The following is a 55,603-nucleotide window of genomic DNA, read 5'->3' on the forward strand; positions in this document are numbered from 1 at the left end:
TCCTTGAGGGTGTCCTCGTTGACGTCGGAGAGGATCATGTGGAAGCCGTAGTCGATGGCGCACTGGGCGTCGGCCTTGGCGTGCCAGGTGTCCAGGCCGGAGCGCAGCGACTCGCCCACCGACTGCACCGCGAAGTCCACGATCGTCGTCGTCCCGCCCCAGGCCGCGGCCCGCGTACCGGTCTCGAAGGTGTCCGAGGCGAAAGTGCCACCGAAGGGCAGCTCCATGTGGGTGTGCGCGTCGACACCGCCCGGAATGACGTACTTCCCGGTGGCGTCGATCACGGTGTCGGCCGTCCAGCCCTCCGCGACCGTGCTGCCGGCGGCGGCGAGGGCGACGACCTTCTCGTCCTCGACGAGGACGTCGGCGTGGACCTCCTCGGCGGCGGTGATGACGAGGCCGCCGCGGATCAGGGTTCGGCTCACGGGTTCCCTCCCTCTCCTCAGGCCTCGGTCAGCGGGCCGTAGGCGTCGGGGCGGCGGTCGCGGTAGAAGGCCCACTGCCGGCGGACCTCCTCGATCCTCCCGAAGTCCAGGTCGCGCACGAGCAGTTCCTCCTCCTTGTCGGAGGCGACGTCGCCCACGAACTGGCCGCGCGGGTCGACGAAGTAGGACGTGCCGTAGAAGTCGTTGTCGCCGTACTCCTCCTGGCCGACCCGGTTGATCGCGGCGACGAAGTACTCATTGGCGACGGCGGCGGCCGGCTGCTCCAGCTGCCACAGGTAGGCGGACAGCCCGCGCGAGGTGGCGGAGGGGTTGTAGACCAGCTCGGCACCGGCGAGGCCGAGCGCCCGCCAGCCCTCGGGGAAGTGGCGGTCGTAGCAGATGTAGACGCCGACCTTGCCGACGGCCGTGTCGAAGACCGGCCAGCCCAGGTTGCCGGGCTTGAAGTAGTACTTCTCCCAGAAGCCCTTGACCTGCGGGATGTGGTGCTTGCGGTACTTGCCCAGGTAGCTGCCGTCGGCGTCGATCACAGCGGCGGTGTTGTAGTAGAAGCCCGCCTGCTCGACCTCGTAGACCGGGACGACCATCACCATGCGGAGTTCCTTGGCGAGCGCCTGCATCCGCACGATCGTCGGGCCGTCCGGCACCGGCTCCGCCCACTGGTAGTGCTCGGGCTCCTGCACCTGGCAGAAGTACGGGGCGTTGAACACCTCCTGGAAGCCGATCACCTGCGCCCCCTGGGCGGCGGCCTCGCGGGCGTACCGCTCGTGCAGGGCGGTCATCGACTCCTTGTCGCCGGTCCACTTCGTCTGGACGAGCGCGGCGCGCACTACTCGACTCATCGGTCTTCCCTCCGACGTCGCGGCAATGGGCGGGCCGCGGAGGCGAACTCCGGGCCGCTTGACGGCTGACCCTAGGAGCCACGCGGTACGGGGTGCAGTACCACGCTGTAACGCGATGGGGCCCTGGGCGTTCCGTCGCGTCATCTGCGCGGACACCGCCCACCGGTGTGTCAGGGGCGTTCGCGTGGCAGGTGAAATCGGTGTTCCGTCCCCGGCTCGGGCGTTGCCGTCCGGTGTCCGGGGTCCACCGACAAGAAATTTGGGCTGGACAAAATAATTTGTCGGTGAGAAGGTGGAGCCATGTTGGACGTGAGCGTCATCGAGGACTCGGCGGCGGCCGCCGCCACCCTGGACCCTGTCCGGGCCCGGCTCCTCGCCGAGCTGGCGGAGGGGCCCGCGTCGGCGGCCATGCTCGCCGCCCGGGTCGGGCTGCCCCGGCAGAAGGTGAACTACCACCTGCGGACACTGGAGGCGCACGGTCTGGTCGAACTGGCCGGCGAGCGCCGCAAGGGCAACGTCACCGAGCGGCTGATGCGGGCCACCGCCGCCTCGTACGTGATCTCCCCGCTCGCGCTGGCCGCCGTCCAGCCGGACCCCGGTCGCTTCCGCGACCAGTTGTCCGCGCGCTGGCTGCTGGCCGTCGCCGCCCGGCTCGTCCGCGACGTCGGCACCCTGATCACCGGCGCGGCCCGGGCCCGCAAGCGGCTCGCGACGTACGCCCTCGACGGGGAGGTGCGCTTCGCCTCCGCCGCCGACCGGGCCGCGTTCGTGGAGGAGCTGACCCGCGGGGTGAGCGCGCTGATCGCCAAGTACCACGACGCGGACGGCGAGGGCGGACGCGACCACCGCATCGTGGTGGCCCTCCACCCCACCGTCAAGGAACCCGCGCCCGGGCCCGCGCCCGGGGAGACCGCACCGGCAGCCGTCGAGGCGTCCCCGGGAGCCGAGCCGCCCCGGGCCGAGCTGCCCTGAGCACGACCGCCCGGTGCGGCCCGTGAACCGTCACGTCCGGCACCGCACCGCCGGGCACCGCCCCGCCCCACCGCCCACCACCCACCACGCCGTCCGGGCGCCCGAGCCCGTCCCACGAGGAGCGAGCAGCATCATGTCCAAGGAATTCGAGATCGTCCGCGAGTTCGCGACCGAGGCCGGTCCGGAAGAGGTCTGGGAGGCCGTCACCACCGGCTCGGCCGGCTGGCTCTGGCCCCAGGAGTTCGAGCCGCGCAAGGGCGGCGCCGCGTCCTTCGGCGGCACCATCACCGCCTGGGACCCGCCGCACCACCTGATCGCCCGCGCGGAGGACCTCGAAGCCGCGCGCCAGACCTTCAACCAGCTCGAGCACGTCATCGAGGAGCGCGAGGGCGGCGGTGCCTGGGTGCGCTACGTCCACAGCGGCGTCTTCGTTGACGACTGGGACAACCAGTACGACGGCGCGAGCAAGCACACCGACTTCTACCTGCACACCCTGCGCCAGTACCTGACCCACTTCACCGGACGGCCGGCGGCCTTCGCCACCGTCAACGGGCCCGCCGCGTCCACCGCGCCGGACGCCCTCGGCGTCGTCACCCGGGCCCTCGGGGTGCCGGACGACGCCGCCGAAGGCGCCGGGGTGCGGGTCGAACTGCCCGGCGCCGGGCCGGTGGAGGCCGTGGTCGACTACCGCGACCGGTACTTCGTCGGCCTGCGGACCGGCGACGCGATGTACCGCGTCTTCGGCCGCAACCACTGGGGCGCCCCGGTCGGCGTCAGCGTGCACGACTTCGCCCCCGGCGCGGACGGCGAGCGGGCCGGCGAGCGCTGGCAGGCGTGGCTGGACGGCGTCTTCGCGTAGCCGCGTAGGGCACGCCCCGCCCCGGACACGGGACCGCCCCGGCTGGATCACCAGCCGGGGCGGTTCGCGTCGTACCGCGGGTGTCGTCGGCTCGCGTCAGGCGAGCGTCGCCAGCGCCTCGTTGAAGGTCGCGGACGGGCGCATGACGGCCGCGGCCTTGGCCGGGTCGGGCTGGTAGTAGCCGCCGATCTCCGCCGGGGAGCCCTGCACGGCGATCAGCTCGTCGACGATCGTCTGCTCCTTCTCGGTCAGCGTCCGGGCGAGCGCGCCGAAGGCCTTGGCCAGCTCCGCGTCGTCCGTCTGCCCGGCCAGCTCCTGGGCCCAGTACATGGCCAGGTAGAAGTGGCTGCCGCGGTTGTCGATGCCGCCGAGCCGGCGGCTGGGCGACTTGTCCTCGTTGAGGAAGGTGCCCGTGGCGCGGTCGAGGGTGTCGGCCAGCACCTGGGCGCGGGCGTTGCCCGTGGTGGTCGCCAGGTGCTCGAAGCTCACCGCGAGGGCCAGGAACTCGCCGAGGCTGTCCCAGCGCAGATAGTTCTCCTTGACCAGCTGCTGGACGTGCTTGGGCGCGGAGCCGCCGGCGCCGGTCTCGAAGAGGCCGCCGCCGTTCATCAGGGGCACGACCGACAGCATCTTGGCGCTGGTGCCCAGCTCCAGGATCGGGAAAAGGTCGGTCAGGTAGTCACGCAGCACGTTGCCGGTGACGGAGATCGTGTTCTCGCCGCGGCGGATGCGCTCCAGGGAGAACTTCGTCGCCTCGACCGGCGACTTGATCTCGATCTGCAGGCCCTCGGTGTCGTGCTCCGGCAGGTACTGCTCGACCTTGGCGATCAGGTTCGCGTCGTGGGCGCGCTCCGCGTCCAGCCAGAAGACCGCCGGGTCGCCGGTCGCGCGGGCGCGGGTGACGGCGAGCTTGACCCAGTCCCTGATCGGGGCGTCCTTGGTCTGGCAGGCGCGGAAGATGTCGCCCGCGGAGACGGCCTGCTCCAGCACGACGTCGCCCGCCTGGTCGACCAGGCGCACCGTACCGGTGTGCTGGACCTCGAAGGTCTTGTCGTGGCTGCCGTACTCCTCGGCCTTCTGCGCCATGAGGCCGACGTTGGGCACCGAGCCCATCGTCGAAGGGTCGAAGGCGCCGTGCGCGCGGCAGTCGTCGATGACGGCCTGGTAGATGCCGGCGTAGCTGCTGTCCGGGAGCACCGCGAGGGTGTCGGCCTCCTGGCCGTCCGGGCCCCACATGTGGCCGGAGGTGCGGATCATGGCCGGCATGGAGGCGTCGACGATGACGTCGCTCGGGACGTGCAGGTTGGTGATGCCGCGGTCGGAGTCGACCATGGCCAGGGCCGGGCCCTCGGCCAGCTCGGCCTCGAAGGAGGCCTTGATCGCCGCGCCGTCGGCCAGGGACTCGACGCCCTTGAGGATGCCGCCGAGGCCGTCGTTCGGGGTGAGGCCGGCCGCCGCGAAGGCCTCGCCGTACTGGGCGAAGGTCTTGGGGAAGAAGGCGCGGACGACGTGGCCGAAGACGATCGGGTCGGAGACCTTCATCATCGTGGCCTTCAGGTGCACCGAGAACAGGACGTCCTCGGCCTTGGCGCGCGCGACCTGCTCGCCGAGGAACTCGCGCAGCACGGCGACGCGCATGACGGAGGCGTCCACGACCTCGCCCGCCAGCACCGGCACGGACTCGCGCAGCACGGTGGTGGTGCCGTCGTCACCGACCAGCTCGATGCGCAGGGCGCCGTCCTCGGCGATGACGGCGGACTTCTCGGTGGAACGGAAGTCGTCGGCCGTCATGTGCGCGACGTTCGTCTTCGAGTCGGCCGACCAGGCGCCCATGCGGTGCGGGTGCGCCTTGGCGTAGTTCTTCACCGAGGCGGGGGCGCGGCGGTCGGAGTTGCCCTCGCGCAGGACGGGGTTGACGGCGCTGCCCTTGATCTTGTCGTAGCGGGCGCGGACGTCCTCGTCCTCGTCGGACTTGGGGTCGTCCGGGTAGTCGGGCAGCGCGTAGCCCTGCTCCTGCAGCTCCGCGATCGCGGCCTTCAGCTGCGGGATCGAGGCCGAGACGTTCGGCAGCTTGATGATGTTGGCGGCCGGGGTCTTGGCGAGCTCGCCGAGCTCGGCGAGGGCGTCGGCGATGCGCTGGCCCTCCTCCAGGTACTCGGGGAAGCTCGCGATGATGCGCCCGGCCAGGGAGATGTCACGGGTCTCCACGGCGACTCCGGCCGTGGAGGCGTAGGCCTGGATCACGGGCAGGAACGAGTACGTCGCCAGCGCCGGCGCCTCGTCGGTGTGCGTATAGATGATGGTCGAGTCAGTCACCGGGTGCTCCGCTCCACGTCTGCAACATTGCTCGACATCAAGATATCTCGTGAGCGCGCATCACTCGAATGGACCCTCCCGGGGGCAGGCGCCACCCTCGGCGCCGGGCCGGGGCGCGCCCGGCGTCCCGGGGCGCGCGCTCATGGTGCCCGCCCGGATACCCGGCGGCGCAACTGTGGGGTTCCACCACATGGGAGCGTGACGTGGCCGTTCCTACGGTGTGGCGACATCGGAAACGTCCCCCGCCCCCCGCCCGGAAGTGGTGACCATGGCAACCCCGGCACCCGCGCCCACCGCACCCGGCTCGCTCCGCAGAATCGTCGCGGCGAGCCTCATCGGCACCACCATCGAGTGGTACGACTTCTTCCTCTACGGTTCCGCCGCCGCGCTCGTGTTCAACAAGCTGTTCTTCCCCGGCGAGGAACCCCTGGTCGGCACCCTGCTGTCGTTCCTCACCTACGCGGTCGGCTTCGCCGCCCGCCCGGTCGGCGCCCTGGTCTTCGGCCACTACGGGGACCGTCTCGGCCGCAAGCGGCTGCTCGTGCTGAGCCTGCTGCTCATGGGCGGCGCGACCTTCTGCATCGGCCTGCTGCCCACGTTCGCCACGATCGGCGTCGCCGCTCCGGTGCTGCTCACCGTGCTCCGTCTGGTGCAGGGCTTCGCCCTCGGCGGGGAGTGGGGCGGCGCGGTGCTGCTGGTCTCGGAGCACGGCGACGCGAAGCGGCGCGGCTTCTGGGCGTCGTGGCCGCAGACGGGCGCGCCGGCCGGCCAGCTGCTCGCCACCGGTGTGCTGTCCGCGCTGACCGCGCTGCTCTCCGACGAGGCCTTCACCTCGTGGGGCTGGCGCATCCCGTTCCTGCTCTCGGGCGTGCTCGTGATGGTGGGGCTGTGGATCCGGCTGTCGGTCGACGAGTCGCCGGTGTTCAAGGCGGCGCTGGCCAGGGCGGAGGCGCGCCGGACGGAGGAGTCCGCGATGGAGCGGCTGCCGCTGGTCTCGGTGCTCCGCGACCACTGGCGGGACGTCCTGGTGGCGATGGGTGCCCGCATGGCGGAGAACATCAGCTACTACGTCATCACCGCGTTCGTGCTGGTCTACGCCACCGAGCACGCGGCCCTGGGCAAGCAGACCGCGCTCAACGCCGTGCTCATCGCCTCCGCGGTGCACTTCGCCGTGATCCCCGCCTGGGGCGCGCTCTCGGACCGTGTCGGGCGCAGGCCCGTGTACCTGCTGGGCGCCGCGGGCGTGGGGCTGTGGGCCTTCCCCTTCTTCGCGCTGATCGACACGAAGAGCTTCCCGGCCCTGCTGCTGGCCGTCACGGGCGGTCTGGTGCTGCACGGTGCCATGTACGCGCCGCAGGCGGCCTTCTTCACGGAGATGTTCGCGACCCGCATGCGCTACTCCGGTGCCTCCATCGGTGCACAGTTCGCCTCCGTGGCCGCGGGCGCCCCGGCGCCGCTCATCGCGACGGCGCTGCTCGCGTCCTACGACAGCTCGGTCCCGATCGCGCTGTACGTGATCGCCGCCGCCCTGCTCACGCTGATCGCGGTCGGCGTGGCCAAGGAGACCCGCGGCCGCGACCTCGACGCCGTCGAGGCCGGGGCGGCGCAGGACGCCCCGCTGGCCCCGTCGGCCCACGCGGGCTGACCCGGGTCGGCCGCCGTTCCCCCACCCCCGATGCGTGGACCCCGCCGTTGTCAGTGGCGGGGTCTACTGTCGTTACCGTGAGTGACGGAGGAGCGATGACGGGGGTATTGCACCATGTCGAGTTGTGGGTTCCCGACCTCGAGCGCGCGGACGCCGAGTGGGGCTGGCTGCTGGGCGAGCTCGGCTACGTCCCCCACCAGCGGTGGGAGGCCGGCCGCAGCTGGCGTCTGGGGGCGACCTATATCGTCGTCGAACGGTCGCCGGACCTGGTCGACCGCTTCGGGGGGCGGCACGAGCGCCGCGCGCCGGGGCTGAACCACCTCGCCTTCCACGTCGCGGGCCGCACGGAGCTGGACGCGCTGGTGGCGCGCTCGCCACTGCACGGCTGGACGCTGATGTTCCCCGCGCTGCATCCGTACGCCGGGGGCGAGCGGCACTACGCCGCCTACCTGGAGAACACCGACGGCTTCGAGGTGGAGCTGGTCGCGGGCCCGGATCAGTCCTGACCTGCGGGGCCGGGCGGTTCCTGACGTCCGGCCGCCAGGCCGTGCAGGCGCAGCGCGAGCTGGATCTCCAGTGCGCGCTCCGGGGACTGCCAGCCGGCGCCGAGCAGGTGCGAGATCCGTTCCAGGCGCTGCGCGACGGTGTTGACGTGCACGTGGAGGGCGTCCTTGGTGCGTACGGGGCTCATCCCGCTGGCGAAGTAGGCGTCCAGGGTGCGCACGAGTTCGGTGCCGCGGCGGGCGTCGTAGTCGGCGACGGTGCCGATCGTGCGGTGCACAAAGCCGTCGACGTCGCGCGACTCGGTCAGCAGCAGGCCGAGGAAGCCGAAGTCGTCGCCCGCGGCGCCCTCCCCGGCCCGGCCGAGGGCGCGCAACGTGTCCCCGCAGCGCTGCGCCTCCGCGTAGGCCAGGGCGACGGAACCGGGACGGCCGGCCGGCGAACGGACGGGGCCGGAGGCCCCCACGGTGACGGCCGCCTGCACCGCCGTACCCAGCTGCTGGGCGACGCGGCGGGCGGTGGCGGAGGCGTCGGAGCCCGGTTCCAGCGGGAGCAGCAACACCGTGCCGCCGTCGCGCGCGGCGGCGAGGCCCCGCCGGGTGGCGGCGAGGTGGGAGGCGGCCGACCACAGCCGCTGCCGGTCGGCGGCGGCTCCGGCGTGCTCCTCGTCGACGCGGGCGGCGAGCACGACGTGCGGGGCGTCGAGGTCGGCGCGCAGCCGGCCCGCGCGTTCGCGCAGCAGGCCGGGGTCGCGGTGCGGGGCGTCGAGCAGGTCGTCCAGGAGTTCGCCGCGGAAGCGCTGCTCCGCCTCGGCGGCGGTGCGCCGGGCGAGCAGCAGCAGGGAGGTGACCATCGCGGCCCGCTCCAGGGTGCGCTGGTCGACGGGATCGAGTCCGGGATGGCCGTGCAGCACCAGGGCGCCCAGCAGTTCACCGCCCGCGGTGACGGCGGCGGTCCAGGTCTCGCCCTGCCGTACGGCGTGGCCGTCCTTCCGGGAGCGGGCGACGGCGTCGGCGAGCGCGTCGGGCACGGGGTCGCGGTCGGTGCCGACGACCCGCACCGTCCCGGAGAGCACCTCGGCGACGGCGTCCGCGACGTCGTCCACCCCGCCGCCGCGCAGGACGAGTTCGGTGAGCCGGTCGTGCACCTCGGAGGCACGTTCCAGCACGGCGCTGTGGTCGCGGATGGTGTCGTTGGCGGTGCCGAGGTCGGCGAGCGCGGACCGGGTCTCGTCCAGCAGGTTCGCCGTGTCGATGGCGACGGCGGCGAGCGAGGCGAGGGAGGCCAGCAGGGCGATCTGGCCGCGTTCGAAGACCCGGGCCCTGCGGTCGGCGGCGTACAGCACACCGATGACGCCGGTGCCCAGCACGAGGGGCACGCCGAGGATCGCCACCAGTCCCTCGTCGTGCACGGCCGAGTCGATCGGGTGGGTGTGCCGGAAGCGTTCGTCGTCGAAGTAGGACTCGGTGACGTAGGGCAGCGCGGTCTGCGCGACCAGGCCGCCGAGCCCCTCCCCCATCCCGAGCCGCACCCGCTGGAACTCGGCGGAGACCGACCCCTCGGTGACCCGCATGTAGGTGTCCCCGGCCTTGCGGTCGATCAGGCTGAGGTAGGCGACGTCCGTGCCGAGCAGGGACCTGGCCCGCTGCACGATGGCCTGCAGCACCGAGTCCAGGTCGCGCAGCCCCGCGAGGTCGCCGGCGGTCTCGAAGAGCGCCGACAGCTCGGCCTCGCGCCGCCGCCGGCCCTCCAGTTCCGCGCGCACGCGCAGGGCCAGCAGCTTGGCCTGCTCCATCTCCGCCAGCACGGCGGGCGGCGCGCCCGCGGCCCTGGCCGCGAGGACGGGCCGCTCGTACTCCTCGGCCGGTGCCCCGCGGGCGAGCAGCCGCAGGAAGGGCGCGTCGGAAGGGCTGTGGGGAGCCATGGTTCCGCCGTGGTCGTCGGGGGCTTCGTGTGGGTCGCGCGGCACGCTGTCAGGGATACCGGCAGATCAGTGTGCCGTCCATCCGCCGTCCATGGCGAGCGAGGCACCGGTGATGAAGGACGCCTGCGGCGTGCAGAGGTAGGCGGTGAGCTCGGCCACCTCCTCCGGCTCCACCAGCCGCTTCACGGCGGAGTCGGCGAGCATGATCTCGGTGACGACCCGCTCGGGTTCGATGCCGTGCGCGGCCGCCTGGTCGGCGATCTGCAGCTCGACGAGCGGAGTGCGCACGTAGGCGGGGCTGATGCAGTTGGAGGTGACGCCCCGCGCGGCGCCCTCCAGGGCGGCGGTCTTGGAGAGCCCCTCCAGCCCGTGCTTGGCCGAGACGTAGGCGCTCTTGTAGGCCGAGGCCCGCAGTCCGTGGACGGAGGAGATGTTCACGATCCGGCCCCAGCCCTGCCCGTACATGTGCGGCAGCGCCCCCCGGATCAGCCGGAAGGGCGCCTCCAGCATCACCCGCAGCACCGTGGCGAAGACGTCCGGCGGGAAGTCCTCGATCGGGCGGACGAGCTGCAGGCCCGCGTTGTTGACCAGGATGTCGGTGCCCTCGGCGGCCTGCTCGGCGGCGTCGAGGTCGGTCAGGTCCAGGGTCACGGTCTCCACGGCGCCGGGGCGGCCGCCCGTCGCCGCCTGTTCCGCGAGTTCGGCCAGGCCTTCGGCGTCCCGGTCGGCGGCCCGCACCTTGGCGCCGGCGGCGGCCAGGCGCAGGACGCACGCGCGGCCGATGCCGCCGGCGGCTCCGGTGACGAGGGCGGTGCGTCCGTCCAGGTCCGGTGCCGCGGAGGGCGGGAGGGGGCCTGCTGCGGGACGGGGCGCGGGGGGCGTGGGCGTCATGCACTGCAGGCTAGGCAGCGCGCGGGCGCCGACCGATGTGTGCGCCGCCCACACTCCTGTGACCGCCCGTGGGGGCGGCGCACACTCGCTCCTGCGGCTCACCTCCGCGGCTCACCCCTGCGGCGGTCCCGCGGGCTCGAACCAGGTCGGGCCGTCGGACAGCGCGTGCTTGAGCCGGAGCCGCCCGTGGTTGCCGAGGTCGGGCAGGCCGTCCACGTCGAACCAGCCGACGTCCAGCGACTCGTCGTCGGCGACCCTGGCCCGGCCGCCGACGGCGCGGCAGCGGAAGGTGATGTCCACGTACTGGCAGCGGTCCCCGTTGGGGTACAGGACGGGGTCGATCGTCTGGACGAGGACGACGCGCTCCGCGACCGCACGCACCCCGGTCTCCTCCAGCACCTCGCGGACGGCGGTCTCGGCGGGCTGCTCGCCGGGTTCCGCGATGCCGCCGATGAGGGACCAGCGGCCGTTGTCCGCCCGCCGGTTCAGCAGGACGCGTCCGTCGTCGTCGAGGACGACCGCCGTGACACCGGGCAGGAGCAGCTGCCGGTGGCCGACGACGGCCCGCAGCTCGCGGAGGAATTCGGGAATCGGCACGCCCCCGAGCCTACGTCCTCGCCGGTGGCCCTCCGTCGATCACGCCCGCGCCCGCGGCATGTGCCGTTCGTGCACGGGATCTCCACACCGCGAGGGCCCAGCGGTTACGGTGACCCCGGGGTCGGGGGTTCCCCGGGGGTCAGGGGGTGCGGGCTGTGGACACGCGAACCGGTGGAGTGCGGCCGGGCACCGGCGGTGCCGCGGCCGGCCCGGCGGAACGTCCGCGCTCCGGATGGACGGACGCCGTGGGCGCGCTGGTCCTCGCCGGCTGCGCGGTGTGGTCGCTGGTCGCCGCGGCGGGCCGCCCGGCCCGCCCGGAAGGGGTGCTCCTAGCCGTCCTCGCGGTCACCGCCGGATACGCCGCCGGGCGCATCGGCGGTGCCCTGCGGCCGGTGGCCGTCCCCGCCGTGGCCGCCCTCACCGCGGTCGTGCTGGTGGTCGCCCTGCCCGGCCGGCTGTCCGGCGGCCCGGACGCCCCGCCGCTCGGGTACGCGAACGCCGACGCCGCGCTCATGGTGCTCGCGACCGGCGCCGCCTGCTGCGCCGCCTGGACCGCGCGGTCCCGCCCGCTCCGGGTGGGACTGCGCCTGCTCGGCGCCACGGCGGCCGGCTTCGCCCTGGCGGTGGGCTCCGCCGCGGGGTTCGCGGCGTGCCTCGGCGTCGTCCTGTGCTCCCTGGCCGCCGCCCGTACGCGCCGGGCGCTCGGTCTCGCGGGCCTGGCGCTGGCCCTCGTCGTGGCCGTCGGCGGCACGTGCGCGGTCGCCGTCGACGCCCTGCCGCCGGGGCTCTCGGCCTCGTTGTCCGGGCAGCTCACCCCGGCCCGGGTCCGGCTGTGGCACGACGCCCTGGAGACCGCCCGGTACCACCCCGTACGCGGGATCGGCCCGGGCCGCTTCGCCGAGGCGGCGGCCGGAACAGCACCCTCGGCGCCCGGCGCGGGCACACCGCAGTCGGCGCCCCTGCAACTCGCGGCGGAACAGGGCCTGCCCGGCGTCGCCTTCCTCGCCGCCTCCTACGTCTGGCTGCTCTGGGCCCTGCAGCGCTCCCCGCGCCCGACCCCGGTCGTCCTGACCGCGGCGGCCGCCCTGACCGGCCTCGCCATGCAGTCCGCCGTCGACCACGTCCTGAGCTACCCCGTGGTCACCGCCGGCGTCGGCCTCCTCGCCGGCCTCGCCACGTCCCGCCCCCTGAGCGGCCCCCCGGACCACACCACCGGCCCGTGAGCCCCCGGCTCCGCCGCAGCCGCTCGCAGGCGGGACGGGCGCCCCTCCGCTCACCCCGCAGTCCCTGCGACATCCGCCCGGGCGAGGTCGGCGAACCGGCGGTTGGCCACCGCGAAGCCGTCCATGGCCGGCCGGACATTCGCGCGGATGTCGTCGACGGCACTGCCGGATCGCAACGGGTAGGCGGCCTCGAACAGTGCGCTGACGGCGTGGGCGAGTTCTCCCGCGGCGCCCATGACCGCGTCCGGCGCCTCCAGCCGCACTGCGGCGAGCGCGGCGTCCATCGGGACGAGGGCCTGCCAGGCGGCAACCAGGTTGTCCACGGGGTCGTCGGGGTGGGCGGCGCTATGGTCCACCGCCGAGGCGAGTTCCTGGGTCGCGGTACGGCAGGCGGCCATGAACGTCACATAGGCGTCGCGGCGGTTCTGCCGCCGCCACCGCCGGTCGTCGAGGTCCCGCTGCCGTACGACCTGCCAGCGCATCGCCGCCCAGGCGAAGCCACCAGTGACCATCGAGCCGAACGCGCCGACCGCGGCGCCCAGCAGCACCGCTGTTGCCTCGTCCACACGGGACCCCCTCTCGTCGGCCCACCGGGGCCGCCCGCACCGGCCCTACCCTGCTCGTGGCATCCGCGACACCCCGACCGGCGCGGCGGACGGGGCCGCCGGCCTCCAGGGCCCCCACCCGCCACCACTCCGAAGGGGGGCCATTGCCTCTCCCCGGGGTGGCGGCATAGCATCGTGCGACAGAGCGGTCGAATCGATTCGACGAATCGATTCGACGAACCGGCACAGGGCCGCGAAGGAGCCGCATGACCACCATCAAGGACGTCGCCGAACGCGCCGGGGTCGCGCCCAGCACCGTGTCGTACGTCTTGAGCGGCTCGCGCAAGATCTCCGAGGACACCCGCCGCACCGTGCAGCAGGCGATCGACGAGCTGGGCTACCACCCGCGCGCCAGCGCCCGCACGCTGCGCAGCACGCGCACCAACGTGCTGGCGCTCGCCCTCCCCCGCGTGGCGGGCGGCTACCGGGCGGTCGACGGGCGGTTCGCGATCGAGATCAGCGACGCGGCCCGCGCCCACGGGTACGACGTCCTGCTCATGACCGCGCACGAGGGCGTGCCGGGCCTGCGCCGCATCGCGCGCAGCGGCCAGGCGGACGCCGCGATCCTGATGGCCGTCGAGATGGACGACCCGCGGATCGTCGCCATGCTGGAACTCGGCTTCCCCACCGCGTTGCTGGGCCGGTCCGCCGACGACACCACGCTCCCGTGGACCGACCTGGACTGGGAGGCGGCCGCCGCCCTCGCCGTGGGCGAACTCGCCGCCGCTGGCCACCGGGACATCGCATACCTGGCCACCACCGAGCGCGAGATCCTGGCGCAACGCGGCTACGCCGTCCGCGGACTGGCCGGTGCCCGCCGTGCGGCCGCGCGGACCGGCGCCGACGTGCGCGTGCACCAGTCGACCGGCGACATGGCGCGGCTCGCGCGGCGCATCGGGACGCTGCTGCACGGCGAACACCCGCCCACCGCCCTGGTGGTGCAGCACGTGGCCGCCCTCCCGCACATCCTCGCCGCCGTGACGTCGGAGGGCCTGCGGGTGCCCGAGGACCTGGCGGTCGTGGCGGTCGGCAACCTCCCCGACGACCTGGGGGGTCTGGAACTGCCGCGCGTCGAACTGCCCGTGACCGAGATGTCCGCCGCGGTGACACGGCTCGCCGTGGAGGCCATCGCCACCCGCGCCGAGGGAGCGTCCGTCATGCCGCCCGGGCACCGGCTGATCCCCCCGGCGTTCGTGCCGGGCGCGCGGATCGCCCCGCCGGGCCCCCGCGCGACGGGCGCCTGACCCCGGCACCGCCCGCGCCCCCTTCCCGGATTCTCCGTTCTCCGTTGTCCCTTCCCGCCCACCACTGACCCTGCCGAGGGAGCACGCCCCCATGTCCACCGATTTCCCGGTCTTCCCGCCCGGTTTCCGCTTCGGCGCCGCCACCGCCGCCTACCAGATCGAGGGCGCCCACGACGAGGACGGCCGCGGCCCGTCGATCTGGGACACCTTCAGCCACACCCCGGGCCGCACGGCCGAGGGCGCCACCGGTGACGTGGCCTGCGACCACTACCACCGCCACGCCGAGGACGTACGCCTCCTCGCGGACCTGGGCGTCGACTCCTACCGCTTCTCCGTCTCCTGGCCGCGCGTCGTCCCGCAGGGCCGCGGCGCGGTCAACGGCAAGGGCCTCGACTTCTACGACCGCCTCACCGACGACCTGCTCGCCGCCGGCATCTCCCCCGCCGTGACGCTCTACCACTGGGACCTCCCGCAGGCCCTGGAGGACGAGGGCGGCTGGCGCAGCCGCGCGACGGCCGAGGCCTTCGCCGAGTACACGACGGCCGTCGCCGAGCGGCTCGGCGACCGCGTGGAGCGCTGGATCACCCTGAACGAGCCCTACTGCTCGGCCTTCGTCGGCTACGCCGAGGGCCGGCACGCCCCCGGCGCCCAGGAGGGCACCGGCGCGCTGGCCGCCGCCCACCACCTGCTGCTCGCCCACGGCCTGGCCGTGCGCGCGCTGCGCGAGGCGGGTGCCCGCGAGGTCGGCATCACCCTCAACCTCGACCGCATCGAGGCCGCGAGCGGCTCCGCCGCCGACCTGGCCGCGCTGCGCCGGGCAGAGACGCTGCACAACGAGACGTGGACCGAGCCGCTGTTCGCCGGCCGCTACCCCACCGGGGAGGCCGAGACCTGGGGCGCGCTCGCCGACGGCTCGTACCGCCGCGAGGGCGACCTCGAGGTCATCGGGGCCCCGCTGGACTTCGTGGGCCTCAACTTCTACCGCCCCCTCACCGTCACCGACGCCCCGCACCGCGAGCCCGACCCGGCCCGCCGCACCGCCGTCGACATCGGTGTGCGCGAGACCGACCCGTACGGCACCCGGCACACAACCATGGGCTGGCCCGTCGTCCCGGAGTCCTTCACGGCGCTGCTGCTGGACCTCAAGGAGCGCTACCCCTCGCTGCCGCCGGCCTTCATCACGGAGAACGGCTCGGCCGAGGCGGACGTCCCCTCCGCCGACGGCCGTGTCGAGGACACCGACCGCGTGGCCTACCTCCGCGACCACCTGCACGCGCTGCGCGCCGCGATGGACGAGGGCATGGACGTGCGCGGCTACTACGTCTGGTCGCTGCTGGACAACTTCGAGTGGGCCCGCGGCTACGGCCAGCGGTTCGGCATCGTGCGCGTCGACTACGACACCGGAGAGCGCACCCCCAAGGCCAGCTACGACTGGTACCGGAACCTGATCGGCGCCCACCGGGCGGGACGGCAGGAGCGGTCGTGAAGTTCACCGACGGCTTCTGGATGATGCGCCCGGGCGTCACGGCGAAGTACGCGACCTCCGTCGCGGACGCCTCCGTCGCGGACGACCGGATCGTCCTGCACGCCCCGGTGAAGCCGGTGCGGCAGCGCGGCGACACGCTCAACAGCCCGCTGCTGAGGGTGGAGTGCTGGTCCCCATCCGGGGGCGTGATCGGCGTGCGCACCACGCACCACGCCGGGAAGGCCCGCCGCGGGCCGGAGTTCGCCCTGCCGGGCGCGGTGGACGGCGGCGCCGGCAAGACCTCCCGCGACGGTTCGCTGCTCGAACTGACCTCGGGCGGCCTGACGCTGCGCGTCGACGCCTCCGCCCCGTGGCACCTGGACTTCACCGCGGACGGCCGCACCCTCACCTCGGCCGGCGCCCGCGGCACGGGCTTCGTCACCGACGCGGACGACCGGCACTTCATGGTCGCCCAGCTCTCGCTCGGCGTCGGCGAGACGGTGTACGGCCTCGGCGAGCGCTTCACCCCGTTCGTCAAGAACGGCCAGACGGTGGACATCTGGCAGGCGGACGGCGGCACGATCAGCGAGCAGGCCTACAAGAACGTCCCCTTCCACCTCACCAACCGCGGCTACGGCGTCTTCGTCAACCACCCCGGCAAGGTCTCGTACGAGGTCGGCTCCGAGGTCGTCGACCAGGTGCAGTTCAGCGTCGAGGACCAGTCGCTGGAGTACTTCGTCGTCCACGGGTCCACCCCGAAGGAGATCCTGGCCCGCTACACGGCCCTCACCGGCCGTCCCGCGCTGCCGCCGGCCTGGTCGTTCGGCCTGTGGCTGTCGACCTCCTTCACCACCTCCTACGACGAGGCGACCGTCAGCCACTTCGTCCAGGGGATGGCGGACCGCGGGATCCCGCTCAGCGTCTTCCACTTCGACTGCTTCTGGATGCGCGAGTACCAGTGGAGCGACTTCACCTGGGACGCGGAGGTCTTCCCCGACCCCGAGGGCATGCTCGCCCGGCTCAAGGAGCGCGGGCTGCGCGTCTCCGCCTGGATCAACCCGTACATCGCGCAGAAGTCGGCGCTCTTCGAGGAGGGCATGCGCGAGGGCCACCTCGTCCTGCGGCCGAACGGCGACGTGTGGCAGTGGGACCTGTGGCAGCCGGGCATGGCGCTGGTCGACTTCACCAGCCCCGCCGGCCGCACCTGGTACGCGGAGAAGCTGCGGGCACTGCTGCGGCAGGGCGTCGACGTCTTCAAGACCGACTTCGGCGAGCGCATCCCGGTCGACGTGGTGTGGCACGACGGCTCCGATCCGGAGCGCATGCACAACTACTACACGCAGCTCTACAACCAGGTCGTCTTCGACGTGCTGCGCGAGGAGCGCGGCGAGGGCGAGGCGGTGCTCTTCGCGCGCTCGGCGACCGCGGGCGGGCAGCAGTTCCCGGTGCACTGGGGCGGCGACTGCGAGTCGACGTTCACGGCGATGGCCGACAGCCTGCGCGGCGGCCTGTCGCTGGGCCTGTCGGGCTTCGGCTTCTGGAGCCACGACATCGGCGGCTTCGAGGGGACGCCCGACCCGGCGCTGTTCAAGCGCTGGGTGCAGTTCGGCCTGCTGTCCTCGCACAGCCGGCTGCACGGCAGCAAGTCCTACCGCGTGCCGTGGGAGTTCGGTGACGAGGCGGTCGCCGTCACCCGTGACTTCACCCGGCTGAAGAACCGCCTCATGCCGTACCTGTACCGGGCGGCGCTGCAGGCCCGTGACGAGGGCACGCCGATGATGCGGGCGATGCTGCTGGAGTTCCCCGACGACCCGGCCTGCCTGCACCTGGACCGGCAGTACATGCTCGGCGACGACGTGCTGGTCGCGCCGGTCCTCAGCGCGGACGGCGAGGTCGAGTACTACGTCCCGGCCGGCACCTGGACGCACCTGCTGACCGGCGAGCGCGTCGAGGGCCCGGGCTGGCGGCGCGAGACGCACGGCTTCGACACGCTCCCGCTGCTGGCCAGGCCCGGCTCGGTGGTGCCCTTCGGCGCCGCCGAGGAGGCCCCGGAGTACGACTGGGCGGACGGGGTCACCCTGCGGGTGCACGCCCCGGCCGACGGCGGCGGCACGATCGCCACCGTGCCGGCTCCGGACGGCTCGACGGCCGCCGTCTTCCGCGTGGGCCGTACGGGTGACACGGTGACGGTCGAGGCCCTGGGCGAGCACCCGCCGGCCGCGCCGTGGCACGTGCTGCTCGTCGGCGCGCAGGACAAGGACGGGGTGGAGGGCGCCGCCTCCGCCGAGCGCACCGGGCTGGGCGTGCTCCTGACGTGCGCCGCGGGAACCGGGCGGGTGAGCGCGCGCTGGTCGTGAGCGCGCGCCGGCCGGTACGTCTGCGCCCGTGGCCCCCGGGCTACGGGCGCAGGCCCAGCCGGCTGCGGATGGCCTGGACGGCGCCCTCGGCGTCGTCCACGGTGACGGTGAAGTGCCGGCCGTTGCCCAGGTCGATGACGACCCCCGGCCCGCGGCGGACCACGACCGCGGTGCCCTGCTCGGGCCGCCAGCGGTAGCCCCAGCCGCCCCAGTGGCGGGGACTGACGACGGGCGCGAGGTGCGCGTCGTTGATCTCCTCCCACCGGATCCGGCGGCGGGGCACGCCGATGTGGCCGCAGCGCACCTGGAGCCCGTCCCGGTCCACGTTCACGCGGACGTGCGTGAACGCGACGGTTCCGAACAGCACCAGCAGCCCCGCCGCGATGCAGCCCACCACCGACATGACCAGCGGCACCGTGCCCGAGGTGTAGGGCGAGGTCACGGCGAGCTCGATGCCGAGCGCCATGCAGGCAGCCCCCGCGGCCGCGAGGAGCCACTGGAAGCGGTTGCTCGCGTGGCCCGTCCACACCTGGGATGTACGCGCGTCGTCACGCTGCGCGTCCGTCATAGTGCGCAGCCTACTCATCCCACGGCGAGTTGGCACCGTTGTACGGAGCGGATACGGCGGAAAGTGGCGGCGCCCCCGGACGCCGTGCGGGGCGGGGTCAGCGGGCCTCGGCCGCGGCGGGGGCCACGTCGGTGCCGAGGGAGCGGCCCTCCGCGTAGGCCAGGGCCTCGGCGGTGACGGTGCCCGCCCGGCCGCTGAGGATCACCGCGAGGCTTCCGGTGAGCGCCGCGTCGGGGCGGGGCCCGGCGCCGATGCGGCGGAGCGTCTGGGCGGCGACGGCGTCGGCCGAGCCGTACAGCAGGGCGGGGGCGGCCAGGGCGGCCCGGATGCGGTCGGCCACCAGCTCGTAGTGGGTGCAGCCGAGGACGACCGCCTCGACGTCGGCGGGCGTGAGCGCGGCCGCGGCGGCGATGGCCGCGGCGGTCGCGGCCTCGTCGGCGCGGTCGACGGCGTCGGCGAGGCCGGGGCAGGGCACCTCGGTGATCTCGGCGCCGTTGCCGAATTCCTCGATCAGCCCGCGCTGGTAGGGGCTGCCGGTGGTCGCCGGGGTCGCCCAGATCGCCACCTTGCCGGCCCCGGCGGCGGCGGGCTTGATCGCCGGGACGGTGCCGATGACCGGGATCGCGGGTTCGAGTGCCGCGCGAAGCGCGGGCAGGGCGTGCACGGTGGCGGTGTTGCAGGCCACGATCAGCGCCTGCGGGCGGTGCTCGGCGGCGGCGAGGGCGCAGGCCAGCGCGTGCGCGGTGACGTCCTCGGGGGTGCGCGGACCCCAGGGCATGCCGTCGGGGTCGGCGGAGAGCACGAGGTCCGCGTCGGGCCGCAGCCGTCGGATGGCGGCGGCCGCGGCGAGCAGGCCGATACCGGAGTCCATCAGCGCGATCTTCACGGGGCACCACCTTACGCGATGCGATTGTCGCCCCGCTCCGCGGCCGTACCGGGGGAAATGACGCGTGCGGGAGGGCGACGGCGGCACACTGCGGGGGTGACGTGGCTGACGTGGGTGACCGTGGTGTCGTTGCTGGCGTGGGTGTGGCTGCTGCTGGCACAGGGGCTGTTCTGGCGGACGGACGTGCGGCTGCCGGCCGTGGCGGCGGAGCCGCGGGAGTGGCCGGACGTGGCGGTGGTCGTCCCGGCGCGCGACGAGGCGGAGGTGCTGCCGCGGAGCCTGCCGAGCGTCCTGGCGCAGCGCTACCCGGGACGCGCCGAGGTCGTCCTGGTGGACGACGGCAGCACCGACGGCACCGGGGAACTGGCCCGTGAGCTGGCGGGGCGTGCGGAGGGACTGCCGCTGCGCGTCGTCAGCCCGGGCCCCGTGCCGGAGGGCTGGACGGGGAAGCTGTGGGCGGTCCGGCACGGCATCGAGGTCGCCACCTCTTCCGGCGGTCCCGAGTTCCTGCTGCTCACGGACGCCGACATCGCGCACGGCCCCGACTCGCTGCGCCACCTGGTGGCCGCGGCGCAGGGCGCCGGCCTGGACATGGTGTCGCAGATGGCCAGGCTGCGGGTCGCCGGCACCTGGGAACGGCTGATCGTCCCGGCCTTCGTCTACTTCTTCGCCCAGCTGTACCCGTTCCGCCGGGTGAACCGGCCGCGTGCCAGGACCGCCGCGGCGGCCGGCGGTTGCGTGCTGATCCGCCGCACGGCGGTGGAGCGGGCGGGCGTGCCCGACACGATCCGGCACGCGGTGATCGACGACGTGGCGCTGGCCCGCGCCGTCAAGCGCTCGGGCGGGCGGATCTGGCTGGGCCTGGCCGACGAGGTCGACAGCGTCCGTCCCTACCCGGGCCTCACCGAGCTGTGGCGCATGGTGTCGCGCAGCGCCTACGCGCAGCTGCGGCACAGCGCGGTCCTCCTCACCGGCACGGTGCTCGGCCTGCTGCTGGTGTACGTGGTCCCGCCGCTCGCCACGATCGGCGGGGCGCTCACCGGGGACGGGTGGCTGTGCGCGGCGGGTGCGGCGGCGTGGGCCCTGATGTGCGGTACCTACCTGCCGATGCTCCGCTACTACCGCCGGCCGCCGTGGCCCGCGCTGCTGCTGCCGTTCACGGCGGTCCTCTACCTGCTGATGACGGTCGACTCGGCCGTGCAGCACGGCCGCGGCCGCGGGGCCGCGTGGAAGGGCCGCACCTATGCGCGGCCGCGGCCCGACGACGCCTCGGCGTAGACGACGGCCAGCCGGGCACCGACGGCCGCCGTGCCGTAACGGCGCCGGGTGCGGTCGGCGAGGAGCGCGGGCCGGCGCGAGGACAGCCGGACGGCGGCCTCCACGAGCGCCCGGCCGAGAGCGGGGGCGTCACCGGGTTCGACGAGCACCCCGCCGTCGTGCCCGACGAGTTCGGGCAGCGCGCCGGTGCGGGTGCCGACGACGGGCGTGCCGCAGCCCAGCGCGTCCAGCGCGCGTACGCAGAAGCTCTCCACGTGGCTCGCCACGAGGAAGAGGTCGGCGTGGGCGACGGTGTGCAGCGCCTCGGCGCGGCCCCGGGCCCGGCGCACCGTGACGATGTGGGCCACCCCGCACTTGCGTATCAGCTCGCGTACGTCGGCGGGGAGTTCGGCGGCCCCCTCGGCGACGACGTCCAGCCGCAGCCGCGGATCCTTGACCCGTGCGGCGGCGAAGGCGTGCACGAGCACCTCCCAGCCCTCGTGGGCCTCGAAGCGCCCGGCGGCCGCCACCCGCACCGGGTCCTGGCTGATCCGGGCACGGGCCGGCACCGGCGGCAGCGACTCGGGACCGACCGGGTGCGGGACCAGGCAGTGCCGGCCGGGCAGGCGCAGTTCGCCGAGCCGCAGCAGCAGGGCGTCGCTGACCGCGAGCACGGCGGCGGCCTCGCGGTAGACCCGCGCGCGGGCCCGCCGCGCGGGCAGGCCGGGGAGCGGGCACGTGGGGTGGCCGAACAGGGAGGGGTCGTCCTCGGTGAGCACGTACGGCAGCCTCGCGGCGCGTGCGAGCCGGGGCAGCAGTTCCTCGGCGCCGGGCAGATGGCCGTGGAGGAGGTCGAACCGGCCGCACTCGGCCGCCTCGTGGCGCAGCACGCCCCCGACGCGCCCCGCGGTGACCCGGCGCGCCACGGCGCCGCCGTGGGGGACGGCGACCTGGTAGTGGTGCGGACGCTCGGGGTCGCGGCCGGCGTAGGGGAGCCCGCGGACGGCGGGCAGGGTCAACTCGTGGACGGCCACCACGTCGACGACGTCGGCGACGGTCGCCGCGGCCTTGTGCCATTCGTCCGGCCGCGCGGGCCGGTCCTGCCCGAAGAGCATGGCGACGCGCATGGCTCACTGTGGCACATCGGGGTCCCCGCGGGACGAAGTTCGCCGGAGTCACGGAAACACCGCGTTTCTCCTTCGTGCGGGTGACCTGTTGGTGCGCGAGAGTGCCGGTCCCGTCACCCTCCGGCACCATCCGGCCGGGTGCTTCTCCGCTCCTGTGTTCCCGCGTGACGAGCGGTAACGCCCCAGGCCCAGCGCCTTTACGCGATCCGAACGGCGGCCACGGGCCGATTTCCTCCGATTCGATCGCAATAAGGGTCAGCCGTCACTCACTGCACATGAAATGACCTGCTAATCGGTCTCCCCAACCAGCACATCGTGGGCTTAACTTATGGGCTATGACCTCCCCCCGCGGTTCTTACAGCGGTGGCTACTACACGTCGCCGTTCTTCCCCGACACCCCCATCTACGACAGCCTGGTCGCAGAGCGGGGCACCCCCCAGATCGCGCCGATCCGCGTCCCGTCCGCGTACGAGACCACCGGCAGCAATCTCCCGGCCCTGCCGGCCGCGCTCCCCGCGCTGCCCCCCGGACCGTCCCACCACTCCTCCGCGCCGAGCACGCCGTCGTACTCCGGCTACTCGGCGCCCGGTTACCAGCAGCCCCAGCTGCAGCAGGCACCGGCGCCCTACATCCCGCAGCAGGCCACCGCGCCCCGTCCCGCAGCGTTCAACGGCGGGTACCCGGCGCAGCAGGCCCCGCAGCAGTACCAGGGCCCGGCCGGCTACGAGCAGGTGCGCCCCGCCGCCGCCCCGCGTCCTGCCCCGCCGCGCCCGGTCGCACCGACCGGCTACGACGAGCAGCCGTACCAGCGGCGGAACCTCGGCCAGGGCTACTACTCCGGCTGACGACCGCGGGCGGCCCGGTCCCCGCCGACGGGTGACCGTGCCGCCTGGCACGATGGCGGAATGACGACTCCGACGCCGACACCTCACCTCAGTTCACTGCACGTCCACCCCGTCAAGTCGCTCGGTGGACAGCGGTTGTCCGAGGCAGTGGTGGAGCCGTGGGGGCTCGCCGGAGACCGCCGGTGGATGCTCGTGGACGCTGCGGGACGATGCGTCACGCAGCGCGAGCAACCCCGGCTGGCCCTGGCGCGCGCGGAGCCGTCCCCCGGCGGTGGGCTGCTGCTCACCGCTCCGGGGATGCCGGTGCTGGACATCGCGGTACCGGGACCGTCCACGACGGTCCCGGTGCACATATGGGGCGACAAGGTGGAGGCCGTGCCCGCGGGAGACGCGGCCGCCGCCTGGTTCGGCACGTTCCTGGGCGCGGAGGTCACCCTCGTCCACCTCGACGACCCGGCCCGTCGGCGCCCGGTCGACCCGGAGTACGCGCGCCCCGGGGAGACCGTGAGCTTCGCCGACGGCTTCCCCCTGCTCGTGACGACCGAGGCCTCGCTGGCCGCCCTCAACGCGCTGGTCGCCGCGGGCGACCACGCCGGGGAGGGGCCGCTGCCGATGGACCGTTTCCGTCCCAACGCCGTGATCGCGGGGACCGGTGCCTGGGCCGAGGACACCTGGACCCGGATCCGCATCGGGGAAGTGGAATTCCGTGTCGTGAAGCCCTGCGGGCGTTGCGTGGTGACCACCACCGACCAGCGAACCGCGGCCCGCGGCCGGGAACCGCTGCGCACCCTCGCGCGCCACCGCAGAATCGGGGGCAGACTGGTTTTCGGACAGAATCTCGTGCCCGAACGACCCGGAACACTCCGGGTGGGCGACGCGTTGACATGTATGGAGTGAACGCGTCCCAAGACCGCGGCACTGTCCGGGCCCCGGGTGGGCGCCGGCGTGAGACGGCTCTCTCCCGCCCGGTCCATGCCGCGCATGTACCGCGCCGTGTGCGGTACTTGGACGGTGAAGGGGGTGCGCCCGATGGCGGCCACGCACGTGCGGTGGTGGCGTTGGCGGAAGAACAGCCTGCGCCGCCGTTCCGACGTGTTCGAGGCATGCGCGGGGGTCGCGGCCGGCTGCGCCATCGTGCTGGGCGCGCCCGCGGCCGGGCTGACCGCCGGGCTGACCGTGGACCACTCCCTCCAGCACACCGTCAGCGTCGAGCACGCCAACCGCACCGAGGTCTCCGCCGTGGTGCTCAGGGCCGGTCCGCGTGAGGCCCCCGACCCCGACCCCGAGTCCGGCCGCGTCCACGAGGACCGCCGCGACGCCGTGGTCCGCTGGACGTCGCCGGACGGGCACGTCCACACCGCCCAGGTACGGGTGGGCGCCTCCCACGACAAGGGCGACCACATCACGATGTGGACCGACAGGTCCGGTGCCCTGCCCGTGCCGGCGCCCCTGGACTCCCGCTCCGCCACGACGCACGCGATGCTCGCCGGCATCGGCACCTTCCTCGCCGCGACCGTGCTGGGGTTGATGGGGCGCCAGGTGCTCATGTGGCACCTGATGCGACGCAGGCTCGCCGAGTGGGAGCGCGAGTGGGCGGCCGCCGGGCAGAGCTGGGGCCGGGCCGGGGCCGGCGGCTGACCACACCGGGTACGTAGGCCGGTGCCGCGGATCATCCGCAATCGGCGTCATCCGGCCGGATCCATCAGGTGATCCATCAGCATCTGGGTGCTGGCGCGCGCCCGGCGCGCGCTACCGTGGAGGCCCCCAGGTCGGCGCAGTGCAAGAGGACGGGGCAGAGCATCTCCATGGCACAGGGCGTGGTTCAGGTGACGCACACCAGCAGCTCGCGGTGGCGCCGCCGCACGGGAGAGTACGAGAGCCTCGCCGCGGCCCTGGAGGCGGCCGCCGAGGGCGACGTGCTCTCGGTCAACCCCGGGACCTACCGGGAGAACCTCGTCGTGGAGAAGGTCATAACGCTCCGCGCGGCCGAGGGCCCGGGCTCCGTGCGGATCGCCCCGCCCGCCGGTGTCGCGCTGACCGTACGGGCCGCGGCGACGGTCCAGGACCTCTCCGTCGAGGGCCAGGACACCTCCGCCGCCGCCCTCCTCGTCGAGGACGCCGCGCCCGAACTCACCGGACTGCGGGTCAGCACCCGTTCCGCGGTGGGCATAGAGGTCCGCGACGGGGCGCGGCCGACCGTGCGCCGCTGCACCGTCGACAACCCCGCGGGGCTGGGGATCAGCGTCCTGGAGGCCGCCGGCGGCCTGTTCGAGGACTGCGAGGTGGTGTCCGCGGGCCAGACCGGCATCTCGGTGCGCGGCGGCGCTTCCCCGCGGCTGGAGCGCTGCCGGGTCCACAACGCCTCCGGCGCGGGACTCGCGCTCACCGGCGAGGGCACCGTGGCCGAGGCGGTCGGCTGCGAGGTGTACGAGGTCAAGGGCACCGGCGTACAGGTCGCCTCGCGCGCCGCCGGCCACCTCACCGAGTGCCAGGTGCACCGCACCACCGGCGACGGCATCACCCTGGACACGGACGCCGTGCTCACGCTCTCCGACTGCGACATCCACAACGTCCCCGAGAACGCCGTCGACCTGCGCTCCCGTTCGGTCCTCACCCTCACCCGCACCACGGTGCGGCGCTTCGGCCGCAACGGCCTGTCGGTGTGGGACCCGGGCACCCGGGTGGACGCCAACCAGTGCGAGATCCACGACAGCCAAGGGGACTACCCGGCGGTCTGGGTCAGCGACGGCGCGGCCGCCGTCCTGGACTCCTGTCGCGTGCACGACGTGCCCGACGCCCTGTTCGTGCTCGACCGGGGCTCCCGCGCCGACGTCGTCGACTGCGACATCTCCCAGGTCCGCAACACCGCGGTCTCGGTCAGCGACGGCGCCACCGTGCAACTGGACGACTGCCGCATCCGCGAGGCCTCCACCGGCGCCTGGTTCCGCGACCACGGCAGCGGCGGCACACTGTCCGCCTGCACCATCGACGACACGGCCACGGGCGTCATCGTCACCAAGGGCGCCGACCCCACGCTGGAGCGCTGCGTCGTCACCAACCCGGCCGAGGCCGGGTTCTACGTCTCCGCGGGCGGCCGCGGCACCTTCACCGGGTGCCGGGTCACCGGCAGCCGGGGCTACGGCTTCCACATCATCGACGGCTGCCGCTCCACGCTCACCCGCTGCCGTACGGAGCGCTGCGCGCGCGGCGGTTACGAGTTCGCCGAGCCGGGACCGGTCACGGAGGACTGCACCGGGGACCAGAGCGGTGAGCGCCGTACCGTGCCGGAGTCCTCGGGCGTGCCCGCTCCGGCCGGCGAACGGCAGCCCGCCCCTGCGTCGTTCGGGCTGCTCGGCGGACTGCCCGTGGCGCCGACCGCCGCCGAGCCCGCGGCCCCGCAGGCCCCGGCCGCGGACGCCCGTCCCTCGGACGAGGTGCTGGCCGAACTCGACGCGCTGGTAGGCCTGGAGAGCGTCAAGCGCGAGGTGCGCTCGCTGATCGACCTGATCGCGGTGGGCCGCAGACGCCGCGAGGCCGGCCTCAAGGCCCCCTCCCCGCGCCGCCACCTGGTCTTCACCGGCTCCCCCGGCACGGGCAAGACGACCGTCGCCCGGCTCTACGGCGAGATCCTGGCCACCTTGGGCGTGCTGGAGCGCGGGCACCTGGTGGAGGTGGCCCGGGTCGACCTGGTGGGCGAGCACATCGGCTCGACCGCCATCCGCACCCAGGAGGCCTTCGATCGCGCCCGCGGCGGGGTGCTCTTCATCGACGAGGCGTACGCGCTCGCCCCCGAGGACTCGGGCCGGGACTTCGGGCGGGAGGCGATCGACACCCTGGTGAAGCTGATGGAGGACCACCGCGAAGCCGTCGTGGTGATCGTCGCCGGCTACACGGCGGAGATGGAGCACTTCCTGTCCGCCAACCCCGGTGTCGCCTCCCGCTTCTCGCGGACCATCACCTTCGACGACTACACCCCGGTCGAACTGCTGCGGATCGTGCGGGCCCAGGCCGAGGAGCACGAGTACCAGCTCTCCGAGGACACCGGCGAGGCGCTCTACAAGTACTTCACCGCGATCCCCAAGGGCCCGGCGTTCGGCAACGGCCGCACCGCCCGGCAGACCTTCGAGGCCATGGTCGAGCGCCACGCGGGGCGGCTCGCCCGGATCAGCGAGCCCAGCCACGAGGAACTGCAGCTGCTCTACCCGGAGGACCTTCCCCCGCTGCCCTGACCCTGCACGGGCAGCACCCCCTCCGCGTTCCCGTACAACCAGCCGAGCAGCGCGCCGCGCTCGGCCGCGAAGGCCGGGTCGGCCTGGTAGTCGAAGTGGGTGAGCAGCGGCGCGGGCAGCGGGTGTTCCGCCGTCCGTCCGTACGCCGCCGGATCGGGCAGCGGCGCCCGGTCGACCGGTGGTCCGGGCTCGTCGAGGTGGACCGGGCCGCCGATCGGATCCGTACGGCGCCACAGGTTGCGCCAGGCGTGCAGCTCGCCGTGGAGCGAGGTCAGGGCAGGGGGCCCGAAGTAGGCGGGGAACCAGCGCCCGTACAGCCGGCCCAGCGGAGAACCGTAGGTGAGCAGGGCGATCCGCGCCCGGGTCGTCGGATCCAGCTGCCACACCGCGGCCGCGGCCAGGACGCTGCCCTGTGAGTGCCCGGAGAGGATGATCCGGCCGGGGTGCGCCCGGGTCCAGGTCGTCATCCGCCAGGTCAGGTCGGGCACGGCGCGCTCGGCGTAGCAGGGCGGGGCGAAGGGGTGCGCGGCGCGCGGCCAGAAGGTGCCGACGTCCCAGAGGATGCCCACGGTGCGGCGCGCCCCCGCGTCGCGGTAGGCCCGGCGGCCGAGCGCGATCAGGGCGACCACCCCCGCGCCGACCAGCCAGGAACCGAGTCCCTGGGCGGTCTCCGCGACCGTCCGCAGCCAGCCGGGCGCGCCGGCCCCGGCCCGTCCCGGGACGGCACGGCTCAGCCAGGCCCCGGCGAGCGCCCCGGCGCCCAGCAGGAAGGCGACGGCCCCGATGACCCCGATGAACAGGGCGGCCTGGTCGGTGAGTTCGGCTCTGGCCCGGGCCATGGCGATCTGGCGGCTGCGCGCGGGCTCGTGCTCCTCCCCCGGGTAGTCCGACTCCACCTTCGGCACCAGTGCCCGGGAGCGGCGCACCAGTCTCCTGCCGCGCACGACGACCACCACGGCCAGCACCAGCAGCAGCACCGGGATCGCCGAGGCCTGCCAGGACAGCAGCACGGGCGGCCCCGCGACCGCGCTGCCGCCGCTGCCCGGTGTGGCGCCGCGGTCCAGCCAGTCCGCGACCCGCTGGGCGATGCCACCGGTCAGCACGCCGCCGAGGGAGCAGGCGAGCAGGGCCACCGCCGGTCCCCCCAGCCCGCGCAGCTCCGCGCGGCCGCCGCCGGATCGGTACATCAGATGGGCGACGGAGGCGAGCGCCACGAGCAACGCCCCCTGAGCCAGGGCGAGCCAGCCGAAGGCCTCCCCGGACGGGAGCCGTCCGACGGCGTTCCAGCCCGGACGGTGCCAGCAGGCGTAACCGGCCGCGGCGAGCAGCGCGGCAGCCGTGCCGCCGAGCATCGCCCGGGCCAGTCGTGGGTCCAGGGCCTCGTCCGGCGCGTGCTCGCTGCGCCCCATGCCGCAGGTCACGGCGACCGCCGCCACCGTCAGCCCCGCCAGGGCGCCCGTCAGCAGCCAGCCGACGGCGGCGAGTATCCGCACCCCGCCGGCGTCCATGTCCCGTTCCAGCGGGGGGACCACGAGCGCGAACGCGACCGTGAGCAGCCCGGCCGCCGTGTGCGCCGCACGGAGCCGAGCGACCAGCCGTCGCCCGTACCAGAAGCCGCGCCGGGCCAGCGGCGTGACGTCCGGTCCCTCCCGCTCCCGCGGATGCGGGCCGGGCAGCGGGCGCTGGGACTCATAGGCGTACCAGGTGCGCCGCGAGAGCCACCACAGCAGCAGGGTCAGCCCGCCGGGCAGCGCCGCCCCGGCGGCGATCCGGCGCCCCGGCTCGCCGGCGGCGAGGAAGGACAGCCAGCTCTTCCCGCCCGCGCAGGCCGCGTTGCCCGCGCACTGCCAGGCCACCAGATCCATCGCGACCTCGCAGGCCGCGGCCACCAGCAGCACCGTCAGCGACAGTGCCAGCAGCCGCACCAGCACGTCGTAGGCCCGGTCCAGGCCGGGCCCCGAGACCGGGGGCCGCATCCAGTGGGCCAGGTTGGCCACCATGAAGGGGAGCAGGAGCAGCCACAGCGCGCGACTTTCGTCCCCGGACGTCAGGTTGCACCACGAGTAGGCGTCGGGCACCGGGCCCTCGCCGTACTCCTGCGGACGGCGCTCCGCGTCGGCGTCGTCGGCACGCCGGTAGATCCCGGCGGTGTCGTCACCGCAGACTCGCGTGATGCGCGGGTCGTTGAGCATCGTCTGCGGGGTCGTCCCGCCGACGCCGTGGACCAGCAGCTCGAGCGACAGCTCCGTCCGTACCGTATCCGACCGCATCGCGATCGCCTCCCGTACTTTCCCCGTGACGCGCGTACGGCATCGCGCGTATTCAGAATCGGGCACACGTACCAGTACTGGACAGAGGTGTTCACGAATGCCACCCGAACGTGTCACGCGCGGTACGTGTGGGACCGGTCACCCCGTGCCTTCCGGCCCCCGCCCGGCGGGGGAGGTCGTGGAAGGATGGCGAGACTGCCGGTCGGGGCAGCATCGGGATCACATCAGAGGATGGGACGGGACCTCGGGTGAGCGACAACCAGAACCTGCTCGCGGAACAGCGCCGTGCGCTGATCCTGGACGAGGTCCGGCGGCGCGGCGGGGTCCGGGTCAACGAGCTGACCCGGAAGCTGAACGTCTCGGACATGACGGTCCGCCGCGACCTCGACGCGCTGGCCCGTCAGGGCGTGGTCGAGAAGGTCCACGGCGGCGCCGTGCCCGTCGCCCCGGCCAGCAGCCACGAGCCGGGCTTCGAGGCGAAGGCGGGCCTCGAGCCCGGGGCCAAGGAGGCCATCGCCCGCGCCGCCGCCCGCCTGGTCACCCCCGGCAGCGCCATCGCGCTCACCGGCGGCACGACGACGTACGCCCTCGCCCACCACCTGCTGGACGTCCCCGACCTCACCGTGGTCACCAACTCCGTGCGGGTCGCCGACGTCTTCCACTCCGCGGCCCGCGGCGCGAGCGGCCGCGAGGGCGCCGCGACCGTCGTCCTCACCGGCGGGGTGCGCACCCCCTCGGACTCCCTCGTCGGCCCCGTGGCGGACCGGGCCATCGGTTCGCTCCACTTCGACCTGCTCTTCCTCGGCGTCCACGGCATCTCGGTCGAGGCGGGCCTGTCCACCCCCAACCTCGCCGAGGCGGAGACCAACCGGCGCTTCGTGCGCTCCGCCCGCCGGGTGGTCGTCATCGCGGACCACACCAAGTGGGGCACCGTGGGCCTGAGCTCCTTCGCCACGCTGGAGGACGTGGACACCCTCGTCACGGACGCCGGCATCCCCGAGGTGCTGCGGGCGGAGATCGCCGAGCACCTGTCGGACCTGGTCGTCGCCGGTGAGCCGGGGGACACCGAGCCGGGCGACGTCCCCGGCGGGGGTCCCGCAGACAACTGACGGTCCATCAACTACCGTACGGCGCATGACGCGACCACTGCGCCCCACACGCCAGGTGGACCTGGGCTTCCTCGCCTCGGCGCCGCTCCGTCTCGTCTTCGCCGCCGATGCCTCGGCGCCGCCCGGAGCCGTCCACGCCGCCCTCGCCGAGGACACCGAGGGCTGGACGGCGTGGTTCGACGCCGTCACGGCCGCCGTGCCGACCACCGGGGGCCGGACGATCGGGCTGCGCGCGGGAGTGCGCTTCGAGGAGACCGTCCTCGCCGACGAGCCCCCGCGCCGCTTCGTCTACCGCGCGGACGCCACCAACGTCCCCGGCCTGCGTGCCCTGCTGGAGGAGTGGGCGCTCTCCCCCACGCCCGACGGCGGCACCCATGTGCGCTGGACCTTCGCCGCCGACGGGCCGCCGGCCCTGCGCACCTTCCTGCTGATGTCCCGCCCGGGCCTCGGCCTGTCCTTCCGCGCGGCGGTCCGCTCGCTGGACCGCCGGCTGGCCTCGTGAGCGGGGCCCGGACACCTCAGGTGCGGGAGACGGTGCCGCAGCCCTCGGTCTCGGTGCGCTCGGCCACCAGGTCCCGGCTGCGGTCGTAGGGGTCCACCGTGGGTCCCGACCGATCGGCGTCCTCGCGAGCCGAGGCGTCGGAGGCGAACTGCGGGTGGAGCCAGCCGTCGTGGACGAAGCAGGCGGAGTTGGCGACGTCGTCGTCGTACAACGTGATCGCGAACTTGCCGGGGGTCACCCGGTAGCGGGACGGATCCGGGAACTCCAGGTCCAGGACGCGGCGGACGATCGTCCGGGCGACCTCGTCGGAGCCGGACCCCACCTTTACCAGGGGGTACACGAAGGTGTAGTCGGCATGGACGACGACGGCGTGCTCCTTGCCCTTGCCGAAGGTCATCCGTCCGCGGGTCTTGACCACGTCGCCGGCCAGGGCGAGTTCCGCGGGCTTGAAGCGCACCGCGAGGCGGAGCGGGTCGTTCTTCTCGGTCGGCTTGCGGAAGGCCGTCTCGAACCGGGCGCGCAGTTCGCGCTGGCTCGGGTCGAGCATCCCCAGGGCGGCGTCCGGCCGTTCGCCCCGCAGCGTGGCGGGGTCGAGGTTGGTGTCGACCAGGAACGCCTTGACGTTCTTCAGGGCCGCCGCCACCTGCGCGGACGTCATCCAGCCGGCAGCCCGCGCCTTCGGCGGGACGATCCCCTCCGCGCCGTCGGCGTACCGCTCCGCCGGGGAACCCGCGAAGGGCTCGTCCGATGTGGGCATACCGGGGAACGCCTGCTGCGAGGGGGCGCCCGTCGGCCGAGCGGTCTCCACGGGGAGCGGCGAGCGTTCCGCCCCGCCACCACCGCCGCTGTCGCCGCCGCGCATCGCGTCCAGTGCCCAGCCCGGGTTCAGGGCGAACAGCAGCACGCCGACCGCGGCGAGGACGCCGACCAGCCCGAGCCACCGGCGGCGCCGGGGGCGGCGTTCCTCGACCTGGTAGACGGCGGGGCCGGTGCGCCAGCCCTCGGGTTGCGCGGGCGGCGGGGTCCCACGCCACCTGCGCTTGGTGCGGCGCGCCGCCTCCTCGTCCTGCTGCCGCAGCCGCTCGGTGACCATGCGGGCCCGTGCGGAGGGTTCCTTGGGCGCCGACGAGCGGATGTCCGCCTCGGTGTCCTGTACGAACCGGTCCCAGACGTCGTCGGGAACGGAGGGGACGTCGTCGGGGGACGGCGGGGTCGTGGTCACCGGAGGCTCTTTCACAAGATCGGGCAGACAGGCCTTTCTATAACCGAACACAGGTTCCCCACAAGCCCGGGCGCCCCCGCCGGTCCCGTCGGCCCGGTTGCCCCCGTCGCCTCCCGTCGGTCCCCGTCGCCCCCGCTGTCGCCGGCTCAGCGGTACTCCGCGAGGCGCGGCCGCACGCCCACCACCACGAGGACCGCGGCGATGCCCAGGACACCGGCGGGAACGGCGGGCCAGCCGTCGAGCCCGGCGTGCGCGGCGTCCGTGCGCGCGACGAAGTCGGCCTGCTGGTGCTGGGCGAGGGCGTCCAGGGTGGTCGCGAAGTCCCAGAAGTCGAAGCCCACCTCCCCGCGGCCGACGTCCGTGAGCACCACGGCCGCCTCGTCGATCCGCTTGCCGGCCATCAGCCCGACGAGCCGGCGGTCGTCGGCGCGGAAGTGCCCGTAGCGTTCGTTGACGTCGGCGTACGCCGGGCGCTCGTCCGCCGAGGCCCACCCGCCGGGGGCGAGCAGACCGTCCAGCCGCCGGTTGAGGGAGTCGAGTTCGGCGCGCTGCTGCGGCTCGGCGCCGTTGACGAGCCAGCGGCTCTGGGTGGCGGCGGCCTCCGCGGCGACGGCGCGCGCCTCCGCCAGACGCGACCAGGGGCGCAGTCCGTCCCGGGTCCCGGCGTCGAGGTCGGCGGCGGCGCCGGTGAAGGCGAACACCCCGGCCAGGGTGACGCCGAGCGCGGCCGCGGTGGCGGCGGCCAGTGCCGGGTTGATCAGACGGCGGTAACGGCGCGTCAGGTCGCGCTGCCACCACAGGAGTACGGCGACGGCGATCAGGCCGAGTGCGCCGACGGCCACGGCCGAGCCCATGGCGGCGTCCTGCGCGGTGCGCGAGGCCGCGGTGGCCTGCGCGTCGTAGGCGTTCGCCAGGGTCGCGACCTTGGGCAGCAGATGGCTGTGCATGATGTCGCCCGCCTCCGCGGAGAAGGCGACGGCGACCGCCGGCGGGTGGCCCGCGGCCCGCTCGTGGTGCTGTTCGTCGACGTAGGCGGCGCGGCCGCCGGCGTCGTCGTAGCGCCCGAGGAGGTCGAGGATGCCGCGCACCTGCGCGGCGTGGGCCTCGTCGCCGCCGAGCCGGCGGAGGAGGTCGCTGGCCTGGGCGCGGCGCTGTTGCGCGGTGATGAGCGCGAGCAGCCGGTTGCCGACCGACACCTCGGGGTCGTCGGCCGCGTGGCCGGGCACCAGCTGGTTGGCGCGCTGGGCGTCCAGGTCGGCGAGGGCGAAGCGGAGTTCGGCGGCGACGGCGGCGCGGTGTGCGGACGTGTCGCGCAACTGCTCGGCGTCCGACCGCACGGTGACGGCCCCGACGACCGCGGCGAGGCACAGGGCGAGGACGGCGACGAGTGCGGCGGTCGCCTGGACGACCAGCCGCGCCGGGGGCGGCATGCGCCGGCGCCGTGCCCGGACGGGCGGCACCGGCACCCGGGGCGCGGGCGGCGCGGACGCACCGGGCGCGGGGGGCGGCGGCGCGACGGCCGGAGACGCCACTTGAGAGATCGTCATATCGGGACGCTAAGAGCGCCCGGAGAAGGGAAGGCGGTGCTCCGGCGGACTCCGGGTGACCACGACGTAACAGAACGGAACGGACGGACCGGGTCAGTCCGGCCAGTTCCCCGCGGCCAGGAAGGCGTCGATGGTGGCGGCGTACGGCCGGATGTCCAGGCCCTGTTCGGCGAGCCAGGCATCCGCATAGTACTTGTCCAGGTAGCGGTCGCCGGGGTCGCACAGCAAGGTGACGACACTGCCCGTGCGGGCCGCCGCGACCATCTCCGCGACGAGCTTGAAGGCGCTCCACAGACCGGTGCCCGTCGACCCCCCGGCCTTGCGCCCGATGGCCGCCTCCAGGGCGCGTACCGCCGCCACCGACGCCGCGTCCGGCACCTTCATCATCCGGTCGACCGCACCGGGCACGAAACTCGGCTCCACCCTGGGGCGGCCGATGCCCTCGATCCGCGAACCCCGTTCGCAGCACACGGAGTCGTCGCCGCTCACCCAGCCGTCGAAGAACACCGAGTTCTCCGGGTCCGCGACGCACACCAAGGTGTCGTACTGCATGTAGTGGACGTAGCGCGCGATGGTCGCCGAGGTGCCGCCGGTGCCGGCGGTCGCCACGATCCATGCCGGGCAGGGGTTCCGCTCCAGGCGCAGCTGCTGGTAGATCGACTCGGCGATGTTGTTGTTGCCGCGCCAGTCGGTGGCGCGTTCGGCGTAGGTGAACTGGTCCATGTAGTGGCCGCCGCTCTCCTCCGCGAGGCGGGCGGAGACCTCGTAGACCGTCCGCGGGTCGTCCACCAGGTGGCAGCGGCCGCCGTGGAACTCGATCAGCCGCTGCTTCTCCCAGCTCGTGGTGCGCGGGATGACGGCGATGAACGGCACGCCGATCAGGGCCGCGAAGTACGCCTCGGACACCGCGGTCGATCCGCTGGAGGCCTCGATGACGGGTTTCCCGGGCCGGATCCAGCCGTTGCACAGCCCGTAGAGGAAGAGCGAGCGGGCGAGGCGGTGCTTGAGGCTGCCGGTGGGGTGGGTCGACTCGTCCTTGAGGTAGAGGTCGATGCCCCAGGCGTCGGGGAGCGGGAAGCGCAACAGGTGCGTGTCGGCGGAGCGGTTGGCGTCCGCCTGGACCTTCCGTACGGCCTCTTTGAGCCATCCTCGGTAGTGCGGGTCGGTCCGGTCCAGATCGATGGTGGGCAGGGTCTGCGCCGCCCTTGTGCGGTCTTCGCGGTCGCCCTTCTCGTTGCTGCTCACCCGCGCCGCCCTTCGTTCGCCGCCTGTGTCCCGATCTTAGGCGGGCGCTGGTGCGGCGCCCCCCGGAGCGGGCAGACTGCGACCGGACGAAGGAGGGATGCGCCGTGGCCGAAGCGGAGTTCACCGCCACAGGGGTGCGGATCGGACGGCGGCTGCGGTCGCTGACCCGGGGAGGGCAGGTCGTGATCCAGGACGGCCGCCTGGTGCTGCTCACCAGCCGCGGCCGGGAGATCGACAGCGCTCCGGTGGAGGACGTCCACGCCCTGACCCCGCGGTTCGCGGTACGGCGCCGCACCCTTGCCCGCCTCAACGGCACCGGCTACCTGCTGACCTTGCGCACGCAGGGCGCGGCCTCGGCGGGCCGCTTCCTGGACGCCCTGCGGACCGCCCGCGAGCGGGTCAAGCGGCACTGACGCGAACGGAACGGCACTCTCCGCGTTCACGGAGTTGCGGTAAGCATCCATCGGGGTGATCCTTGAGTGGCGTCACGGAGTCACTGCAGCAGTCACTCACAGCAATCCCGCAAAGGTGTTCCCATTCCATGCGGGCGGGGCATGCCCCGGTCACAGGGGCGCGCCCTCCACCGCGGAGGGAGTCGCAGCCGTGATCAGCTCAGAAGGCAGTAAGCGGCAGTGTGCTCTGGAACTTGAGGCACTGCCGTCCCGGATCCAGCAGGTACGCCGTATCCTCGCCGCTCAGCTGCGGTACTGGCGGCTGGACCCGCTGATCGACCCCACTCTGCTGGGCATCACCGAACTGCTCGGCAACGTCCACCGGCACGCCCGGCCGGACAAGCGCTGTTCCGTCGAGCTGAGCTTCGCCTCGGGCTGGCTCACCGTCGCCGTCTCGGACAACGACCCGCGCCTGCCGCGGGTCCGCGAGTTCGAGCCCCTGGCCACCTGCGGCCGCGGCCTCGCCATGGTCGTGTCGATGAGCGACAGCTGGGGCACCGAGACCCTCAACGACGGCGGCAAGGTCGTGTGGTTCACGCTCCGGGCCGAGGCGACGGTCTCGCCCAGCACGATGAGCGAACAGGTGTCGGCGGCCGTCGTCCGCAAGGTCGCCCCGCGGACGCTGCCGGTCCTTCCCGAGACGCCGGAGGCGTGGCCCCCGGTGCTCGATCGTCTGGTCCCGGCCGCGGCCGAACCGGTTCTGGTCTGACGCGCGGCCGCCGCACCCCGGTGGGGCACGGCGGCCGTGGCCCTCCGGGCCGTCGTCGGCGGAGTCATTCCGCGGCGATGGCCCTCAGTACGTCCAGGCGTGCCGCGCGCCGGGCCGGGCGCCATCCGGCCAGGACCCCGGCGACCAGCCCGACCAGCAGGACGACCGCGAGCCGGCCGGGCGGCAGCGCGAAGGCGCTCGTGCCCGCGGCGTCCGACGCCTTGACCAGTGCCCAGCCGAGGAAGGCCCCGAGCCCCAGGCCGTCGGCCGTGCCGAAGGCGGCGACCAGGACGGACTCCCAGCGCACCATGGCCCGCAGCTGCGCCCTGGTCTGCCCGACCGCCCGCAACAGCCCCAGTTCGCGGGTGCGTTCGTGCACCGCGAGGGTGAGCGTGTTGGCGATGCCCAGCAGGGCGATGAGGACGGCCAGCGCGAGCAGCGCGTAGATGAGCGTCAGCATGATGTCCACGCCCGAGGCGGCGGACTCCGCGTACTCCTCGCGGGTCTGCACCTCGGGATTGCCGTACCTGCGGGCGACCTCCCGGACGGCCGCCCGCCCGTCGTCGGGTGCGACGCCCTCCTGGTAGGCGACGGCGACGAGGGCGTCGGAGTCCTGACCCCTGTGCGGTGCCCAGGCGGTGCGGGTGATCACGTAGTCGCCCGCCAGACCGGCTTCCCGGTAGACGGCGCGCACGGTGAACGGCTCCTGGGTGCCGTCGGCGAAGCCCAGCACCATGGTGCTACCCGGCTTCCAGTGGTGCTTGTCCGCTTCCTTGCCGGACACGGCGATGCCGTCCTTGCCGAGGTCGCCCAGCGACCCGTCGACGGCTCCGAGGTCCAGCACACGGGTGAGGGCGACCGGGTCGGTGACCGTCAGCTGCCGTCCGCCGCCGTCGACTTCGGCGACGCCCTTGCCGAGCCCGACCGCGGTCGCCACCTGCGGCAGCCTGGCGACCGCGGGCGCGAGCTCCGGGCTGAGTCCGCCTGCGCCCGCGCCGAACCCGGAGGCGGTCACCGCCACGTCGCCGGCGAAGGAGCGGTCCACGGTCCGGTCCATGGTCGCCTTCAGGGAGGCGCCGAACACCGTGAACAACGACACGACCGCGACGCCGATCATCAGCGCGGTGGCGGTGGCCGCCGTGCGCTTCGGACCGCGCAGCGCGTTGCGCCGGGCCAACGCCCCGGTGACCCCGCGCAGCCGTACGAGCGGCGCACCGAGGACGCGTACCGCGTACGAGGAGGCGACGGGCCCCAGGACGACGAACGCGACGACGACCAGAGCGGCGCCCACGGAGGTGAGCCACACCCGGGGCGTGCCCGTCGCGCCCGTCACGGTCGCCGCGACTCCGGCCACCGCGGACGCGGCCCCCAGCAGCGCCCTTCCGCGCGAGGCGGCGGAGTGGTCGGCCGCCGTCTCGCGCAGCGCGGCCAGCGGCGCCGTCCTGCCGGCCCGGAAGGCGGGCAGCACGGCCGAACCGGTGCAGACCAGCAGGCCGACGCCGAGCGGTACGGCCATCGCGGTGGCGCCGACGACCAGCCCGCCGTCCGGGAAGGGGAATCCGACGGCGGGGAAGAGCGCCTGGAGCCCTGCGGCGACGCCGATCCCGCCGAGGAGCCCGGCGGCCGAGGCGGCCAGTCCCACGGCCACCGCTTCGGCGAGGCTCGTGCCCAGCACCTGGCGCCGGGACGCGCCGAGCGCCCTCAACAGGGCGTTCTCCCGGGTGCGCTGGGCGACGACGATGGCGAAGGTGTTGTGGATGCCGAACGTCGCCACGAGCAGGGCGATCCCGGCGAACACCGTGAGCAGGGTCGTGAACAGCGACAGGAACCGTCCGGAGACCTGGTCGAGGTTCTCCTCCGTGGCCTGCTGTCCGGTGATCGCCTCGACGCCGCGGGGCAGCACGCCCGCGACGCGCGTGGCGAGTTCCTCCTGGCCGACGCCCGCGGCCGCGCGCACCTTGATCGTCGACGCCTGGCCGGGCCTCGGCATCAGGTGACGCTCGGCGTCGGCGCGGGTGAGGCCGGTGTAGGTGGACTGGCCCATGCCGTCCTGACCGCCGAAGGTGACCAGTCCGACGATCCTCACGCGGAACGGGTCGGGCGTGCGCAGCACCGTGGTGTCGCCGACGCGCAGCCCGCCCTTCTCGGCCGCGGCGCGGTTGACCACGGCCTCGCCGGATGCCCTGGGCGCGCGGCCCTCGGCGAGGGCGTACGGGTTGAGCCCGGCGTCGTCGATCCAGTTCCCGGCGAGGGTGGGCGGGCCCTGGCCGCCGACGGGCTCGCCGTCGCGGCCGACGAGCAGGCCGCCGCCCTCGATGCCGGGCGCGACGGCCGCCACCCCGGGCACGGAGCGCAGCCGCGCCACGAGCGCGGTGTCCACGGGCTCACGGGTGCCCTGCCCCTCCCCGGCGACCGTGACGACGTCGGCGCTGCGGACGACGACGGCGGTGCCACCGTTGGCGCTCGCGAAGAGAACGTCGAAGCCGGCACGAAGGGTGTCGCCCATCACCATGGTGCCGGTCAGGAAGGCGACCCCCAGGAAGACCGCGAGGAAGGTGCCGGCGAACCGGCGCTTGTGGGCCCTCAGGGACGACAGGCTCAGCCGCAGGGAGGCGCGGATGGGGCCGGTCGACGAGCTCACGACGTCACCCGCTGCAGTGGTGCGGCCTCGCGGCTGGCGGCGCGGCTGGCGTCGCGTTCGGTGTCGCGCGCGGTGTCGAAGGCCTTCATGCGGTCGAGGACCTCCTCCGCGCTCGGGTCGGTCATCGTGTCCACCAGGCGCCCGTCGGCGAGGAAGACGACCTCGTCGGCGTGCGCGGCGGCGACCGGGTCGTGGGTGACCATGACGACCGTGCGGCCCATGTCGTGGACGGCCCGTCCCAGCAGGCGCAGCACCTCCTCGCCGGACCGCGAGTCGAGGTTGCCGGTGGGCTCGTCGGCGAAGACGACCTCGGGCCTCCCGGCCAGTGCCCGGGCGACGGCCACGCGCTGCTGCTGTCCCCCGGAGAGTTCGGCCGGGCGGTGCCGCAGCCGGTCGCGAAGGCCCACGACGTCGATGAGGGCGTCCACCCACTCCTGGTCCGTGGCGGCACCGGCCAGGTCCAGGGGCAGCGTGATGTTCTCCGCCACGGTCAGGGTCGGCAGCAGGTTGAAGGACTGGAAGACGAAGCCGACCCGCTCCCGGCGCAGCAGGGTCAACTGCCGGTCGCCGAGCGCCCCCAGTTCGGTGCCGCCGATCCACGCGGTCCCCGAGGTGAGGGTGTCCAGCCCGGCGGCGCAGTGCATGAGGGTCGACTTGCCGGATCCGGAAGGGCCCATGATCGCGGTGAAGCGTCCGGCGGGGAATGCCACCGTGACCCCGTCCAGGGCGTGCACCCGGGCGTCGCCCGTCCCGTAGGTCTTGACGGCGTCGACGACGCGGGCGGCGGTCATCGCTCGCCGCCCTTGGAGAAGGGGCCGAACTGCTCGTCCAGGACGGACAGCCGGCGCCAGTACTCGTCCTCGTCGATCTCGCCCGCGGCGAAGCGGCGGCCCAGCACGGCGATCGGCGAGTGTTCGCCGATCGCGGCCCGGGCGTGCCAGGGGCCGCGGCCCAGGCCCCGGCGCCACGCGGTACGGCGCAGCACGAATGCGACGCCCGCGATGGCGGCGGCCCAGATCAGCGGGAAGAACAGGATCCAGGGACCCGGTCCCCCGTCCCAGTGGTCGGCGAGCGGGGTCAGTGCGGTGGCGTCCATGGCGATGCGTCTCCTTGGTGGGGCCGTGTTTCCCGACACCACGAGACTCGTCCGTGCGGGGCCGCCGGTCGTCGTACGGCCAGCGGCACCGCGGGTACCACCCGGGGAGTACGGCCGCTGTCGGTGGCTGCGCCTAGCATGCGGATCATGTGGCGATGCACGGGTCTGCGATGGGTGTCCGGGGGCCCGGTGTGGACGTGGTGGCACCCGCGCCACGGTGACCGGCGCAGTCCCGTGCGCCTCGGCGACCCGCTGACGCTCGCCGTGGAACCGGGCGCGGTGCGTCGCTGCACGGGCGTGTGGCGTTCGGGCCGCTGGACCCCGTGCCCGCGCGCCGCGGAACTTCCCGAGCGGGCCCGCCGTGACCAGTGCGAGCAGTGCGCGGCCCTGGACCGCTCCCGTTCCGTGGCCGCGGACACCCGGCTGGACGACCCGCGGCCCTTTTCGGTGTACCTGGCCTGGTTCGGCCCCGGCCTGGGCAAGGTCGGCATCACGGCGGCCGAGCGGGGCAGTGCGCGGCTGCTCGAACAGGCCGCGGTCTGCTTCACGTTCCTCGGCCGGGGCCCGCTGATGGCCGCACGCCGCGCCGAGTCGGTCCTCGGGACGGCGCTGGGCATCCCGGACCGGGTGTCGACGTCGGCCAAGCGTGCCGCCCGCGCCGCGCTGCCGCCCGCGGACGCGCGGGAGGCGGAGCTGCGGGCGCTCCACGAGGCGGCGGCCGCGGTCCCCGACTGGCGGGACACTCTCACGCCCACCGGCTTCCGGCCCGTGGACCACGCGGTGGTGTTCGGCCTGGAGCCGCGCGCACCTCAGGCCACCGCCGCGGTGACCGGGCTCGCGGCGGGTACCGCGCTGCGCGGCACCGTCGTGGCGGTGGCCGGAGGTGACCTCTACCTCCGTACCGCCGGGCCGTCCGGCGGTGTCCTGCTGCTCGACACGCACCTGGTGCCGGGATGGCCACTGACCGCCTCGTCGGAGGGGCTGCCGGAGCCGCCCGTCAAGGCGCTGCCGCCGCCCGCCGACCCCCCGGAGCCACTGTTCTGACGCCCCGTGGGGGCCGGGGGTTCTAGGCGCCGAGCGCCGTGAGCGGGTCGTCCAGCACGGGCTGCCAGGCCAGTTCGGCGGCCCCGACGAGGCTGTTGTGGTCCAGCGCGCAGGCGAGCAGCGGGACCCCGCCGCTGCGTCCCCACAGGCTGCGTTCGGCGACGACGGCGCGCAGCCGCTCCGGGTCCGCGTCGAGCAGCCAGCGGTGCAGGCCGCCGAGCAGGATCCGGTCCGGGTTGAGGACGTTGACCAGTCCGGCGAGTCCCTGCCCGAGGTGGTCGATGAGGCGGTCGGCGGCGCTGCGCACCGCGGGGTCGTCGTACTCCTCGCGCAGTAGGGCACGGCACTGGTCGGGCAGCGAGCCCTCGGGCCCGGGGATGCGGCCGGCGGCCTCCAGGAAGGCGAGGGGGTCGACCTCGACGTCCAGGCAGCCGCGGCTGCCGCAATGGCAGGGCCGGCCCTCGGGGTTGACGGTGAGGTGACCGACCTCCAGGGCGAGTCCGGCGCTGCCGGTGTGCAGCTTGCCGTGCAGGACGAGGGCACCGCCCACGCCGCGGTGCCCGGTGGCGACGACCAGCAGGTGTTCGGCGCCCTGCCCGGCGCCGTGCCGGTGCTCGGCGAGCGCGGCGACGTTGACGTCGTTGCCGACGAAGCACGGCGGCGGCGCCCCGTTGGGGGCGATGATGCCGGAACGCTCGATCTGCTCGCGGAAGATGTCCAGCACCGGTGCGCCCGCGGCCCACGCCAGGTGCAGGGGGTTGAGCGCGGCGCCTTCGGGTTCGGCCACGGCGGACGGCACGGCGAGGCCCGCGCCCGCGCACTCCCGGCCGGAGGCGCGCAGCAACTCCGCGCCCGCCTCGACGACGGCGCCGAGGACCCGGGCGGGGTCCGCGGGCACGGTCATGGCGACCGGCTTGGACGCGAGGATGCGGCCGCCGAGTCCGACCAGCGCGGCGCGGAACCCGTCGGCGTGGATCTGCGCGGCGAGGACGACCGGCCCCTCGGGATTGACGGCGAGCCGGTGCGAGGGCCGGCCCTGTGCTCCGGCGGGCCCGCCCGGCCGGGTGTCGACGCGGATCAGGCGCAGTGCCTCCAACTCGGCGGCGACGGCCCCCGCGGTCGCCCGGGTCACGCCGAGTTCGACGGTGAGCACGGCGCGGGTGGGCGCACGCCCGGTGTGCACGAGCGCGAGCGCGGGACCGAGCGCACCGCGGCCCCGCTCCAACCTTGTCCGAGTCTGGGTCACAGTCCTATTCTCACTTTGTGCCGAGCCTAAACAAAATACGGAGCGTACTCAGCAGGCAAGATCCCGCAAGTCCGGCGCTCCCGCTGGTGCGCCTCCGTGTCGCCCTCACCGCGTTCTTCGCCCTCGACGGATTCGTCTTCGCCGGCTGGGTCGTTCGCATCCCCGCCGTCAAGGAGCAGGTCGGCGCCTCGGCGGGCGCTCTCGGTCTCGCCCTGCTCGGCGTGTCCACGGGGGCGGTCGTCACCATGATCCCCAGCGGACGGCTGTGCCGGCGCTTCGGCGCCCGGCAGGTGACCGTCGCCACCGGGGCGATCCTGTCACTGAGCGTCGCGCTGCCTCCGTTCACCCACTCCCCCCTCGCCCTGGGTCTCGTGCTGCTCCTGCTCGGTGTGGGCTTCGGCGGCATGAACGTCGCCATGAACAGCGTCGCCGTCGACCTGGTGGCCGCACTGCGGCGCCCCATCATGCCCGGTTTCCACGCCGCGTACAGCCTGGGCGGACTGGTCGGGGCGGGCGTCGGCGGGCCTCTGGCCGCACGGCTGACCCCGGCTCAGCACCTCGTGGGCGTCGCCCTGTTCGGGCTCCTGGCCACCGTGCTGCTCGGGCGGCTCCTGCTGCGGCACGCGATCCCCCGTCCCACGGAGAGCGCCGGCGCGGCGGGCAGCGGGGAGGGTGCGCCGGGCACCGCGCGTCCCGGCACCCGGCGCATGGTCGCCGTCTTCGGGCTGATCGCCCTCTGCACCGCCTATGGCGAGGGGGCGCTCGCCGAATGGGGTCCGCTCCACCTGCAGGAGGACCTGCACACCGGCCCGGCCCTCGCGGCCGCCGGATACGCCTCCGTCGCCCTGGCGATGACCGTGGGGCGTCTGTCCGGCACCGCGCTCCTGCTGCGGCTCGGCCCGACGCGTGCGGTGGTGCTGGGCGGACTGACCGCGGGTGCCGGAATGCTGCTGGGGGCGTTGGGGCCCACGGTCTGGCTCGTCCTGACCGGTTTCGCGGTCACCGGACTCGGGCTCGCCAACGTCTTCCCCGTCGCCATCGGCCGGGCCGGCGCCCTCGGCGGTCCCGGTGGTGTGGCCACCGCCTCCACCCTGGGGTACGCGGGCTTCCTGCTCGGGCCGCCCACCATCGGCTTCCTCGCCGACGCCTACGGGCTGCCGGTGGCGCTGACCACGGTCGCCGCGCTCGCGGTGGTGGCCGCCGTGGTCGCGCACACGACCCGGCACGCGTCCGCGGCCGCCGGAGTCTGACGCCCCGCGTCCGGGCGCGGCAGGCGCATCGCGCCGCTGCGGCCCGGTTGTCGGTGCCGGCTGGCACAATCCCGACATGGAGACAGCCGAGTTCATCGAGGTCCTGCGGCGCGAGGGCGGACTGCTCGCCGACGCGGCGGAGGCGGCCGGGCTCGACGCCGTGGTGCCGTCCTGCCCCGGCTGGCGCGTGCGCGAACTGGTCCGCCACCAAGGCACCGTGCACCGCTGGGCGACCCGTTACGTCGCGGAGGGACGTCGGCAGCCGGAACCCATGGAGGCCGAGACTCCGGAGGACGACCCCTCCCTGCTCCCCTGGTTCCGCGAGGGTCACGGGCTGCTGGTCGCGGCCCTCGAAGCGGCACCCGCCGACCTGGACTGCTGGTCCTTCCTCAAGGCGCCCTCCCCGCGCGCCTTCTGGGCACGGCGCCAGGCGCACGAGACGGCGATACACCGCGTGGACGCCGAACTGGCCCTGGGCCGCGCCCCGTCACCCGTCGGCCCGGAGTTCGCGGCCGACGGCGTCGACGAGTTGCTCGCGGGTTTCCACGTACGGCCGAGGAGCCGGGTCCGCAGCACGACGCCCAGGACGCTCCGCGTGCGTACGACGGACACCGACGCCGCGCGGGACGTCTGGCTGGCGCGCCTGTCGGCTGAACCGCCGGTCGTCGAGCGGGCCGTGCCCGGCGAGGCGGACTGCACGGTGAGCGCCGCCGCCGAGGAGCTCTACCTGACGCTGTGGAACCGGGGCGCCTACGAGGATCTGCGGGTCACCGGGGACGCATCCGTGATCGACCTGTGGCGGCGCACCGCGGCGATCGGCTGATCCACAGCCGCCGGACCGGGGAGGGCGCGCCCTCAGACCTGGCCGAGCATCCGCTCCAGGACGGCTCGTTGCGCCGGCTTGGCCTCCTCGTGGCGCGCCCGGCCGGCGTCGGTCAGCGCGACCCGCACCCCGCGCCGGTCCTCACTGCAGATGCCACGGCTCACGAGGCCGTCCTTCTCCAGCCGGCCGACCAGCCGGGAGAGCGCGCTCTGGCTCAGGTGCACGCGGTCCGCGAGCTCCTGGACGCGGTAGGTGCACCCGCCCTCGTCCGGGTTTCCCTCGGCGAGCAGGTCGAGCACCTCGAAGTCGCTCGCGCCCAGACCGTGCTGGTTCAGCTCACGGTCGAGCTCGCACGCGGTGCGCGCGTGCAGGGAGAGGACCTCACGCCACCGCTCCACGAGCACATGCTCACTCTTCACGCCGGTCATGGCCGCAGGATAGCAGAAAATCAACACTAGATGTACGCACATTAAATGCACTTGCATTTGATGCATGCGCATGTAGTGTTCCTCGACATGACCTCTCCGCACACCGCCGCCGTCCGCGGTCCCGAAGGGCGCTGGAGCGCCCGGCAGTGGGGCACCCTGCTGGTGCTCTGCGCCGCGCTCTTCCTCGACGCCCTGGACGTCTCGATGGTCGGCGTGGCCCTCCCGTCCATCGCGGACGACCTCGACCTCTCCACCTCGTCGCTGCAGTGGGTCGTCAGCGGCTACATCCTCGGCTACGGCGGCCTGCTGCTCCTCGGCGGCCGGGCCGCCGACCTGCTCGGCCGGCGCCGGGTCTTCCTCGTCGCCCTCGCCGTGTTCGCCGCCGCCTCACTGCTCGGCGGGCTCGTCGACTCCGGTGAACTCCTGATCGCCAGCCGCTTCATCAAGGGCCTGAGCGCCGCGTTCACCGCCCCTGCGGGCCTGTCCATCATCACCACGACCTTCGCCGAGGGACCGGTCCGCAACCGCGCCCTCAGCATCTACACCACCTGCGGCGCGACCGGCTTCTCCATGGGCCTGGTCCTGTCCGGCCTGCTCACCGAGGTGGGCTGGCGCTGGACGATGCTGCTGCCCGCCCCCATCGCGGTCCTGGCCCTCGTGGCCGGCATCCGGCTGATCCCGACGAGCCCCCGTGAGCGGCACTCCGGCCGCGGCTACGACCTGCCCGGCGCCCTGACCGGCACCGGTGCGATGCTGCTGCTCGTCTTCACCGTCGTCCAGGCCCCCGAGGCTGGCTGGGCCTCGGCCCGCACCCTGCTCTCCTTCGCCGCCGTCGCCGTCCTGCTGACCGCCTTCGCCGTCATCGAGCACCGCAGCACCCATCCCCTCGTACGGCTGGGCGTCCTGCGCTCGCCCCACCAGATACGCGCCAACCTGGGCGGCGCCGCGTTCTTCGGCTCCTACGTGGGCTTCCAGTTCCTCGTCACCCAGTACATGCAGTCGCTGCTGGGCTGGTCGGCCCTGCAGACCGCACTGGCCTTCCTGCCCGCGGGGGCGCTGGTCGCGCTCGCCTCCACGCGGATCGGTCCCCTGGTGGACCGCTTCGGGACACCGCGGGTGATCGCCACCGGCTTCACCCTGCTGTTCGCCGGCTACGTGCTCTTCCTGCGCGTCGACCTCACCCCGAGTTTCGCCGCGGTGATCCTCCCGTCCATGCTGCTGCTCGGCGCCGCGTGCGCGCTGGTCTTCCCGTCGCTCAACATCCAGGCCACCAACGGGGTGCGCGACGAGGAGCAGGGCATGGTCTCCGGCCTCCTCAACACCTCCTTCCAGGTGGGCGGCGCCATCTTCCTCGCGGTCGTCACCGCGGCGATCACCGCCGGGTCCGGCGACGGGCACCCGGCCTCCCCGCAGGCGACGCTCGACAGCTTCCGGCCCGGGCTGGTCGTGGTCAGCGCCATCGCCCTGGCCGGGCTGCTGATCACCCTCACGGGGCTGCGCCGCAGGGTGTCGTACGGATTCGTGGTCGCCTCCTCCTCCGACACCGCCGCACCGGCGAGCGAGGAGCGCAAGGTCCCCGCGCGGGACTGACCGGCACCGGCCCCTCGCCCCGGGCCCGCGCGGACCACGGTCCGCGCGGGCCCTTCCGGCTCAGCCGAGCCAGCCCGGCCGCACCAGGCCGGACTCGTAGGCCAGGACGACGAGCTGGGCCCGGTCCCGGGCGCCGAGCTTCACCATCGTGCGGCTGACGTGCGTCTTGGCGGTGAGCGGGCTCACCACCAGGCGGCGGGCGATCTCCTCGTTGGACAGGCCGATCCCGACCAGGGCCATCACCTCGCGCTCCCGCTCGGTGAGCCGGTCCAGTTCCGCCGCGGCCGAGGGCTCCTTGGACCGGGCCGCGAACTCGGCGATGAGCCGCCGGGTCACCCCGGGCGAGAGCAACGCGTCGCCGTCCACCACCGCCCTGACGGCGCGCACCAGTTCCTCCGGCTCGGTGTCCTTGACCAGAAAGCCGGAGGCGCCGGCCCGGATGGCCTCGAAGACGTACTCGTCGAGCTCGAACGTGGTGAGGATGACCACCTTGACCCCGGCGAGCGCCGCGTCCTCGGTGATCCGGCGGGTGGCCTCGAGACCGTCCATGACCGGCATGCGGATGTCCATCAGCACCGCGTCCGGGGTGAGTTCGCGGACCATGCGCAGGGCCTGGGCGCCGTCGGACGCCTCGCCCACGACCTCGATGTCGGGCTGGGCACCGAGCAGGGCGGCGAAGCCCGCCCGTACCAGGACCTGGTCGTCGGCGAGCAGGACCCGCGTCATGGGCTCTCCTTGTCGGGGACGGACGCCGTCGCGGCGCCCGCGGCGAGCGGAAGCAGGGCCAGCACACGGAAGCCCCCGTCGGCGCGCGGTCCGGCCTCGACGGTGCCGCCGAGCGCCGCCGCCCGCTCACGCATGCCCAGCAGCCCGTTGCCCCCGCCCGTGGAGTCGTGGGCGTGGTCGGCGGTGGCGGTGGCGGGACCGTCGTCGTCGATCCGCAGCTCGACCGCGTCCGGGCGACGGGAGACGCGGACACGGGCGGTGCGGGAGCCCGAGTGGCGGATGACGTTGGTCAGCGCCTCCTGGACGATCCGGAACGCCGCCAGGTCCACGCCGGGCGGCAGGGCGGCGGCGCGGCCCTCGCGGGTGATGTCGACGGCCAGGCCCGCGCCCGCGGCCTGTTCCAGCAGTTCGGGCAGCCGGTCCAGGCCCGGGGCCGGCGAACGGGGGGCCTCCCCGGGACCGCGCAGCGTGCCGAGCACCTGGCGCACCTCGCCGAGCGCCTCCTTGCTGGCCGCCTTGATGGTGGTCAGCGCCTGCCGGGCCTGCTCGGGGCGCTCGTCCATGAGGGCGAGGGCCACCCCGGCCTGCACGTTGATGACGGAGATGCTGTGCGCGAGCACGTCGTGCAGCTCCCGGGCGATGCGCAGCCGTTCCTCGTCGGCGCGGCGCCGCTCCGCCTCGGCCCGCTCCCGCCGCTCGCGGACGAACTGCTCCCTGCGCAACCGCCACAGCTCCGCGACGGCGAGGATCGCCAGCAGCCAGGCGGCGGCCCCCGAGACCTGGGCCCACGAGGCGGCTTTGTCCCCCGCGGGCGGCAGCCAGCGGTACAGCCACACGGTGATGAGCAGGTAGGCCGTGTACAGGGCGCCCGCGATGACCAGGACGGCACCGCGGCGACCGGCGGCCACGGCCGTGAAGTAGGCGGCGACGATGCTGAGGAAGACCGGCCCGTACGGGTAACCCCCGGCGACGTACACGAGCGTCACGGCCGAGACGGCGGCGGCCACGGCGACGGGCGCGCGGTTGCGCCACAGCAGCAGTACGGGCCCGGCGAGCAGGAGCGCGTAGCCGAAGTGGTCGAGCCCGGCCCGGCCGGCCGCGTTGTGCGAGGCGGCCGTGGTGCCGACCACCTGGACGACCGCGACGACGAGCGACGAGACCCAGGGGTGGCGCAGGCGATCGGCGCCAGGGCGGTGTCCCGTCCCGTCGCGGCGCCACCACGGCCCCCGGGGCGGGCGGCCCCCCGGTGTCCTGTCGTCGGTCATGCGGCCACGCTAGACCGGGATGCGGCGGGTCGGCGTCCGGTCGGCGGGGTGACCGCGTCTACTCCCCGTGGAGTACGCGACCGCGGCGGAGTCCCGTCTGGTGGGCGAGGCCCGCGACGGCGTGGTCGAAGAAGTCGTCCCGCGCCTCGACCACGTTGTTGAACTGGCCGAACACCTCGAAGCTCAGGAGTCCGAAGAGCTGTGCCCAGGCGGCCACGAAGGACGGGATCACCGCCGGCGGCAGATCGCCGTCCAGGTCCTTGCTGAGCCGCCAGGCGTCGGCGTGGACGGCCTCGGTGAGCGGGGCGTCGGGCGGGGGCACGGCGAGCGCCCCGGCGGTGTGGGCCTCCTCGGCCACGGTGAGGAGGGCGAGCCCGACCCGGGACGCGGGCCCGATCGTGTCCAGCGGGGCGGAGTAGCCGGGCACGGGGGAGCCGTAGATGAGGGCGTACTCGTGCGGATGGGCGAGCGCCCAGCGGCGGACGGCCCGGCAGATCTCACTCCAGCGCTCCACCGGGTCGGTGCCGCCGGCGCGGGCCAGGGCCTCCTCCGCTGCGGCGCCCACGGCGTCGTAGGCGTCGACGATGAGGGCGGTGAGCAGCTCGTCCCGGCTGGGGAAGTAGCGGTAGAGCGCTGAGGAGACCATGCCCAGCTCGCGTGCGACGGCGCGCAGCGAGAGCCTCGAGGCGCCCTCGTCGGCGAGCTGCCGGCGCGCCTCTTCCTTGATGGCCGCGGTCACTTCGTCGCGGGCCCGTTCCCTGGCGGTTCGGATGACGCTCATGGGGATCAGTGTAGGCGGGGATGGAGCGACGACCAAGAACGAGAGCAGTGCTCTTGCCATGAGGTGCGGACTCGTGCACACTGTTCTCAAGCGAGAGCACCGCTCACGGACCGGTCCACGGTCCACGGCCCGCGCGTCTTCGAGGAGTCCTCATGTCCGAGCACGTCATGAAGCCCGGCTGGTTCACGGTCAACGTCCTGAACCGCACGGTGGCGTGGCTGACGCGTCGCGGCCTCAGCGTGTGGGGGTCCCGCGTGCTGGCCGTCCGCGGCCGCAAGAGCGGGGAGTGGCGGCGCACCCCGGTCAACCTGCTGGTGGTGAACGGGGAGCGCTACCTCGTGGCGCCCCGCGGGCACGTCCAGTGGACGCACAACATGCGGGCCGCCGGCGGCGGCCGGCTGCTCCTGGGCAAGCGGGCCGAGGAGTTCAGCGCGACCGAGGTCGCCGACGACGCCAAGCCCGAGCTGCTGCGTGCCTACCTCAAGCGCTGGAAGGCCGAGGTGGGCGTGTTCTTCGGCGGTGTGGGGGCGGACTCCACCGACGAGGAACTACGCGCCATAGCCCACAAGCACCCGGTCTTCCGCATCACCGGGCTCCGGCCCGTCAGCTGAAGCGGACCTCCACCTTCTCGAAGCCCAGCGAGGTCAGCAGCCGTTCCAGCATGGCCCGGGTGTTGGTCTCCGCCCGCTTCGTCAGCTCCGTCGACTCGGCCGCCTGCTGGATCTTCTTCGCGGCGAGCTTCTGGACCTGCTGTTCGTCCCCGGGATGCGAGGAGAAGAAGTCACCGAGCCGGTCGAAGAAGCCGCGCTCCTGGGCGACCACGTAGGAGCGGTCGGGGTCGAGCGAGGCCCGCTCCAACTGGGCGTGGGGCAGGGTCAGGACCGCGGAGGTCCGGTCCTCGGAGACGATGACGCCCTTCGGGCCCACGTCACCGAGGTCCACGTAGGCGTCGACACTGCCGGCCCCCACGTAGAGCGTGCGCCTGCCGCGCACGGCGTCGGGAAGGAACTTTGCGTCCTTCTCCAGGTCGACCACCACCTGGAACTCGCCGCTGGCCCCCTCGAATCGGTTCATGTCCTGAATCGCCTTGAGCACCACGGGACCGGTGCGGTCCTTGGTCTCCTCGGCGAAGGGGTTGGGCAGACCTGGTATCAGGTCGGCACGTGCGACCAGAAACAGAAGTCCGCCGAGCACTACGAGCCCGGTGAGCGTACGCACCCACCACGGCAGCCTTCCGTCTTCATTCCTCAAGGGCATGACGAGGACACCTCCCACAAAGTTGTCTGCCCCTCAACTCCCCCTTTATGGCGTGCCGGAGGGTGCCATCGCAAGATCAATCGGAGGGTTCCGTCGCCGAGATCAGCGGCGGTCGAAGGACTCCAGGGCGCGACGGGCCAGAGGGTGGGAGCGCACGAGCTCGGCGAGCGAGCTGGAACCACGGGTGATCTTGGCGAAGGCGTTCCACGCGGGAGGAAGGGTGGTGAGTGCGGCGTGCAGCAGACCGGGGCGCTTCTCGAAGACGCTCAGCATGCGACGGCCGACGCCCATTTCGACACCGAGGCCGGCCTTGACCGCGAAGGCGTAGTTCAGGGCCTGGCGACGCGCGTCGACCGCGTCGTTCGCCTCGGCGATCCGTACCGCCCACTCCCCCGCCAGGCGGCCGGACCGCAGCGCGAAGGAGATCCCCTCGCGGGTCCACGGCTCCAGCAGGCCCGCCGCGTCGCCGCACACCAGCACGCGACCGCGCGAGAGCGGCGAGTCGTCGGCACGGCAACGGGTGAGGTGGCCGGAGGAGATGCTCGGTTCGAAGCCGGCCAGACCGAGCCGGCCGACGAAGTCCTCCATGTAGCGCTTGGTGGCGGCGCCGTCGCCGCGCGCCGAGATGACACCGACCGTCAGGGTGTCGCCCTTGGGGAAGACCCAGCCGTAACTGCCGGGCAGCGGGCCCCAGTCGATGAGCACCCGGCCCTCCCAGTCCTCGGCGACCTCCGCGGGGACCGGGATCTCGGCCTCGAGCCCCAGGTCCACCTGGGCCATCTTGACGCCGACGTGGGCGCCTATGCGGCTGGCCGAACCGTCGGCGCCGACCACCGCGCGGGCGAGGACCGTCTCGCCGTCGTTGAGGACCACCGCGACGGTCCGCCGGTCCGGGACGGAGGTGCCGTGCTGCTCGACCCGGGAGACCGACGCCCCGGTCCGCAGCTGCGCGCCCGCCTCGACGGCCGCGTCCACCAGCCGGGCGTCGAACTCCGGGCGGTTGATCAGCCCGAAGAGCATCTGCCGCGACCTGCGGGTCCGGCTGAGCCGGCCGTTGAGGCTGAAGGTCACCGCGTGCACCCGGTCGCGCAGCGGGAGCTCGAACCCCGGTGGCAGCGCGTCGCGGGACGGCCCGATGATGCCGCCGCCGCAGGTCTTGTAGCGCGGCAGTTCGGCCTTCTCCAGCAGGAGCACGCGGCGTCCTGCGCTCGCCGCGGCGTAAGCCGCCGAGGCCCCGGCGGGCCCGGCACCCACCACGACGACGTCCCACACCGCTGCGCCGTCGGCGCCCTCCGCCGAACCGCCGTCCTGCGCCTCGTACTCGCTGCTCACGTGTGCTTCCGCTCCCGTCCGACCCACCGACTGCCGTCGCCCCTGCTCAGCCGCATACTAATCCGCGGGGTGAGCGAGGCTGCCTGTGGCACCATCGATCACGACCACCAGTCCACGAACATCGCGTTCGACCTGTCCCACCCCTCAGGAGCGCCCATGTCCGCCGCACCACTCGCCGCAACCGTCGCCGCACTGATGCCGCGGGCCCGGACCGAGCTGGCCGAGCTGGTGTCGTACCGCTCGGTGGCCGACCCGCGGCAGTTCCCCAAGAGCGAGTGCGAGCAGGCCGCCTCCTGGATCGCCGAGGCCCTGCGCACGGAGGGCTTCGAGGACGTAGCCCTGCTGGACACCCCGGACGGCACGCAGTCGGTGTACGGCTACCTGCCCGGTCCGCAGGGGGCGCCCACCGTGCTGCTGTACGCGCACTACGACGTGCAGCCGCCGCTGGACGAGGCCGGCTGGCTGTCGCCCCCGTTCGAGCTCACCGAGCGCGACGGCCGCTGGTACGGACGTGGCGCGGCCGACTGCAAGGGCGGCCTGATCATGCACCTCACCGCGCTCCGCGCGCTGCGCGAGAACGGCGGGGTCCCGGTCGGCGTGAAGATCATCGCCGAGGGCTCGGAGGAGCAGGGCACCGGCGGCCTGGAGCGCTACGCCGAGGAGCACCCCGAGCTGCTCGCCGCGGACGCCATCGTCATCGGCGACTCGGGCAACTTCCGCGTCGGCCTGCCCACCGTCACGGCGACCCTGCGCGGCATGGCGCTTGTCGACGTGAAGGTGACCACCCTGGAGGGCAACCTGCACTCCGGCCAGTTCGGCGGCGCGGCACCCGACGCGCTGGCCGCCCTGGTCCGCATCCTGCACACGCTCCACGACGACTCCGGCGCCTCCACCGTGACGGGTCTCACCGCCGACGCGGCCTGGGACGGGCTGCAGTACGACGAGGGGAACTTCCGCGCCGACGCCAAGGTGCTCGACGGAGTGGAGCTGATGGGCACCGGCACGGTCGCCGACCGCCTCTGGGCCCGCCCGTCGGTCACCGTCATCGGCATCGACGCCCCTCCGGTGGTCGGCGCCACGCCGTCCGTGCAGGCCACCGCCGGCGCGAAGGTCAGCCTGCGGGTCCCGCCGGGCGTGGACGCCCAGCACGCGGCCAAGCTGCTCATCGCCCACCTGGAGGCCGCCGCCCCCTGGGGCGCCCGCGTGGAGGTCACCCAGGTCGGCAGCGGCCAGCCGTTCCGCGCGGACACCTCCAGCCCGGCGTACGCCTCGATGGCCGAGGCGATGCAGGCGGCCTACGGCACGGAGATGGAGATCGCCGGCATGGGCGGCTCCATCCCGCTGTGCAACACCCTGGCGACGCTCTACCCCGAATCGGAGATCCTGCTGATCGGCCTGAGCGAGCCGGAGGCGCAGATCCACGCGGTGAACGAGAGCGTCTCCCCGGAGGAGCTGGAGAAGCTCTCGCTCACCGAGGCGCTCTTCCTGCAGAAGTACGCCGCCAAGGCGGTCTGATCTCAGCGGGTGGCCGGTGGGCGTCCGAGGGGGGCCTGGCGCCTCTCAGCCGCCCACCGGCACCCCGGCCTCCAGGTTGAGCACGGTGGCCCGCTCACGCGCCCGCAGGGCCCAGCACAGCCGGGTGTGCCGGACGGGCGGCAGCATGGAGGCGGCCTCGTCCTCCGTGGCGAAGCGCCAGCCCCGCAGTTCGGCGCCGGGCAGCAGCAGGCGTTCGGCGTCCGCCGCGGGCAGCCGCCCGCCGTCGAAGAGCAGCCGCAGACCGCCGTAGCCGGGCGGCAGCGGCGGTTCCCAGTCGACAACCAGGAGCCGGGGCACTACCGGTAGGCGGAGGCCGAGCTCCTCGGCGACCTCCCGCATGCCGGCCCGGGCGGGCGCCTCTCCGGGCTCGACGACCCCGCCGGGGAACTCCCAGCCGGGCTTGTAGGTCGGGTCGACCAGCAGCACCCGGTCGTCCTCGTCGAAGAGCAGCACGCCCGCCGCGAGGGTCTCGGTGGTGGGCTCCGGGGTCTGCACGATGTCGCAGGCACCGGCGCCCTCGCGTATCGCCTCGGCGATCCGCTCGGCCGTCGCGCGCGGGGCGAGCCCCGCGGTGTCGACGACGTGGGCGTCCGCCGTGAGCCAGGGCAGGGCCTCCCGGTAGGCGGGCAGGTGGTCCAGGCACCAGGCGCGGATCCCCGCGCTGGCCTCGGGATCGTCCGGGACGTCGGCACGCTGGTCGATCCGCTCACGCAGAACCGTTTCCTCAGCGTGCAGCAACACATGCCGCACGGTGATCCGGCGGGCCGCCAGCCCGCCGAAGATCTCGTCCCGGTACTCCTGCCGCAGCAGCGTCATCGGCACCACCAGCGGTCCCCCGCCCACCTCGGCGAGCAGAGCGGCCGCGGTGTCGACGACCAGCCGCCGCCACGCGGGCAGTTCCTGGTAGTCGGAGACCTCGCCCAGCCGCTTCTCCGGGAGCATCAGCCGCAGCCCGCTGCCGATCAGTTCCGGATCGTAGAGCACGCTGCCCGGCAGCAGTTCGAGCAGTTCGCGTGCCGCAGTGGTCTTCCCCGCGCCGAACGTGCCGTTGAGCCAGACGATCACGGTGCCCCCTCTTCCGTAGCCCGGTAGCCCCCTACGAATTGCCCGGATCATCGGCGTCGGCAAACGCGCAGACCCGGCCATCGGCGCATACCGGTGGGTTCGGCACCGGGGAACGTGCGGCATCCCGCACGCCGAATGCGGCATGAACGGCGACGCCGAACCCGGCCGACGAGGGCGAGCCTCGGCACCGTACGGCAGGCGACCTGCGGCCCAGGCCGACGACCGGCGCGGCGAGCGCCCCGGGGCCTGTCGACCCCGGACGTCTCGGCCCTCGCATTACTTGTGCGCACGAGGGCGTCCTCCCGCGCCGCCTCGTCGGCGCCGCGCAGGTCGAGGACGGTGCCGGGGTCGGTCCTTGGCGGCCCTCAGGGTCAGTCCGGCGCGGTGAACCGCGGCGGCGGCATCAACACCTGAGCGCCACGAGCCCCGCGCCGCCGCGAGCAGGTTGCCGTCGGACGACGTCCCGGCCCCGAGGGGCCGCAGGCCCGCGAGGCGCGCCCGGCACGTCGCGACCCGAGCGCACAGCATTCCGCCCGCGGGGACCACGGCATCTCACCGGCACGGACAGCCGGCATCAGACGTGCCCGAGGACCGCCGAGGCGCTGCGCCCCGACGGCCTCGTGAACCTCTCCGCGCAGTGCGGGCCTGCCCGACACAGGCGGAGGGTCTCCGGACCACCGACACCGGCCCCGCGCCCGTCCTCAGCGGTGCCCGTCACGTCGCCCTCGCGAAGGCCGTATGGCCGGGGCGCCCGCGCGTCCGGGCACCATCAGGCCGTGTGCCCCGCGGCCCTCCCCGGGAAGCTCCCGCCGGGAGCGCTCCGCTACGCGCCGGTCGCGAAGGCCTCCAGCCGCAGTGCCTGCGCCGCGGCGGCCGCCGCACCCACCAGGCCCGCGTCCGTGCCGAGCACCGCGGGGACGACCTTCACCCCGGAGGCGAACGACAACGTGGCGTACCGGCGCATGTGCGCGCGGAGGGGCTCGAAGAGGAGCGGGCCCGCGCCCGCGACTCCGCCGCCGATCACGGCGAGGTCGATCTCGACCAGGGTGGCCGTGGCGGCGATGCCCGCGGCCAGCGCCTGCGCGGCGCGGTCGTACGAGGCGAGGGCGAGGGGGTCGCCCTCGCGGGCGGCCCGGGCGACGGCGGCCGCGTCGGACTCCTCGCCGTGGGCCGGACGCCAGCCGGACTCCAGGGCGCGCCGGACGATGTTGGGCCCGCTGGCCAGGCGCTCGACGCAGCCGCGGCTGCCGCAGGGGCACACGTCGCCGTCGAGGTCCACGCTGATGTGGCCGATGTGCCCGGCGTTGCCCGTCGGGCCGGGGTGGAGCTTGCCGCCCAGGACCAGACCGCCGCCGACACCGGTGGACACCACCATGCACAGGGCGTTGTCGTGCCCGCGGGCCGCACCCTGCCAGTGCTCGGCCGCGGTGATCGCGATGCCGTCGCCGGTGAGCACGACCGGCAGCCCGCCGACCCGCTCACCGACCTGGCCGACCACCGGGAAGTCCCGCCAGCCGGCGATGTTGACCGGGCTCACCGTGCCGCGCGAGGCGTCGATCGGCCCGGCGCTGCCGATGCCCACCGCGACGACCCGCGGCCAGCCCGCCGACTCGCGCAGCCCCGCCAGCACCTCCGCGAGCGCGCCCATCACGGTCGCCGCGTCCCGGTCGG

Annotated in this window: 49 protein-coding genes (1 of these 49 cut by a window edge); 23 read left to right on the forward strand and 26 right to left on the reverse strand. The window is 74.1% G+C overall.

Annotated features, from left to right (window positions below; all coding sequences use genetic code 11):
• Together ACFZAU_RS26375 and ACFZAU_RS26380 are read right to left on the reverse strand one after the other, a co-directional pair.
• Window positions 1-425 (reverse strand): amidohydrolase family protein (locus ACFZAU_RS26375; protein ID WP_500554224.1); only part of this gene is annotated, 425 nt, incomplete at its 3' end.
• 17 nt (window positions 426-442) lie between these two features.
• Window positions 443-1,285 (reverse strand): nitrilase-related carbon-nitrogen hydrolase, encoded by an 843-nt coding sequence (locus ACFZAU_RS26380; RefSeq protein WP_500554225.1) that lies wholly within the window; start codon window positions 1,283-1,285, stop codon window positions 443-445.
• A 300-nt stretch (window positions 1,286-1,585) separates the two neighbouring features.
• Here ACFZAU_RS26380 and ACFZAU_RS26385 point away from each other — a divergent pair, with 300 nt between their 5' ends.
• Both ACFZAU_RS26385 and ACFZAU_RS26390 read left to right on the forward strand, forming a co-directional pair.
• Window positions 1,586-2,257, forward strand: coding sequence for an ArsR/SmtB family transcription factor (locus ACFZAU_RS26385; protein WP_500554226.1), 672 nt, complete (start codon window positions 1,586-1,588; stop codon window positions 2,255-2,257).
• 133 nt (window positions 2,258-2,390) lie between these two features.
• On the forward strand, window positions 2,391-3,116 hold the full coding sequence (locus tag ACFZAU_RS26390; protein WP_499607504.1) for an SRPBCC family protein: 726 nt from the start codon (window positions 2,391-2,393) through the stop codon (window positions 3,114-3,116).
• A 96-nt stretch (window positions 3,117-3,212) separates the two neighbouring features.
• Here the strand turns inward: ACFZAU_RS26390 and ACFZAU_RS26395 are convergent, their stop codons facing one another.
• On the reverse strand, window positions 3,213-5,432 hold the full coding sequence (locus ACFZAU_RS26395; protein WP_500554227.1) for an NADP-dependent isocitrate dehydrogenase: 2,220 nt from the start codon (window positions 5,430-5,432) through the stop codon (window positions 3,213-3,215).
• A gap of 268 nt (window positions 5,433-5,700) precedes the next feature.
• Between ACFZAU_RS26395 and ACFZAU_RS26400 the strand changes: the two genes are divergently transcribed.
• Both ACFZAU_RS26400 and ACFZAU_RS26405 read left to right on the forward strand, forming a co-directional pair.
• Window positions 5,701-7,077: an MFS transporter gene (locus ACFZAU_RS26400; protein WP_500554228.1), complete on the forward strand. Its 1,377-nt coding sequence runs from the start codon at window positions 5,701-5,703 to the stop codon at window positions 7,075-7,077.
• 95 nt (window positions 7,078-7,172) lie between these two features.
• Window positions 7,173-7,583, forward strand: a complete 411-nt coding sequence (locus ACFZAU_RS26405; protein ID WP_500554229.1) for a VOC family protein — start codon at window positions 7,173-7,175, stop codon at window positions 7,581-7,583.
• On the opposite strand, the gene ACFZAU_RS26410 is transcribed toward ACFZAU_RS26405, so the two are convergent.
• The 3 genes from ACFZAU_RS26410 to ACFZAU_RS26420 form a co-directional block, all read right to left on the reverse strand.
• Entirely contained in the window at window positions 7,574-9,502 is a 1,929-nt protein-coding gene (locus ACFZAU_RS26410; protein ID WP_500554230.1) for a helix-turn-helix domain-containing protein, read from the reverse strand. The two genes, ACFZAU_RS26405 and ACFZAU_RS26410, sit on opposite strands and share 10 nt — an antisense overlap.
• Before the next feature lie 66 nt (window positions 9,503-9,568).
• On the reverse strand, window positions 9,569-10,393 hold the full coding sequence (locus tag ACFZAU_RS26415) for a 3-hydroxybutyrate dehydrogenase (RefSeq protein WP_500554231.1): 825 nt from the start codon (window positions 10,391-10,393) through the stop codon (window positions 9,569-9,571).
• Between the two features lie 111 nt (window positions 10,394-10,504).
• The gene (locus tag ACFZAU_RS26420) at window positions 10,505-10,990 is read right to left on the reverse strand and encodes an NUDIX hydrolase (RefSeq protein ID WP_500463040.1); all 486 of its coding nucleotides are present in this window, start codon (window positions 10,988-10,990) and stop codon (window positions 10,505-10,507) included.
• A gap of 155 nt (window positions 10,991-11,145) precedes the next feature.
• Between ACFZAU_RS26420 and ACFZAU_RS26425 the strand changes: the two genes are divergently transcribed.
• Entirely contained in the window at window positions 11,146-12,213 is a 1,068-nt protein-coding gene (locus ACFZAU_RS26425) for an O-antigen ligase family protein (RefSeq protein WP_500554232.1), read from the forward strand.
• Between the two features lie 50 nt (window positions 12,214-12,263).
• Here ACFZAU_RS26425 and ACFZAU_RS26430 read toward each other — a convergent pair whose 3' ends face one another.
• Window positions 12,264-12,779 carry a hypothetical protein gene (locus ACFZAU_RS26430; protein WP_500554233.1) on the reverse strand — a complete coding sequence of 172 codons (516 nt, stop codon included), beginning with the start codon at window positions 12,777-12,779 and terminating at the stop codon, window positions 12,264-12,266.
• A 245-nt stretch (window positions 12,780-13,024) separates the two neighbouring features.
• Here ACFZAU_RS26430 and ACFZAU_RS26435 point away from each other — a divergent pair, with 245 nt between their 5' ends.
• The 3 genes from ACFZAU_RS26435 to yicI all read left to right on the forward strand — a co-directional run bounded on the left by ACFZAU_RS26435 (window position 13,025) and on the right by yicI (window position 17,884).
• On the forward strand, window positions 13,025-14,062 hold the full coding sequence (locus tag ACFZAU_RS26435; protein ID WP_500554234.1) for a LacI family DNA-binding transcriptional regulator: 1,038 nt from the start codon (window positions 13,025-13,027) through the stop codon (window positions 14,060-14,062).
• 91 nt (window positions 14,063-14,153) lie between these two features.
• Entirely contained in the window at window positions 14,154-15,548 is a 1,395-nt protein-coding gene (locus ACFZAU_RS26440; protein WP_500554235.1) for a GH1 family beta-glucosidase, read from the forward strand.
• Window positions 15,545-17,884 carry an alpha-xylosidase gene (gene yicI, locus ACFZAU_RS26445; protein WP_500554236.1) on the forward strand — a complete coding sequence of 780 codons (2,340 nt, stop codon included), beginning with the start codon at window positions 15,545-15,547 and terminating at the stop codon, window positions 17,882-17,884. Before ACFZAU_RS26440 ends, yicI begins: the two co-directional genes overlap by 4 nt.
• 40 nt (window positions 17,885-17,924) lie before the next feature.
• On the opposite strand, the gene ACFZAU_RS26450 is transcribed toward yicI, so the two are convergent.
• Both ACFZAU_RS26450 and ACFZAU_RS26455 read right to left on the reverse strand, forming a co-directional pair.
• A complete protein-coding gene (locus ACFZAU_RS26450; protein WP_499607535.1) occupies window positions 17,925-18,452 on the reverse strand; it encodes a hypothetical protein in 528 nt (175 codons plus the stop codon).
• 97 nt (window positions 18,453-18,549) lie between these two features.
• Window positions 18,550-19,338 carry a glutamate racemase gene (locus ACFZAU_RS26455; protein WP_500554237.1) on the reverse strand — a complete coding sequence of 263 codons (789 nt, stop codon included), beginning with the start codon at window positions 19,336-19,338 and terminating at the stop codon, window positions 18,550-18,552.
• 57 nt (window positions 19,339-19,395) lie between these two features.
• Between ACFZAU_RS26455 and ACFZAU_RS26460 the strand changes: the two genes are divergently transcribed.
• Window positions 19,396-20,616: a glycosyltransferase gene (locus tag ACFZAU_RS26460; protein WP_500554238.1), complete on the forward strand. Its 1,221-nt coding sequence runs from the start codon at window positions 19,396-19,398 to the stop codon at window positions 20,614-20,616.
• On the opposite strand, the gene ACFZAU_RS26465 is transcribed toward ACFZAU_RS26460, so the two are convergent.
• On the reverse strand, window positions 20,580-21,722 hold the full coding sequence (locus tag ACFZAU_RS26465) for a glycosyltransferase family 4 protein (RefSeq protein WP_500554239.1): 1,143 nt from the start codon (window positions 21,720-21,722) through the stop codon (window positions 20,580-20,582). The genes ACFZAU_RS26460 and ACFZAU_RS26465 overlap by 37 nt on opposite strands.
• A gap of 335 nt (window positions 21,723-22,057) precedes the next feature.
• Between ACFZAU_RS26465 and ACFZAU_RS26470 the strand changes: the two genes are divergently transcribed.
• The 4 genes from ACFZAU_RS26470 to ACFZAU_RS26485 all read left to right on the forward strand — a co-directional run bounded on the left by ACFZAU_RS26470 (window position 22,058) and on the right by ACFZAU_RS26485 (window position 26,796).
• Entirely contained in the window at window positions 22,058-22,567 is a 510-nt protein-coding gene (locus tag ACFZAU_RS26470; RefSeq protein ID WP_499607546.1) for a DUF6643 family protein, read from the forward strand.
• A gap of 60 nt (window positions 22,568-22,627) precedes the next feature.
• Window positions 22,628-23,464: an MOSC domain-containing protein gene (locus ACFZAU_RS26475; RefSeq protein ID WP_500554240.1), complete on the forward strand. Its 837-nt coding sequence runs from the start codon at window positions 22,628-22,630 to the stop codon at window positions 23,462-23,464.
• Window positions 23,465-23,596: 132 nt separating this feature from the next.
• Window positions 23,597-24,205, forward strand: a complete 609-nt coding sequence (locus ACFZAU_RS26480) for an Rv1733c family protein (RefSeq protein ID WP_500554241.1) — start codon at window positions 23,597-23,599, stop codon at window positions 24,203-24,205.
• Between the two features lie 167 nt (window positions 24,206-24,372).
• Window positions 24,373-26,796: a right-handed parallel beta-helix repeat-containing protein gene (locus tag ACFZAU_RS26485; RefSeq protein ID WP_500554242.1), complete on the forward strand. Its 2,424-nt coding sequence runs from the start codon at window positions 24,373-24,375 to the stop codon at window positions 26,794-26,796.
• Here the strand turns inward: ACFZAU_RS26485 and ACFZAU_RS26490 are convergent.
• Window positions 26,766-29,066 (reverse strand): hypothetical protein, encoded by a 2,301-nt coding sequence (locus ACFZAU_RS26490; RefSeq protein ID WP_500554243.1) that lies wholly within the window; start codon window positions 29,064-29,066, stop codon window positions 26,766-26,768. The two genes, ACFZAU_RS26485 and ACFZAU_RS26490, sit on opposite strands and share 31 nt — an antisense overlap.
• Before the next feature lie 248 nt (window positions 29,067-29,314).
• On the opposite strand from ACFZAU_RS26490, the gene ACFZAU_RS26495 reads away from it, so the two are divergent.
• Together ACFZAU_RS26495 and ACFZAU_RS26500 are read left to right on the forward strand one after the other, a co-directional pair.
• A complete protein-coding gene (locus tag ACFZAU_RS26495; protein ID WP_500554244.1) occupies window positions 29,315-30,175 on the forward strand; it encodes a DeoR/GlpR family DNA-binding transcription regulator in 861 nt (286 codons plus the stop codon).
• A gap of 25 nt (window positions 30,176-30,200) precedes the next feature.
• Entirely contained in the window at window positions 30,201-30,677 is a 477-nt protein-coding gene (locus tag ACFZAU_RS26500) for an SRPBCC family protein (protein WP_500554245.1), read from the forward strand.
• A 16-nt stretch (window positions 30,678-30,693) separates the two neighbouring features.
• Here ACFZAU_RS26500 and ACFZAU_RS26505 read toward each other — a convergent pair whose 3' ends face one another.
• From ACFZAU_RS26505 to ACFZAU_RS26515, 3 genes are all read right to left on the reverse strand, one after another.
• On the reverse strand, window positions 30,694-31,899 hold the full coding sequence (locus ACFZAU_RS26505) for a hypothetical protein (RefSeq protein ID WP_500554246.1): 1,206 nt from the start codon (window positions 31,897-31,899) through the stop codon (window positions 30,694-30,696).
• Between the two features lie 146 nt (window positions 31,900-32,045).
• A complete protein-coding gene (locus ACFZAU_RS26510) occupies window positions 32,046-33,446 on the reverse strand; it encodes a GlnX family signal transduction membrane protein (RefSeq protein WP_500554247.1) in 1,401 nt (466 codons plus the stop codon).
• Between the two features lie 93 nt (window positions 33,447-33,539).
• Window positions 33,540-34,691, reverse strand: a complete 1,152-nt coding sequence (locus ACFZAU_RS26515) for a PLP-dependent cysteine synthase family protein (RefSeq protein WP_500554248.1) — start codon at window positions 34,689-34,691, stop codon at window positions 33,540-33,542.
• 104 nt (window positions 34,692-34,795) lie between these two features.
• Here ACFZAU_RS26515 and ACFZAU_RS26520 point away from each other — a divergent pair, with 104 nt between their 5' ends.
• Both ACFZAU_RS26520 and ACFZAU_RS26525 read left to right on the forward strand, forming a co-directional pair.
• Window positions 34,796-35,104, forward strand: coding sequence for a hypothetical protein (locus tag ACFZAU_RS26520; RefSeq protein ID WP_499607575.1), 309 nt, complete (start codon window positions 34,796-34,798; stop codon window positions 35,102-35,104).
• Window positions 35,105-35,294: 190 nt separating this feature from the next.
• Window positions 35,295-35,852, forward strand: a complete 558-nt coding sequence (locus ACFZAU_RS26525; RefSeq protein ID WP_500554249.1) for an ATP-binding protein — start codon at window positions 35,295-35,297, stop codon at window positions 35,850-35,852.
• 64 nt (window positions 35,853-35,916) lie between these two features.
• Here ACFZAU_RS26525 and ACFZAU_RS26530 read toward each other — a convergent pair whose 3' ends face one another.
• The 3 genes from ACFZAU_RS26530 to ACFZAU_RS26540 are packed head-to-tail and all read right to left on the reverse strand — an operon-like array spanning window position 35,917 to window position 39,589.
• A complete protein-coding gene (locus tag ACFZAU_RS26530; protein ID WP_500554332.1) occupies window positions 35,917-38,472 on the reverse strand; it encodes an ABC transporter permease in 2,556 nt (851 codons plus the stop codon).
• Window positions 38,473-38,489: 17 nt separating this feature from the next.
• Window positions 38,490-39,284 carry an ABC transporter ATP-binding protein gene (locus ACFZAU_RS26535; protein WP_500554250.1) on the reverse strand — a complete coding sequence of 265 codons (795 nt, stop codon included), beginning with the start codon at window positions 39,282-39,284 and terminating at the stop codon, window positions 38,490-38,492.
• Entirely contained in the window at window positions 39,281-39,589 is a 309-nt protein-coding gene (locus ACFZAU_RS26540) for an SHOCT domain-containing protein (RefSeq protein ID WP_500554251.1), read from the reverse strand. The genes ACFZAU_RS26535 and ACFZAU_RS26540 overlap by 4 nt, the downstream gene beginning before the upstream one ends.
• Window positions 39,590-39,736: 147 nt before the next feature.
• Between ACFZAU_RS26540 and ACFZAU_RS26545 the strand changes: the two genes are divergently transcribed.
• Window positions 39,737-40,633: a DUF2797 domain-containing protein gene (locus tag ACFZAU_RS26545; RefSeq protein ID WP_500554252.1), complete on the forward strand. Its 897-nt coding sequence runs from the start codon at window positions 39,737-39,739 to the stop codon at window positions 40,631-40,633.
• Between the two features lie 22 nt (window positions 40,634-40,655).
• Here the strand turns inward: ACFZAU_RS26545 and ACFZAU_RS26550 are convergent, their stop codons facing one another.
• A complete protein-coding gene (locus ACFZAU_RS26550; RefSeq protein WP_500554253.1) occupies window positions 40,656-41,879 on the reverse strand; it encodes an ROK family protein in 1,224 nt (407 codons plus the stop codon).
• Window positions 41,880-41,896: 17 nt separating this feature from the next.
• Between ACFZAU_RS26550 and ACFZAU_RS26555 the strand changes: the two genes are divergently transcribed.
• A complete protein-coding gene (locus ACFZAU_RS26555) occupies window positions 41,897-43,129 on the forward strand; it encodes an MFS transporter (RefSeq protein ID WP_500554254.1) in 1,233 nt (410 codons plus the stop codon).
• A 76-nt stretch (window positions 43,130-43,205) separates the two neighbouring features.
• Window positions 43,206-43,952 carry a maleylpyruvate isomerase family mycothiol-dependent enzyme gene (locus ACFZAU_RS26560; RefSeq protein WP_500554255.1) on the forward strand — a complete coding sequence of 249 codons (747 nt, stop codon included), beginning with the start codon at window positions 43,206-43,208 and terminating at the stop codon, window positions 43,950-43,952.
• A 32-nt stretch (window positions 43,953-43,984) separates the two neighbouring features.
• Here the strand turns inward: ACFZAU_RS26560 and ACFZAU_RS26565 are convergent, their stop codons facing one another.
• A complete protein-coding gene (locus tag ACFZAU_RS26565) occupies window positions 43,985-44,380 on the reverse strand; it encodes a MarR family winged helix-turn-helix transcriptional regulator (RefSeq protein ID WP_499607600.1) in 396 nt (131 codons plus the stop codon).
• A gap of 87 nt (window positions 44,381-44,467) precedes the next feature.
• On the opposite strand from ACFZAU_RS26565, the gene ACFZAU_RS26570 reads away from it, so the two are divergent.
• Window positions 44,468-45,970: an MFS transporter gene (locus ACFZAU_RS26570; protein ID WP_500554256.1), complete on the forward strand. Its 1,503-nt coding sequence runs from the start codon at window positions 44,468-44,470 to the stop codon at window positions 45,968-45,970.
• Window positions 45,971-46,030: 60 nt separating this feature from the next.
• Here ACFZAU_RS26570 and ACFZAU_RS26575 read toward each other — a convergent pair whose 3' ends face one another.
• From ACFZAU_RS26575 to ACFZAU_RS26585, 3 genes are read right to left on the reverse strand one after another with little or no spacing between them, the layout of a single operon-like run.
• Window positions 46,031-46,696, reverse strand: a complete 666-nt coding sequence (locus tag ACFZAU_RS26575; RefSeq protein ID WP_499607605.1) for a response regulator — start codon at window positions 46,694-46,696, stop codon at window positions 46,031-46,033.
• The gene (locus tag ACFZAU_RS26580) at window positions 46,693-47,961 is read right to left on the reverse strand and encodes a sensor histidine kinase (RefSeq protein ID WP_500554257.1); all 1,269 of its coding nucleotides are present in this window, start codon (window positions 47,959-47,961) and stop codon (window positions 46,693-46,695) included. Before ACFZAU_RS26580 ends, ACFZAU_RS26575 begins: the two co-directional genes overlap by 4 nt.
• Window positions 47,962-48,019: 58 nt before the next feature.
• Window positions 48,020-48,742: a TetR/AcrR family transcriptional regulator gene (locus ACFZAU_RS26585; RefSeq protein WP_500554258.1), complete on the reverse strand. Its 723-nt coding sequence runs from the start codon at window positions 48,740-48,742 to the stop codon at window positions 48,020-48,022.
• Window positions 48,743-48,894: 152 nt separating this feature from the next.
• Between ACFZAU_RS26585 and ACFZAU_RS26590 the strand changes: the two genes are divergently transcribed.
• Window positions 48,895-49,353, forward strand: a complete 459-nt coding sequence (locus ACFZAU_RS26590; protein WP_499607612.1) for a nitroreductase family deazaflavin-dependent oxidoreductase — start codon at window positions 48,895-48,897, stop codon at window positions 49,351-49,353.
• Here ACFZAU_RS26590 and ACFZAU_RS26595 read toward each other — a convergent pair.
• Together ACFZAU_RS26595 and ACFZAU_RS26600 are read right to left on the reverse strand one after the other, a co-directional pair.
• Entirely contained in the window at window positions 49,346-49,999 is a 654-nt protein-coding gene (locus ACFZAU_RS26595; RefSeq protein ID WP_499607615.1) for a DUF4230 domain-containing protein, read from the reverse strand. The two genes, ACFZAU_RS26590 and ACFZAU_RS26595, sit on opposite strands and share 8 nt — an antisense overlap.
• Window positions 50,000-50,101: 102 nt before the next feature.
• Complete coding sequence (locus ACFZAU_RS26600) at window positions 50,102-51,331, reverse strand: geranylgeranyl reductase family protein (RefSeq protein ID WP_499607619.1); 1,230 nt, start codon at window positions 51,329-51,331, stop codon at window positions 50,102-50,104.
• A 156-nt stretch (window positions 51,332-51,487) separates the two neighbouring features.
• On the opposite strand from ACFZAU_RS26600, the gene ACFZAU_RS26605 reads away from it, so the two are divergent.
• Window positions 51,488-52,846, forward strand: a complete 1,359-nt coding sequence (locus tag ACFZAU_RS26605; RefSeq protein ID WP_500554259.1) for a dipeptidase — start codon at window positions 51,488-51,490, stop codon at window positions 52,844-52,846.
• 45 nt (window positions 52,847-52,891) lie between these two features.
• Here the strand turns inward: ACFZAU_RS26605 and ACFZAU_RS26610 are convergent, their stop codons facing one another.
• Both ACFZAU_RS26610 and ACFZAU_RS26615 read right to left on the reverse strand, forming a co-directional pair.
• Window positions 52,892-53,932 (reverse strand): NUDIX hydrolase, encoded by a 1,041-nt coding sequence (locus tag ACFZAU_RS26610; protein WP_499607625.1) that lies wholly within the window; start codon window positions 53,930-53,932, stop codon window positions 52,892-52,894.
• A gap of 823 nt (window positions 53,933-54,755) precedes the next feature.
• Window positions 54,756-55,603: the 3' portion of an ROK family protein gene (locus tag ACFZAU_RS26615; protein ID WP_499607628.1), read on the reverse strand. 160 nt of this gene lie beyond the right edge of the window; only the last 848 of its 1,008 coding nucleotides appear in the window; its start codon lies off the right edge, out of view; its stop codon occupies window positions 54,756-54,758.

The sequence above is a fragment of the Streptomyces sp. NPDC008238 genome, from assembly GCF_042956445.1.
In the GTDB taxonomy this organism is placed as follows: domain Bacteria; phylum Actinomycetota; class Actinomycetes; order Streptomycetales; family Streptomycetaceae; genus Actinacidiphila.

What these genes read in the sequence shown, in the direction of transcription:
- ACFZAU_RS26400 (WP_500554228.1), top strand. Translation starts at nt 5,701, where the DNA reads ATGGCAACCCCGGCACCCGCGCCCACCGCACCCGGCTCGCTCCGCAGA.
- ACFZAU_RS26470 (WP_499607546.1), top strand. Translation starts at nt 22,058, where the DNA reads ATGACCTCCCCCCGCGGTTCTTACAGCGGTGGCTACTACACGTCGCCG.
- ACFZAU_RS26415 (WP_500554231.1), bottom strand. Translation starts at nt 10,393, where the DNA reads ATGACGCCCACGCCCCCCGCGCCCCGTCCCGCAGCAGGCCCCCTCCCG.
- ACFZAU_RS26485 (WP_500554242.1), top strand. Translation starts at nt 24,373, where the DNA reads ATGGCACAGGGCGTGGTTCAGGTGACGCACACCAGCAGCTCGCGGTGG.
- ACFZAU_RS26565 (WP_499607600.1), bottom strand. Translation starts at nt 44,380, where the DNA reads ATGACCGGCGTGAAGAGTGAGCATGTGCTCGTGGAGCGGTGGCGTGAG.
- ACFZAU_RS26390 (WP_499607504.1), top strand. Translation starts at nt 2,391, where the DNA reads ATGTCCAAGGAATTCGAGATCGTCCGCGAGTTCGCGACCGAGGCCGGT.
- ACFZAU_RS26580 (WP_500554257.1), bottom strand. Translation starts at nt 47,961, where the DNA reads ATGACCGACGACAGGACACCGGGGGGCCGCCCGCCCCGGGGGCCGTGG.
- ACFZAU_RS26435 (WP_500554234.1), top strand. Translation starts at nt 13,025, where the DNA reads ATGACCACCATCAAGGACGTCGCCGAACGCGCCGGGGTCGCGCCCAGC.
- ACFZAU_RS26535 (WP_500554250.1), bottom strand. Translation starts at nt 39,284, where the DNA reads ATGACCGCCGCCCGCGTCGTCGACGCCGTCAAGACCTACGGGACGGGC.
- ACFZAU_RS26540 (WP_500554251.1), bottom strand. Translation starts at nt 39,589, where the DNA reads ATGGACGCCACCGCACTGACCCCGCTCGCCGACCACTGGGACGGGGGA.
- ACFZAU_RS26490 (WP_500554243.1), bottom strand. Translation starts at nt 29,066, where the DNA reads ATGCGGTCGGATACGGTACGGACGGAGCTGTCGCTCGAGCTGCTGGTC.
- ACFZAU_RS26460 (WP_500554238.1), top strand. Translation starts at nt 19,396, where the DNA reads ATGACGCGTGCGGGAGGGCGACGGCGGCACACTGCGGGGGTGACGTGG.
- ACFZAU_RS26410 (WP_500554230.1), bottom strand. Translation starts at nt 9,502, where the DNA reads ATGGCTCCCCACAGCCCTTCCGACGCGCCCTTCCTGCGGCTGCTCGCC.
- ACFZAU_RS26385 (WP_500554226.1), top strand. Translation starts at nt 1,586, where the DNA reads ATGTTGGACGTGAGCGTCATCGAGGACTCGGCGGCGGCCGCCGCCACC.
- ACFZAU_RS26595 (WP_499607615.1), bottom strand. Translation starts at nt 49,999, where the DNA reads ATGCCCTTGAGGAATGAAGACGGAAGGCTGCCGTGGTGGGTGCGTACG.
- ACFZAU_RS26500 (WP_500554245.1), top strand. Translation starts at nt 30,201, where the DNA reads ATGACGCGACCACTGCGCCCCACACGCCAGGTGGACCTGGGCTTCCTC.
- ACFZAU_RS26465 (WP_500554239.1), bottom strand. Translation starts at nt 21,722, where the DNA reads ATGCGCGTCGCCATGCTCTTCGGGCAGGACCGGCCCGCGCGGCCGGAC.
- ACFZAU_RS26545 (WP_500554252.1), top strand. Translation starts at nt 39,737, where the DNA reads ATGTGGCGATGCACGGGTCTGCGATGGGTGTCCGGGGGCCCGGTGTGG.
- ACFZAU_RS26585 (WP_500554258.1), bottom strand. Translation starts at nt 48,742, where the DNA reads ATGAGCGTCATCCGAACCGCCAGGGAACGGGCCCGCGACGAAGTGACC.
- ACFZAU_RS26570 (WP_500554256.1), top strand. Translation starts at nt 44,468, where the DNA reads ATGACCTCTCCGCACACCGCCGCCGTCCGCGGTCCCGAAGGGCGCTGG.
- ACFZAU_RS26575 (WP_499607605.1), bottom strand. Translation starts at nt 46,696, where the DNA reads ATGACGCGGGTCCTGCTCGCCGACGACCAGGTCCTGGTACGGGCGGGC.
- ACFZAU_RS26405 (WP_500554229.1), top strand. Translation starts at nt 7,173, where the DNA reads ATGACGGGGGTATTGCACCATGTCGAGTTGTGGGTTCCCGACCTCGAG.
- ACFZAU_RS26480 (WP_500554241.1), top strand. Translation starts at nt 23,597, where the DNA reads ATGGCGGCCACGCACGTGCGGTGGTGGCGTTGGCGGAAGAACAGCCTG.
- ACFZAU_RS26605 (WP_500554259.1), top strand. Translation starts at nt 51,488, where the DNA reads ATGTCCGCCGCACCACTCGCCGCAACCGTCGCCGCACTGATGCCGCGG.
- ACFZAU_RS26510 (WP_500554247.1), bottom strand. Translation starts at nt 33,446, where the DNA reads ATGACGATCTCTCAAGTGGCGTCTCCGGCCGTCGCGCCGCCGCCCCCC.
- ACFZAU_RS26590 (WP_499607612.1), top strand. Translation starts at nt 48,895, where the DNA reads ATGTCCGAGCACGTCATGAAGCCCGGCTGGTTCACGGTCAACGTCCTG.
- ACFZAU_RS26450 (WP_499607535.1), bottom strand. Translation starts at nt 18,452, where the DNA reads ATGACGGACGCGCAGCGTGACGACGCGCGTACATCCCAGGTGTGGACG.
- ACFZAU_RS26475 (WP_500554240.1), top strand. Translation starts at nt 22,628, where the DNA reads ATGACGACTCCGACGCCGACACCTCACCTCAGTTCACTGCACGTCCAC.
- ACFZAU_RS26440 (WP_500554235.1), top strand. Translation starts at nt 14,154, where the DNA reads ATGTCCACCGATTTCCCGGTCTTCCCGCCCGGTTTCCGCTTCGGCGCC.
- ACFZAU_RS26380 (WP_500554225.1), bottom strand. Translation starts at nt 1,285, where the DNA reads ATGAGTCGAGTAGTGCGCGCCGCGCTCGTCCAGACGAAGTGGACCGGC.
- ACFZAU_RS26560 (WP_500554255.1), top strand. Translation starts at nt 43,206, where the DNA reads ATGGAGACAGCCGAGTTCATCGAGGTCCTGCGGCGCGAGGGCGGACTG.